Genomic DNA, 56,337 nt, shown 5'->3' on the forward strand with positions numbered 1-56,337 from the left:
CCGTTCGCGACCCGCAGGCTCGGCGAGTGATCGGTGACCGCGAGGTACTCGAGGCCGAGCGCCTCGGCGGCGCGCGCCATCACCTCGAGGCTCGTCGTGCCGTCCGACCATTCGGTATGGCTGTGCAGGTCGCCGCGGAGCTCGGCCCGCAGCCCTTCCACCTCGCCCGTCGGTGAGAGCCCGGCGCTCGACCGCAGCGCCGCGAGCCGCTCGGGCACCCCGCCTGCGACCGCCTCCGCGATGACGGCGAGACTCGAGTCGCCGATGCCGGGCGTCCGCTTCAGCCGCCCGTCGGCGACACGATCTGCGACCTCCTCGGGCGAGAGCCCGCGGATCGCCTCGGCCGCCTTCCGGAACGCCTTCGACTTGAACGCCGACGCGCGATCGCGCTCGAGGAGGAAGGCGACCTCCTCGAGGGCTGCGACCGGATCCATGCCCCCATTGTGACGCGGCGCGCCCCGCGCCGCGAGGGGTCGCGCGCCGACCGGGGTTGACAGCGGCATCCGAACCTCGGTATATCTATACCCCCTAGGGGTATTCAGATCGAGAGAAGGAAGCAGACCAATGTCCAGCCCAACCACCCCGGCGCGACGCCGGTGGCTCGGCCTCGCACTCATCGCCGCGGCCCAGTTCGTCGTCATCATGGACACGTCGATCATCGGCGTCGCCCTGCCCGACATCCAGCGAGAACTCGGCTTCACGCCCGAATCGCTCTCGTGGGTGTTCAACGCCTACGTCGTCGCCTTCGGCGGACTGCTGCTGCTCGGCGGGCGCCTCTCCGACGTGTTCGGCGCACGCCGGGTGTTCATCGCCGGCTGGGTGACCCTGGCGCTCGGCTCCGTGCTCGCCGGCGCCGCGACGAACGTCGGCCTCGAGATCGCCGGACGCGCCGTGCAGGGCGCCGGCGCCGCGCTCATCGCCCCCGCCGCCCTGACCCTGCTCATGGTGCTCTTCGGCGGCACCCCCGAACTCCCACGCGCCTTCGCCGTGTACGGCGCCGCCGCACCGATCGGCGGCACGGCCGGCGTGTTCCTCGGCGGCGTGCTCACCGAGTACGCGAGCTGGCCGTGGGTGTTCTACGTGACCGTGCCGATCGCGGCCCTCGTGCTCGTGCTCACGCCGCTCGCGCTGCCCGCCGTGCGCGGCGGACGCGGCTCGGTCGACGTGGTCGGCGCGATCACCGCGACCGCGGGCCTCGCGGCCGTCGTCTACGGGGTCGTGCGCGCACCCGAGGTCGGCTGGGCCTCGCTCGAGACGATCACGGCACTCGTCGCCGGAGCCGCGCTGCTCATCGCCTTCTTCGTGATCCAGGCGCGCAGCCGGCAGCCGCTGCTGCGGCTCGGCATCCTCCGCGCCCCGCAGCTCGGTGCGGCGAACCTCGCGCAGCTCCTGCTCGGCGCGGCGTGGGTGCCGATGTGGTTCTTCCTGAACCTCTACCTGCAGCAGGTGCTCGGCGCGGGCGCGTTCGCCTCGGGTGCAGCGCTCCTGCCCATGACCGCACTCATCGTCGTCGGCATGGTCGCGCTCGCGCCGCGCCTGCAGGCCCGGTTCGGTGCCAAGCCGCTCATCGTGACGGGGTTCGCCCTGCTCGGCGTCGGCCTCGGATGGCTCGCCCTCGCTCGCCCCGACGGCAGCTACGCCGCCGACGTGCTGCCCGCATCACTCGTCGCCGCTCTGGGTATGGCACTCGCCTTCGTGCCCTCGCTCGGCACCGCGATCGGCGCGGCCCGGCCCGAGGAGACGGGCGTCGCCTCGGGGCTCGTGAACACGAGCTACCAGATCGGGTCGGCCGTCGGGCTCGCGGTGCTCACCGCGGTCGGCGCGGCCGTCACCGCCGGCGGTTCGGATGCCACGGCGCTGACGAGCGGGTTCTCGGCGGCGTTCCTCGGGGCAGGGGCGATCGCACTCGTCGGGCTCGTCGCCGCGGCGGCCCTGCTGCGCGGGGCGCGCCCGATGGCGACGCCGGGCGATGCTCCGACCGAGGCGGTCACGGAGCCGGTGGACGCCTGAGCTCGGCGCCCGTCGAGGCGAGACGACACGACACGACGCCCGCACCGGGTCACCCGGTCGCGGGCGTCGCGCGCCTGCCGATCAGGTCGAGCGGCCGCCGCCGCGGACCGAGTCGGCGACGTATGCTCCCGCGATCGCCTCGCTATGCGCCCGGTCGCCGTGGAACGAGGTGTGCGGGGCGGTCAGTACAGACTCCCCTGCTCGTAGGCGGTCTCGAACGCCATCATCATGAAGATCGCGAACCACGCGATGGCCCCGACCATGATCACGACCGTGACCGCGATCGCGACCCACATCGGCGCCATGCCCCGCCCTGACCGACGCTTCACGACGACGCTGCGGCCGATCACGTAGACGAGCGAGGTGAAGAGGGCGAAGAACGCCCACGCCCAGTGGAACGGACGCTCGAACCCGCGCTTGACCAGTTCGCGCCGATCGAAGTACGCGAACAGCACGATGAGGGCGGCGATCGCCCAGCCCGACAGCGAGCTCACGACGTACCAGGGGTCGGAGTACACGGCGAGCTGCGCCGCCGGAGACGACGAGTACGCCGCGTCCACGCTCAGTTCGAGGATCCGCCGCCAGTCAATGAGGAGGAACGGCACGAAGCCGAGCGCCGGCAGCGCGACGATGAGCCAGATCCAGACCGTCGAGGTCGGCGTCGCCGCGTCGACCGTCGACACCGTCGGCTGACCGTACGGCAGGGGCTGCTGCGGCGGCTGCGGCGCGTATTGGCCGTACGCCGGCTGCTGCTGCACGGGCTGGGGCGCGGGCGGCGGCGGCGCGAGCGGCGTCGAGTACTCCGTCCACTGCGTGCCGTCCCACCAGCGCTGGCCCTCGGCGCCGCTCGGTTCGGGATACCAGCCGGCGGGGGCCGTGCGGGGGTCGCTCATCGTTGCTCCTGTCGGGTCGAGACCTCATCGTATGGTGCAGGGACGATGGGCGGGAAGGGACCCATGCGGCGTGACGGCCGCTCGCCGCGCTACAGCTCGACGACCGTCATCCCGGAGCCCGACGCCCCGGCCGTGCCCATCGCGATGAGGGCGTCGGGCACCTCGTCGAGGGTGATGCGCCGGCCGACGAGCTCGATCGGGCGGAAGTCGCCGGAGGCGACGGCGCCGAGCATCGAGGGGTACTCGTGCGCGGCCATGCCGTGGCTGCCGAGGATCTCGAGCTCCCCCGCGATGACCGCGTCCATCGGCATCGCCGAGAGGGCGGAGTCGCCGACCATGAGTCCGATCTGCACGTGCCGGCCGCGCTTCTTCAGGCTCCTCACCGAGGCGAACGAGGTCTGGCTCGAGCCGAACGCGTCGACCGAGACATCCACCCCGCCGCCGGAGGCCTCGATGATGCGCTCGGCGGCACCCTCGCCGCCCTGCACCGGGATCGCGCCGAGCTTCGCCGCCGCGGCGAGCGCGGCCTCCGAGACGTCCACGCCGAAGACCTCGACGCCGGCGGCGACGGCGATCATGATCGCCGAGAGACCGACACCGCCGCAGCCGTGCACGGCGATGCGCTCACCGGGTGCGAGGCGGCTGCGCGAGACGATCGCACGGTAGGCGGTCGCGAAGCGGCACCCGAGGGAGGCGGCTTCGACGAAACCGAGGGAGTCGGGCAGGCGGATGAGGTTGAGTTCGGCCTCGTCGATGGCGACGAGCTCGGCGAAGGAGCCCCAGTGGGTGAAGCCCGGCTGCGACTGGTGGTCGCACACCTGCTCGTTGCCCGAGTGGCATTCGGCGCAGCGCCCGCAGGCGCAGATGAACGGGGCGGTGACGCGGTCGCCCACCTGCCAACCGCTCTCGGGCGACACCTCCGAGCCGAGCGCGGCGATCTCGCCGGCGAACTCGTGGCCGGGCACGTGCGGCAGGGCGACGCCCTCGTCGTGGCCCATCCAGGCGTGCCAGTCGCTGCGGCAGACCCCGGTGGCGCGCACGCGGACGACGGCGCCGCGCGGCGGGCAGGCGGGTTCGGGGACCTCGGCCAGTTCGGGCCTGGCGCCGAATTCGGTGAAGAGCACGGCGCGCACGGGGGTCCTCTCGGGTCAGGCGGGCCCGTCGGGTCGGGCCGGGATGCCGCGTGACCGGGCGGCCCCCTCACCGCACCGCGTTCGCGACATCCGTGAGCCTACCGGCACCGCGGCCGAACACGGCACGCGCGCAACCGTCGGCGCCGCCCCGCCTAGGGCCGTGGGCAGGTGAAGTAGGTGGGCGTCGAGGCGTCGCCGCGCTTGATGTCGTGGCCGGCCATCGGCGCCGAGCAGATGGGGCAGATCGGGTTCTCCGGCGGGACGTACGGCGCTTCGGTCACGCCGATGCCGATGCCCACCTCCGCCGGGCCCGTGATCGGGTAGATCGCAGCACTCAACCGATTCCAGAAACCGGGGCGGCCCTTGTAGGGGTTCATCGTGCTGCTCATGATCTACAGTGTACTGACAATTAGTGCACTAATCAATATTCGTCCCCTCGGCAGTCGTGGTCCCGGGCAGATTGTGTAACAATTCTCCATGCGCTTCGTGATCGCCGTTCTCCTCGCCTCGGTGTGCTTCGGCACCACCGGCACGGCGCAGGCGCTCGGCCCCGAGGCCGATCCCGCCTCGCTCGGCGCGGCTCGGCTCGTCATCGGCGGCGGAGTGCTCGGTGCGCTCGCACTCGCCCTTCGACTCGGTCGGCGACGCGACGCGGACGGGACACCCGTCGCGTCGCCGACCGGTACCACGGCGCATCCGCTCATCACCCTGCTGCTCGTCGCAGCCGGCGCCGCCGGCGTCCTCGCCTACCAACCCGCCTTCTTCGCCGGCACCGCGGCGAACGGCGTCGCCATCGGCACCGTCGTCGCCCTCGGCTCGGCGCCCGTGCTCACGGGCGCGCTCGACTGGGCCCTCCGACGCCGCTACCCAGGGCACCGCTGGGCGGTCGCCACCGCGATCGCGACCGCCGGCGTCGCGGTCATCGCCGCGGCGAGCGGCCCCGCCGGCGCGGGAGCCGCCCTCTCGGCCGAGCCGCTGGGCCTGCTCGCCTCGCTCGGCGCCGGCGCCTCGTATGCGGTCTACACCCTGGCCGCGAAGGGGCTCATCGACCGCGGTTGGAGCGCCACCGGCAGCATGGGCGCCCTCTTCGGCACCGGCGCGGTCTTCGCGCTCCCCCTGCTCATCGCGACGGATGCCTCGTGGCTCGCGCAGCCCGCGGGGCTCGCGATGGCGCTCTGGCTGGGACTCGTGACGGTGACCGTCGCCTACCTCCTCTTCGGGCACGGCCTCACCGGCCTCGCTCCCGCGACCGTCTCGACGCTGACGCTCGCCGAACCGCTGACGGCGGGCGTCCTCGGTGTCGCCGTGCTCGGCGAAGCGCTCACAGCGGGTGCGACGCTCGGGCTCGTCGTGCTGGCCGCCGGCATCGTCGTGCTCGCCACGGGTGGCGCACGGTCGCCCTCGACCTCGATGCCGCCGCCAGCGCCCGTCGCCACGCGGTGACGCGAGGAACGACGTCCGCCGGCGCGTGACCCTCCCCCTCGACGCTGATCGCACCGGCGACTCCGGACGCGCATGGCGAGACACGTACGACATCGCCCGGACTTCCTCGGAACGGCCCTCGCGCACCGCGGTCGGCAGCGGTGCTCCCCCTGACTGGGGGAAGCACCTCCGGTGCAACTGCAGGTAGCGTGAGCACGAGCACGGCGGCGGCGCCCTCCGCCGCACCCGCCAGGGCTCCTCGCCGGCCCCGATCCGCTCGGCCGGTGGTGAATCGGATCACCCGTCGTCGATGGGAGTGCGCTGAAATGACCGCCACCTCCCCACCACCGCATTCCGACGCCGACCCGCCCGTCACCGTCGCCGCGAGCGCGCAGATCGACCCGACGGCGAACATCGGCGACGGAACTCGGATCTGGCATCTGTCGCAGCTTCGGGAGCACACCGTCGTCGGCGCGGACTGCATCATCGGTCGCGCCGTGTACATCGGCCCAGGCGTCGTCATCGGCGACCGATGCAAGCTCCAGAACTTCGCGCTCGTCTACGAGCCGGCCGTCCTCGAGGACGGCGTTTTCGTCGGCCCGGCAGTCGTGTTCACGAATGACGAGTACCCGAGGGCCGTGAATCCCGACGGGAGCCTGAAGTCGTCCGACGACTGGCAGCCCGTGGGTGTCACCGTGCGCGAAGGAGCGTCGATCGGCGCTCGGGCGGTCTGCATCGCCCCGGTGACCATCGGCCGCTGGGCACTGGTCGCCGCGGGTTCTGTCGTCACGAAAGACGTCCCGGCGCACGCGCTCGTCGTCGGAGCGCCCGCTCGCCGGGTCGGATGGGTCGGCAAGGCGGGCGTTCCACTGGTCGAGGGGCCGAAGGGGCGCTGGACGTGCCCGCGAACCGGAGACGGGTACGTGGAGGTCGACGGCGTACTGAACGAGCAGCTCCACTGACGCGCTCGGGGTCGGGGACGCCCCATTCCGAGGGAACCCCGAACGGGGGCTTCTGCAAACATTCGGCCGCTCGTATCGTCGGCTACAGAGAACGAGTATTCCTCATTAATGCTGACGTCGAGAACGACTGCGAGGCGATGATGCGGGAGGCCCGTTCTCCTCGCCCCGGTCGAGAAGCCGCATTTCTGTGATGCGACGATTCGACGCTACCCGCACCCGACATCAGCTTCGCCTACCCGAAAAGCAGGTTGAGACCTGTGAGCAGCTCGCTTCGACGACGGATCATCCCGCCACTCCCCCCGGACTCCGCTCGCGCGCTCGTCCTGCCGCTGCCCCGGCTTCGCCGGGTCAGCACGGAACCGGCCGGGCAGGTCGTCTGGGACCACCGCATCCGCATCCGCCTCGCGATGACCGATGCAGCGGTGATCGTCGGAAGCGTCGGCGCCGCGATCCTCGCCGCCCGCCTCCTCGAACCGCGAGCCGCCGCATCCCTGCCGACGTCCGGCCTCATCGCGGCGTTCACCGTCGCCGTCTGGGCCGCGTTCATCACCGCCGCGCACACCCGAGACGATCGAGTGCTCGGGGTCGGGGCATCGGAGTACCGCCGGGTCGCGAACTCCACGGCTCTCGCCTTCGGGCTGCTCGCATTCGTCTTCGTCACCGTCCGGGTCGAGGTCGCACGTCCGTTCGTCCTCGTCGCGCTGCCGATCGGACTCTTCGGCCTCCTGCTCGACCGATGGCTCTGGCGCAAGTGGCTGCTCCGTCAGCGGAAGCACGGCGACTACCTCTCCCGTGCGATCGTCGTGGGGGCGCCCTGCGAGGTCGCCTACGTGGCACGACAGATCCTCGATCGTTCCGGCGCCGGCTATCAGGTCGTCGGCGCAGCCGTCGACGCTCCGGAGCTGGCGTTCATCGAAGCCGGGGACGAGCGCGTCCCGATCGTCGCAGGGCTCGGGGAGGTCGCGCAGAGCGTCCGGGACCTCGAGATCGACGCCGTCATCCTCGCCGGCCTCGAGCGCCACGAAGACGACTACGTCCGCCGGCTCAGCTGGCAGCTCGAGGGGACCAGTGCCCAGCTCGTGCTGTCGAGCAGGCTGACGGACGTCGCCGGCCCGCGCATCCACTTCCGCCCGATCGACGGCCTGCCCCTCATCCAGGTCGAGATCCCCCATTTCGACGGCGGCAAGCACGCACTCAAGCGCGGCTTCGACATCGTCGCGGCCTCCCTCGGGCTCATCGCCATCTCTCCACTGCTGATCGCGATCGCGATCGCGATCAAGCTCGACAGCCGGGGCCCGATCCTCTACGTGCAGGAGCGCATCGGCCGTGACGGCCAGGCGTTCCGACTGCTGAAGTTCCGCTCGATGATTCCCGACGCCGACCGCGTGCGGACCTCGCTCCTCGAGCAGAACGACGCCGCCGGCCTGCTGTTCAAGGTGAAGGACGACCCGAGGGTCACCAGGACCGGCCGGTTCCTACGCCGGCATTCGCTCGACGAGCTGCCGCAGCTCTGGAATGTGGTTCGGGGCGACATGAGCATGGTCGGGCCGAGGCCGCCGCTCGCCGCGGAGGTCCACGAGTACGCCGACCACGTGCGCCGCCGCCTGCTCATCAAACCCGGGCTCACCGGTCTCTGGCAGGTCAGCGGGCGGTCGGACCTCGATTGGGACGAGAGCGTTCGGCTCGACCTCTACTACGTCGAGAACTGGTCCCTCACCGGTGACCTCATGCTCATCTGGCGGACGATCCGCGTCGTCGTCCGGCCCGTCGGCGCGTACTGAGCGTCAGCCCGTCGACGCCGCGAACCGTTCGGCGATCATGCGGCCGATCGGAATCGCGGAGGTCGCCGCAGGAGACGGCGCGTTGCAGACGTGCAGCTGCCTGGCCGAACGCTCGAAGAGGAAGTCCTCGACGAGCGTGCCGTCGCGTCGCACGGCCTGCGCCCGAACCCCGGCGAACCGCTCGCCGAGGTCGGCCGCGTCGAGTCCGGGTGCATAGCGACGGCACTCGTCGAGGTACCGGCGTCGGAACAGCGAGTTCCGCACCTCGACGGCAGCCGCGCGAGTGTGGTGGGCCGCCATGCGCCAGAATCCGGCATACCCGAGGTAGTCGAGCACGTCGGGGACCCTCACGGCCCCGCGGCCGTAGCGTTCGCGTGCGAGGCCGAGCACGGCATTCGGCCCGGCCGTGAGCCGGCCGTCGATCGTGGGGCTCAGGTGCACCCCGAGGAACGGCATCGACGGATCCGGAACGGGATAGATGAGGTGGCGCACGAGGCCGGGGCGGCCGACGATCTCGAAGTACTCACCGCGGAACGGGATGATCCGGAAGTCGGTCGGCATCCCTCCGAGCCGAGCGATGCGGTCGGCCTGGAGCCCCGCGCAAGCGACGAGGCGCGCCGCACGATGCACGTCGCCGTCGCCCGTCCGCACGCGGATCTCGCCGCCGTTCGCCGAGTCGTGCTCGCTGATCGCCACCGCCTCGACGCCGAACCTGATGTGCACGCCGGAGGCTTCGAGCGACGCGCGCATCGCCTCCGCGACGTGCGCGTAGTCGACGATCCCGGTCGACGGCGAGAGCACCGCGCCGGCTCCCCGGATCTCGGGCTCGAGCTCGTGGATCGCGTCGGCACCGACCCGTTCGATCTCGATGCCGTTGGCGGTGGCGCATTCCGCGAGCTTCTCGAGCCGGCCGAGCTCCCGGTCATCGGACGCCACGATCAGTTTGCCGATGCGCCGGGCCGGGATCCCGTGCTCCTCGCAGAACTCGAACGTCGCGGTGCGGCCGGCCCGGCAGAGCGCCGCCTTGAGCGACCCCGGTGCGTAGTAGATTCCCGCATGGATCACCCCCGAGTTGTGGCCGGTCTGCCCGGTGGCGACCGTCTGCGCTTTCTCGAGGATCGTGATGCGGGCCCCGGGCTCTCGCTCGAGCACGGCACGGGCCGTGGCGAGCCCGACGATGCCCGCCCCGATGACGATGAGATCGTCGATGCGAGTCACGGCGCCGGCCGCGCTGTCGGAGGCGGGTCGAGATCGTCCGCGGACGAAGGCCTCGCTCGGAAGGAGGTCCGCGTGAACGCGAGCGCGATCAGCCCACCGAGGGCCGCTCCGAACACGTTCGCGAGCACGTCGCGCGCACTGGCGACCCGCGCGGGCAGGACGAGCTGCACGAGTTCGGCCGACGCCGAGAGCACGAGCGCGAGCGTCAGGCCGAGCCAGTACCGCCGCATCCACAGGCACAGCAGGAATCCGAACGGGACGAAGAACAGGATGTTCGCGCCGAACTCGATCATGCCCGCGCGAACGAATCCCACGCCCAGTTCGCCGTTCAGCCAGTCGACGATCGCGGTGCTCACAGCCCCGAACCGGATCGGAGACAGCAGCACAGCCGCGGCGAACAGCAGGTACAGGCCGAGAGCCCACCCCACCCAACGGCGACGCCCACGTTCCACTCTCGCCTCGCTCTCGTCGCCTGGCCGCCGTCGCCTCGCCGAAGAACGCACAGGCGATCCCGGCGTGCGACTCGGCAGCAGACTATCCCTCGCCACCCGGCCGCGTACCGCCCTCCCCCTCTACTGGGGGCGCGCGCACCGCGATCGCACGGTCGGCCGCTGGGCGCCCTCTGGTAGCGTTCGACGTGCAGGCTGGGTTGTGGAGACCTGCCCGGATCGCCGAGGGCTCGGCCCGCCTGCCGAACTCCCAGGGAAGCCGGGATGCGACGAGGATCGAGCACTGCACAGTACCGCGGGCCCCGCGCAATGGTGGCGGCGGCCCTGACCGTCGCCGCACTGGCAGTGCTCGCAGCGTGCGCGCCCGAACCCACGCCCGTGACGATCTGGGGCGACGCGAAACCCGCGGGTGCGACGCTCGGAGACGACCGGAACGCCGTCGAACTCGGCACCCGGTTCACGCCGTCCGTCCCCGGTCAGGTGACCGGGATCCGGTACTACAAGCTCCCGGGGGTGACGGGAGAGCACGTCGGCACGTTGTGGACCGGTGCCGGCGAACGGCTGGCGACAGCGACGTTCTCGGACGAGTCCCGGTCGGGGTGGCAGCGCGCATCGCTCGAACGGCCGGTCCGGCTCGAACCCGGGCGGACGTACGTCGTGTCGTACGGCGTGCCCGAGGGCGGTCGCTACGCCTCGGCCGCCGACCCCGCCGCCGTCTCCACGACCGACGCGCTCACCGTCGACCCGCGCGACTCCGGCGTGTACAGCTACGACGGAGGCGGATCGTTCCCGGACGACTCCTGGCGAGGCACCCGGTACTGGGTCGACGTCGACTACCTCGTCGACGCCGGCGCATCGCCGCCGCGTCCGACGGCGTCGACACCACCTCCGGCGCCGCCGCCCGACGGCTTCCCGACGCGCGACTCGGTCGGGCTCCCCGAGGGCTGGGAGCCGGAGCGCGAGGTCGCCGGCGACCTGTGGATCCGCGAGGCCGGGACCGTCGTCGAGGACCTGCGGATCACCGACGGCATCCTCCATGTCGACGCACCGGACGTGACGCTGCGACGGATCGATGCGATCGACTCCAGGGTCGTCGTCGACGACGGCGACGTCTGCAAGGACGGCCTCGTGATCGAGGACTCGAGGTTCACCTCCAGCGGGAGCGAAGCCTTCGCCGTCGTCGGCCCTGGCGGGTACACGATCCGCGACTCGCTCGTCGATGGCGTTCCCGAGGGTCTGCGCGCCGGCGGCCTGAGCGTGGGCTGCGGTCCGGTCACCGTCGAGCACAGCTTCATCCACATCACCCCGCCGAAGGTGTGCGGCGACTGGCACGGCGACGGCATCCAGGGCTACGACGGTCCACCGCTCGTCGTGAAGAAGACGACGATCGTCATGGAGGAGACCGGTGGATGCTCCGGCACGGCGCCGTTCTTCTACCCGAGCGGCCAGGGCAACACCTCGGTCGAGATCGACGGACTCGTCGTGAGCGGGGGCGGCTACTCGTTCCGCAACGGCACGCCGGGCTCGGTGCGCGGGCTGTTCGTGCTCGACGACTGGTCGTTCGCCCCCGTCGACGTGGACTGCTCGGTGCTCTCCGCGTGGCAGGCGTACGCCGCGGAGCTCGACGCAGCCGGTCAGCCGGTTCGCGGGGCGGCTATCCGATGCGAGGGATCGGGGAACTGAGCTCGTCGTAGAGCCCCGTCATCCGCTCGACGCGGCGGCTCCACAGATGCTCGCGCGCGGCGCGCTCGCGCGCCGCGGCGCCCATGCGCAGGCGCAGGGCGCGATCTTCGACGAGCGTGCGCACCGCGGTCGCGCAGTCCGCCGCGAGCTGCTCCGGCGAGCGCGCGGGCAGCATCAGCGCGCAGTCGCCGTCGGCGCTGCTCGCCGGTCCGCCGCGGTCGCAGACGATGAGCGGCAGGCCCCACGACATCGCCTCGAGCACGACACTGCCACCCGGCTCGCGATAGCTCGGGAACACGAACACATCGGCGCGCGCGTAGAACTCGTCGACCGCGTTCCGCGACACACGCCCGTGCATGACGACGCGATCGGTCAGACCGTACTCGCCGATGAGCGCCTCGCACGCCGCGCGATCACCGCCCTCGCCGAGGACGTCGAGCACGATGTCGAGATCGTCGAGCGCGTGCATGGCGCGGATGACGTCTCGGAGGCCCTTCGTGCGCACGATCCGCCCGACGTGCAGGAGTCGCACGGGCCCGGTGCGTCCGGCGCGGTCGACGGGCGGCGGCACCGCGTGGAGCGCCACGTCGCCCATGCACTCGAACCGACGCACCGAGACCCCTTCGAGCAGCTCCTCGACGTAGGGGGCGATCCCGACGACGCAGTCGGCGGACTCGAACGTCCTGCGCAGGAGAGGGTCGTGGCGCAGACGGACGGCGTCGAGCCTCCGCAGCCGCTGGTACCACGGAGCGGCGCCCTCCTCCACGACGAACCCGGGTGGCGACGCGAGGCTGCCGCCGATCGGCCCGACCACGAGCGGGATGCCGAGCGCCGCGGCCGGAGAGGGGTACCGCATGGCCGCCGGAATCACCTGATGCGCGACGTCCCACCGCTCGCCCTCGGCGAGTCGGGACCGGATCCACCGTCGTGCGTGGGTGTAGAAGCGCGCGTAGCCGGGCTGGAGGAGGCTGTTGAAGCGTTCGAACCGGCCGACGACCGGCGGTTCCGGCCACTCGACGACGCGCACCCCGTCGAGCTGCTGCGACGCGGGACGGTGGTCGCGCTTGTGGCTGGTCACGAGCGTGAGCTCCGACTGCTCCGACAGCAGCGACGCCCACTGATGCGCGAGCCAGGCCTCGCCGACGTCGTCGCCGTCGCACGTCGGTGCGATCATCAGCAGCCTCCGGCGAGCCCCGCCCCTGTCGTCGTTCATCGCGGCAGCAGCGTGTCGCTCGCTCCGAGCGCGGCCGGCCGTTCCGCCGGCCGCAGCAGGGCACGCACGGTCGGCCACGAGGCGCCATGCCAGCGGATGGCCCGCCGCACCTCGATCGCGATGGTCATGCCGAAATACAGCCACGCCCGGGCCGGCCCGGCGTGCCGCCCGTAGACGCGCACACGGTTCACGGCCTTCATCGTGTGCGTCGCGACGCTCTCGCCCGAACCGCCGCCGATGTGCACGGCGCCGGCGTCGGGTGTGTAGACCGTCGACCAGCCCTTCGCCCGCGCACGCAGGCAGAAGTCGGTCTCCTCGGAGTAGAGGAAGTACGTCTCGTCGAGTCCGCCGAGCGCGTCGTAGCACGACCGGTCGACGAGCAGGATCGCCCCGACCGCCCAATCGACGACGTGCTCGTCGTCGTACTCCTGGGCGTCCTCGACCCGCTCGGCGAAAGAGGGGAGGCCGGTGAAGCTCAACCCGCCGACACGGCCGAGCGTCGGCGCCCGGCGGATCGTCCGGGAGAGGCTGCCGTCGGACTCCCGGACTCGCGGTGCGACGATGCCGACGCCGGGCTTGCGCAGCACCGAGAGCATTCGAGGCGCCGACTCGGGGTCGAGGGTCGCATCGGGGTTGAGGATGAGGATCGCCCCCTCGTCGGGAGCGGCTCGGACGGCCCGGTTGATGCCCGCCGCGTAGCCGTCGTTCGTCGACCGCACGACCGTGCAGTCGGACCGCTGCTCGAGGAGCCCGACCGTGCCGTCGGTCGAGCCGTTGTCGACGACCACGACCGCATGGGGCGTCGAGCCGAACGCCGCAGGGAGGCTGTCGAGCAACTCGGAGACGTGCTGCTCGCTGTTGTACGTCACGACGACGGCGACGATGTCGGTCGACACGAGGCCCATCCTACCGACGCCTCCGGGGGCCGGTCCGCCCCAGAATGCGGGGCATCGGAGGCCGCCCCGCCGCATCGACGGTGCTCTAGCGTGGGGGTGTGGAACCGACACGAGCGACCTCGTCGACGAGTGGTTCCGCGCGGCCGCCGGTGGTCGTCCTCTACGATGACCGCCCCGACGGCCTGACCGGCCTCAAGCTGGCCGCGCTCAGCCTCCGATCGACGAGCCCGGGACTCGACGTCCGCGCGATCGTGCCCGGTGCCGGCGAGACCTTTCGTGCGTGGGCGTCCGCGAACGGCGTGACGCTCGTCGAACCGCCGCGAACCCTGCACGCGACCGGCTGGGACGTGAAGCCGACGGTGCTGCTGCACCTGCTCGACACGGGCGCCGATCCGGTGCTCTGGTTCGACACCGACATCGTCGCGACGCGCGACATCCGCGCCCTGCTCGCCCCTCACGCACCCGAGGTGCTCATCGCCGCCGAGGAGTACTTCTGGGGGTACCACCAGGGCTCGCCCGCCAGGACCACGACGCTCGGCCTCGACGTCGGCCGCGTACTGCCGCGCTCGCTCAACTCGGGCGTGCTGCGGGTGTCGTCGGTGCACCGCCCCCTCCTCGAGGCATGGGCCCGGGTGCTCGCGAGCCCCGCCTACACGGCGGCGCAGGACGCCCCGATCCCGCGTCGCCCGATCGCCTACCTCGGTGATCAGGAGGTGCTCGGCGGACTGCTCGGCTCGCGCACCCACGCCGACGTTCCGCTCGTGCAGCTCCGCCGCGGCGTCGACATCGCGCAGTGCTTCGGCCCGTCGGGGTTCACCGTCGCAGAGCGCTGGGCCGCGCGAGACCGGCTCCCCGCACTCGTGCACGCGATGGGTCGCAAGCCGTGGAACCGCCCCGAGGCGGGACGGGGCGGTCCCGGCCGACGGCTCGCCACGTGGTGGGAGCAGGTGCATCTCGACCTCACCCCGTACGTCGAGGCCGCGAGGCCGCACCTCGACGGACTCGACGAGCCCATCGACTGGGTCGGACCGCTGACCCGGTCGGGACGGCTCCTCGCCCGCATCGGGTCGCCGGCGCTGCGCGAACTGCCGCTCGTGCTGGTCGACACGAGCCAGCGTGGGATGCGGCGCGCGCTCGGGATCCGCCAGGTCCCGGCCGAGGCGGCACCCTCGGCTGCTCGGGGTCAGCCGAGATAGCGGAACCGGCGCCAGCGGTGCCATCGGACGAGCTCGGCGAGCCCGCGGCCGGTGGAGCGTCCGAGTGCCGCGACGCCGCGCGGCCGGCCGCCCGTGCGCCGCGCCTGCACGTCGGCCCACCGGCCGCGCCGATCCACGTCGGGGTCGATGCGGCGCGCGAGCTCGAGTATCGAATCGACCCGCTCGGCCGGGACCCCGGAGCGGTCCAGATCCCGCAGGAGGTCCTGGAGCGCCTCGTCGGCGAGCCGCCGACGCGCGACCGGGCGCAGTCGCGCCGCGTCATCCGCCCTCGACCACTGCGAAAGGAAGCCGTCGTAGGTGCGCCAACGCTCCTCGATGTCCTGGTAGCCCGCGAAGCGATTCGAGAGGTTCTCGGCGTGGCGCCGGTAGTAGGCCTGATCGATGCCGTTGATGTGGCCGACGTCCGCGATCGCCGCGATGCGCAGCCACATCTCGACGTCGCCCGTGTGCGGCAGCTCGGGGGTGTAGTACCCGACCTCGTGCTGCACGCTCGTGCGGACGACCGCCTCGGGTGAGGAGATGTTGTTCCAGCCGCGGGACAGCTGGAGGCGGATCCACTCGTCGCCCCGCCATGTCGTCCAGGTGACGGCGGGCATCGCCGTACGATCGACCGGTTCGGTGGCGAACTTCTGCGCATGGCCGAACACGAGGCCGACGGAGGGCCGCGTCTCCATGAGGGCTGTGGCGCGTGCGAGCGCACCGGGCGCGAGCAGGTCATCGGCCGACAGCAGCACGACGTAGTCGGAGTCGGCTCGCCGAAGGCCCACGTTGTACGTCCGGATGTGGCCGAGGTTCCTCTCGTTCCGGATCAGACGCACCTCGGCGTGCTCCTCGGCGATCCGCTCGGCGATGTCCGCCGAGTCGTCGGTCGAGGCGTCGTCGACGATGGTCACCGTCGTACGGACCCCCGGCTGGGCCAGGACGCTCCCGACGCACTCGCGGAGGTACCGGCCGTAGTTGTAGCAGGGCACGACCACCTCGACATGCGGTTCCGCGCCGACCGCCCGCGCGGGCCTGCTCACCCTCACCACGACCCCCGATCCGCGCGCCGTGCGCGTACCGCAGCAGCGCCTCGGGGGCGCTGGATCGAGGCTAGCCGAGCCGGCCGCGGCGGCGCGACACCCGTCCGGGGGATCATCCACCGACTCCAAGAGGACCGGCGCGCGCGCCCTCGATCCGGCCCAGCGCCCCGCCCACGCCGAGCAGCAGGAACAGGGCGCCCATCGTCATCGGGAATGCGAACGCGTCGAAGAACGAGAGGCTGATGAACCCCACGCCGATCGACGCGATGAGCGAGACGGCGAGGTCGCTCGTCCGTTCGTCGGCCGCCGCCCGCCGGACGCGGAGCAGCACGGCGACGGCCGCGACGCCGATCGCGAGGAAGGCCAGCAGCCCGACGATGCCGATCGTGACGAGCAGTCCGAGGTACTGGTTGTCGAAGATCCGGTACTTCGGCAGGAACGTCCCAAGTCCGCGGCCGAAGAACGGCTGCTTGGAGATGAACTGGAGCGCGATGTCGAAGCTCCCTGTCCGCGAACTGATGCTCGGATCCTCCGCTGCCCCCGTGAACAGGTTGACGATCGAATCGAGCAGGTTCGGCGTGACGACCGACATCGCGGCGAGCCCGACGAGCGCGAGCGCCCCCACCTGCAACCGCCGTCGTCGCGGCCAGGCGAACATGCAGATCGCGACCCCGACGATCGCCCCCACGTACGCGGATCGCGACGAGGTGAGCGGCACGACCGCGGCCAGCGCCAGAGCCGGAAGCCACCGGACACGGCCGCGCTCCACGTGCCGGAACGCGACATGCAGCGCGAGCGGCAGCAGCATCGACACGAGCACTCCGTACTCGATCGGATGGGTCGCCGTGCCCGACGGCCGAGGGAAGGCCCCGCGATGGAAGAGGCCCGGCTGCTCGGTCACCGTCAGCCCCGGGATCGCGATGCGATCCACCCAGGCCTGACCGGTGAGGACCTGCACGATCCCGAGGGCGGCGAGCAGTCCGCCGCAGACCGCCAGGACCCAGACGAGCCGATCGAGGTGGGCGCGGTCGCTGATGCCGTCGTGGGCGAGCAGCAGCGTCCCCGACCACGACGCGACCGCCAGCAACGCGACATCGGCGGGGCTGATCTCGTCCGCCGAGATCGGGCTCGCCATGGCGATCACGTACGTGACCCCGACGCTGAAGATGAAGGCGCACAGGGCGATCCGCACCGGCCGCGGCTCGGCGGGGGCGCCGCGGGTCAGCATGGAGCGCGTGAGGAACCACACCAGGAGACTCGCGAGGCCGAACAGCATGGACGGCGCACCTGCGCTGCCGAGCGGGCCGACGACGAGCTTGGAGGGGATGAAGAACAGCAGCAGCACGTAGACGCTGAGCCACGCGACGGCATCGGGCCTCGCCGGTGAACGGCGTTCGATGCCGGCGAGGGAGTTCACCGACCGTGTTCCTCGTCGGCTGCGACGAACAAGGGGACGTCCGTCGTCTCGTCGGGGTCGGGGTCGGGATCGGGATCGGGATCGGGATCGGGATCGGGATCGCCCGGATCGTCGTCGGTCCCCCGGTCGGCGTCGGTCTTCCGGTCGGCGCCGGCGTCCCTGCCGTCCGCCTCCGCGTCGTCCGATGCCGCCTCGTCGACGGATCCCCCGTCAGGATCGTCCTCGGCGGGTGCGGCCTCGTCCGCGGCATCCTCGTCGCCGCTCGCATGCGCATCTTGCGCGGCCTTCTCGGCCTTGCGCGTTCGCCGCCGGAGCATGAGTCGATCGACGCCGTAGGTCAGGAAGACGGTGCCGAGCAGTCCAGCGCCCACCGCGAGGAACATCAACCGGTAGCCGGCCGTCGTGTCCTCCTCGGCCTCGGTGTCGATCGTCAGCGGCATGGACGTCACGAGCGACTTCTCCGGAGCGGCGACCTCGACCTGCAGGCGCTTGAGATTCTCGGGAATCTGATCGGCGAGGAAGTTGAGCGTGTCGAGCGTGCCCTCCGGCGTCGTGTCGGTGACCTCGATCGCGAGCAGCGGGCCGCGCGTCGACTCCTCGATGAGCACCTCGAACTCGGCGTCGGGCGAGATCTCCTCCACCTGTTGCTGCACGACCTCGCTCTGGAAGTACGCCACGAGGATCGATGCCGGGAGCCCGAGCCCGCTGAGCTCGAGGAACGGGTTGCCGCCGGGCCCCACGACCTCCGCAGGAGGAAGCAGCAGGACGAGGCCCCGGGCCGAGTACTCGGGCGGGCTCACGACCGTTGCCGCGACCCCGAGACCGGCGGTCACGAGGAGCCCCGCGAGCAGGACGTACCAGCGGCGCCCCATCGCGCGGAGGATGTCCGACAGCAACATGGCCTGATTCTAGTGCCGGCACCGCGTGCGGGACCGGAGTCTAGACTGTGTCTGGGCCCGCTCACGACGAGCGAGCCGTCGCCGGAAGCGTCGAGGCGGCTCCGCCTCCCGCATGAGGAGATGCGCCGGGTACGACCAGTGACGTTGTGGGATCTCATCCGCGCCACGCTGCGCCGGTGGCCGATCGCGCTCGCCGGCGTGATCGCGGTCGTCGCGCTCGGATACCTGGCGACCACCGACGACGGCGTCTACCACACGCGCACCGAGGTGGTCTTCCTCGCCCCGTCGAGCGAACTCAACCCGAACTCGCTGCGCACGACCTCGGCCGATCTCATCGTCACTGCGGGCGTCGTCTCGAAGGCGATCACCGGCCCCGGCCGCGTGACGAAGTTCGCCGGACCCGACTCGATGCTCATCGGCACCGGCGTCCGCGACGGCTGGTCGATCCGCCTGCCCGACACCGGCGGACAATGGGCGTCGAACTTCTCGAGCCAGGTGCTCGTCGTCGAGGTCGTCGGCCCCGACGCCGAGAGCGTGCGCGCGAAGCAGGAGGAGCTCGTCGGGCGTATCGCCGACGAGCTCGAGGAGCTCCAGCGGGCGCAGGGGGTCGACCCGATCAACGACATCACCTCGACCGTCCTGCCGGACTCCGCCGTGATCGAGCACGTCGGCGGCAGCCGGATCCGCGCCGTGGCGGGAGCGGCGGCCCTGGGCGCCGGGGCGACCTTCGCCCTCGTCGTCCTGCTCGAGCATCGCCGGCGCAGGAGGGCGTCGACCGACGCGCCGCTCGACGACACCGGGGCCACCGCTCCCGACGAGCTCAGCGCAGTGGGCGAACGGGCGGGCTGACCACCGGAGCGCACTCATCGGAGCCGCTTCGCGACGCTCGCGAGCCGGTTACGCGCCTGCTGCACGCGGTCTGGCCGGGCGAGGATCGATCGGACCGACGTCGGCGTGTCGTCCGCGGTGACGCTGTAGCGCGCCTGCAGCCAGGCCGAGGGGCGCGCGGGGAACCGGTCGCTCGTGTACACGGTCCGGTAGCCGGCGCGCCGCAGCTCCCCGAGGAGCCGGCGATCGTAGCGGCCGAGCGGGAGCGCGACCTCGTCGATCGCACCGCCGCCGGCATCGCCGAGCACCGCACGGGCGTCGACGAGCTCGCGATGCGTCGTGGCCGTGTCGAGGCCGCGCCACGGGATGTGCGCCCACCCGTGGCTGCCGAGTCCCATGCCGGCGTCGTGCAGCTCGCGGAGGTCCGCTGCGCCGAGGCTCGCCGGATCGTCGAGCCGCCCGGCGAGCGCGAAGAACGTCGCGCGGAGCCCTCGCTCCTGCAGCGCCGGGAGCGCGACCGCGACGTCGGAGCGGTTGCCGTCGTCGAAGCTCAGCCGTACCTGCGGATGCGCACCGACGGCGTCGAGGATGCGGAGGAACGCGTCCTCCGTCACCCAGTACCGCGACTCGCCGGGCTCGCGCTCGGCGACCGGGATCCCGATGCCGTGGAAGCAGAGGTGGATCATCGCATCGCACCCCTATCGGTCTCGTACGCCGCGTGGGTGCGGGTGCTCTCATCACGTCCCCATTCGGCCGCGCCCGCCGGGCGCCGTGCGAGGAGCGCCGCCGTCACCGTGAGGACCACGTAGGCGACCGCCGCGGGGGCGAGGCGCGGCTCAGGCACGACGACGTCGCGGAGCCACGCCCAACGGTCGGCCCTGCGCACCGCGGCGGGGCCGGCGGCCGACGCCGCCGTCGAGCGCATGGCCGCGTTCCCCCGGCGTACGCGCACCAACCGACGCACGAGATCGCCCGTCGTATAGGGTGCCTCGACGCTCACGACCACGTCGCCCGACACGGCCCGCTCCGCGTCCGAGAAGAGCGAATCGAGGAACAGGTCGTCGGCCGTCTGGTCGGGGAAGTCGTCGAACCTGGCCCGGCCCTCCTCCGACAACGCGATCATGCCGCGGCCGAACAGCCCCGTCCGGAACGCCGGGAGCCGCTCGTTGATCGACGCGTACGCCCGGACCGGCCACGGGCGCCCCGCCACCGCGAGGCGCCGCGCAGGGACGACCGCCAGGGGGTGGGACGCGTCCCCGAAGCGGTCCATGATCGCGGTCAGCCCGCCGGGCGGCATCACGATGTCGGCATCGAGGTAGATCCTGGGGTACCCGATCGCGACCCGGTCGCCGGCGTTGAGCGCCCCCGCCTTGCCCGGTTCCTGGCGATCGATCACCGTGACGCCCGGGCGGGCCGCGGCGACCGCGGTCCGGTCCGTGCACCCGTTCGCGCTCACCACGATCGAGACGGGCTCGGCCAGGGTCTGACCCTGCAGCGCCTCGAGGCACCGGCCGATCACGCGCTCCTCGTTGTGCGCGGCGATCACGACGCTCGGCATGCCCGGCTCCGATCCTGAAATATGCTGGCCCCATGGCAGGCCCGGCCGTCACCGTGCGCCCGATCCTCGCCGCCGACGTGACGGCGGTGAGTCGGTTCCTGCACCATCACCTCAATCGGCGGGTCTCCGCCGCCGCGTGGGCCGGCGTCGTCGCCCCGCCGTGGAGCAATCGAGGCCCGAACCACGGGTTCCTGCTCCTCGACGGCGAGGAGATCGTCGGCGTGTACGCGGCCGTGTACTCCGAACGCGAGTTCGGCGGCGAGCGGATCCCGGTCTGCAACCTCGCGGCGTTCTGCGTGCTCGAGGGGTACCGCGCGCACGGGCTCCGCCTCGTGCGCTCCCTTCTCGCGCAGCGGGGCTTCGAGTTCACCGACCTCTCGCCGAGCGGTGCCGTCATTGCGTTGAACGAACGCCTCGGGTTCCGGCACCTCGACACCGCCACGCGACTGGTCGCCAACCTGCCGCGGGTCCCGCGCCGCGGCATCCGCGTCACCGAATCGCCGGATGCGCTCGCCGCGACCCTCGACGGCCGCGACGCCGAGGTCTATCGCGACCACCGGCGGGCGGCCGCCGCCCAGCACCTCCTCGTCGAGCACGATGGCGGCCACGGCTACCTCATGTTCCGTCGGGACCGCCGCAAGCGCCTGCCGCTGTTCGCGTCGCCGCTGTACGTCGGCGGCGACGCGGGATGCCTCGAGGCCGCCTGGCCCCAGCTCGGCTCGCATCTGCTCACCCGCCATGGACTGGCGGCCACCCTGGCCGAGCGACGCGTGCTGCGGTTCACGCCCCGCGGACCGGGCGTCGATCTCGCCCGCCCGCGACCGAAGATGTACCGCGGCGACCGGCTCGACGCGGACACGGTCGACTACCTGTACAGCGAGCTGACCCTCGTCCGGTGGTAGCACGATCGCGCCTGCTCGAGAATCAGGCCGACGCGAGCTTCGAATCGACGAAGTCGGCGAGCGAACCGACCGTCTCGAAGATGTCGGCCCCGAACTCGTCGTCGTCGATGGTGATGTCGAAACGTCCCTCGATGGAGGCGACGAGCGCGACCACGCCGAAGGAATCGAGCTCGGGCAGCGATCCGAACAGCGCGGTGTCCACGGCGAGGTCTTCGGGCCGCCTCGGCAGCTCGAGTGCCTCGACCAGCACCTCGCGGACGGCGTTCACGGTCTCGGTCATGGTGGCTCCTTGTCAGACGAGGACTTCCGCCGGTGCGGGATGTCCGAGGAAGGCGGTGGGGCTGGCGGTCAACCCGTAGGCGCCCGCCTGGAAGATCACGATGAGGTCGCCGACGTCGGCCGGCGGCAACTCGACCTGGTCGCCGAGCAGGTCGAGCGGCGTGCAGAGGCATCCCACGACGGTGGAACGCTCGGCCGCGGGCAGGTCGGCGTGATTGCCGACCGCGAGGGGATGATTGCGGCGGATCGCCTGGCCGAAGTTGCCCGACGCGGCCAGCTGGTGGTGCATGCCGCCGTCGACGACGAGGTAGGTCGTGCCGCGCGAGACCTTGCGATCGAGCACCCTCGCGACGTAGACGCCGCACTCGCCCACGAGGTAGCGGCCGAGCTCGATCACGGGCACGGCCTCGGGCATGCGCGCCGCGATCGGCCCGGCGACCAGCTCGTGGAGTTCGGAGCCCACGGCCTCCAGGTCGAGCGGTTCATCGCGTTCGACGTACGGAATGCCGAATCCTCCGCCGAGGTTCAGGTAGCGCACGGGGGACGGCAGATGGTCGGCGAGTCCGCTCACGAGGTCGACCGTGCGGCGCTGGGCCTCCGCGATGATCGCGGCGTTGAGGTTCTGCGAGCCGGCGAACACGTGGAAGCCGAGCACGTCGACCCCCGCCCCCGCGAACTCGCGCAGCACACCGGGCACCTGTTCGGCGTCGATGCCGAACTGCTGCGGCCCACCGCCCATCCGCATGCCCGACCCTCGCACCGCGAAGTCCGGATTCACCCGGACCGCGGTGCTCGGGGTGAGCCCCAGCTCATCGCCGGCATCGACCACCCGCCGGAACTCGGTCGCCGACTCGACCTCCACGATCACGCCGGCTGCGACCGCCTGGCGGATCTCCGCAGGCGTCTTGCCGGGCCCCGCGAAGCTGACGCGATCGGCTCCGATCGCGGTGTCGAGCGCGGTCCGCAGCTCCAGCCCGGATGCCACGTCGATGCGGTCGATCCGGTTGGCGAGGTGCTGCACGACGGCGGGCATCGGGTTCGCCTTCATGGCGAAGCCGAGCTCGACACGATCGGGCAGCGCCGCCCGCAGCCGGTCGACGCGCGCATCGAGCAGGCCGCGGTCGTAGGCGAAGAACGGCGTCGAGCCCACGCGCGCGGCGATCCGCCCGAGCGGCATGCCGCCCACACGGAGTTCGCCGTCGACGGTGCCGAAGGCGGCGACGTGCTCCTGCGTCCTCATGTCGACACCTCCGACACCAGCACGCGACGGTCGTACTTGCCGTTGGGTGAGCGGGGCAACTCGTCGCGGACGTCGATCCGGCTCGGGACCATGTACATCGGCAGGACGAGACGGAGCGCGGCGGTGAGTGCGTCGACGTCGAGCTCCCGCTCGACGGGCGTGACGGAGAGCACGATCCGCTGTCCGAGCGCCGGGTCCTCGACGCCGGTCGCGACGGCGTCGCGCACCAGGCCCGTACCGTACGCGGCCTCCTCGATCTCGCTCGGGCTGACCCGGTACCCGGAGGTCTTGATCATCTCGTCCCGCCGCCCGACGAAGTACAGGAAGCCCGCCTCGTCGGCGACGACGGTGTCGCCCGACCAGACGGCTCGCTCCGGGGCACGCCACGGCTCGTCGGGATGCACGACCGGGCGGAAGCGCTCGGCCGTGCGGACGGGATCGTTCCAGTACCCGAGCGCCACGAGGGCGCCGCGGTGCACGAGCTCTCCCTCCTCGCCCGCGACGCACCGCGTGCCGTCTGGGCGCAGCACGAGCACCTCGGCGTTCGGCACGGCCTTGCCGATCGAGTCCGGCCGGCGGTCGACCTCCGACGGGTCGAGGTACGTCGACCGGAAGGCCTCGGTGAGCCCGTACATCAGGTACGGATCGGCCCCGGCGAAGATCGCCCGCAGCCGATCGAGCGTCGGACGCGGCATCCGCCCGCCGGTGTTGGCCCAGTACCGCACTCGCGCCGCCGCCGCGGCCGGCCACGGGACATCAGCCAACTGCAGCCACAGCGGCGGCACGCAGGTGAGACCCGTCACGCCGTACCGCTCGCAGAGCTTCGGGACCTCCCGCGGCAGCAGGTAGTTGACGAGCACGCAGTGGGCTCCGACCGCGAACGCCGTCGTCACCTGGCTGAGCCCCGCGTCGAAGCTGAGCGGCAGCACGCTGAGGATGACGTCGTCGCCGGTGTTGCCCAGGTAGGTGCTCACGCTCTCGGCGCCAGCGATGAGGTTGCGGTGGCTCAGCACGACGCCCTTGGGCCGGCCGGTGCTGCCGGAGGTGTAGAGGATCGCCGCCGGGTCGAGGTCGATCGCGGCCGGCGCGGGGTCGATCACGGCTTGGTCGAGGCCGTCGCCGTCGCCGGGCCAGCGGTGGACCGACCACGCCGTGCCGACCGCGGCCGGGGGTGCTCCGCCGACGACGATCACGTGTTCGACACGCGTGCCCGGCAGCACCTCCGAGAGCTGCCCGAGCCGGTCGACCGACGTGACGAGCACGCGCGCCCCGCTGTCGATGAGGATGTGCCCCACCTGGGCCGCCTTCAGCACGTGGTTGACGGGCACGAACACGCCACCCGCAGCGGATGCCGCGAAGAAGGCGACGACCGTCTCGATGCGCTTCTCGAGGTACACGGCCACCCGATCGCCGGGCTCGAGGCCGATCCCGCGCAGCTGTGACGCCGCGGCCAGCGTCCGACGCCAGGCCTCCGCGTAGCCGACCGTCACCTCGCGGTACGTGAGCGCCGGGGACCCGGGCGTCGCCGCGGCCGCCTGGCTCAGCAGATGATGGAAGTTCGTCCGGGCGGGGTTCATCGCCGGCTCCGTTCCACTCGCGCACCGCGCTCGATGAGGAAGCGGTCGAACTCCGCGGCGTCGTCGAGGTCGACGTAGCGGCGACCCTCGGGGTCGCGCTCGGCGTGCGCCGTGTCCGGCGGGACCGCCGGCCCGGGACGCGAGAACCCGGAGAGCCCGTCGTACACGGACACGTACGCCTCGGCCTGCGGGCGCCAGTCCAGCACGGTCGCGACGCGGGACCTGGCCCTCCGGCCGAGTTCGGCGCGGAGCCCGGGGTCGTCGATCAGGCGCTCGACGGCGTCGGCGAACGCCGTGATGCTGCCGGAGGGGACGTACAGCACCGCGTCGCCGCCGGAGACGCGCGTCTCCGTGAGGTCGAAGGCGACCGAGGGCAGCGCGTACGCCATGTATTCCATCGTCTTGTTCATCGTGGACAGGTTGTTCAGCGGGGTCCGGAGGTCGGGGCAGAGGCCGATGTCAGCCGCGCTCAGCCGATCGGCGATCTCCGCCCGGTCCACGCGTCCCGTGAACGTGACGTGGTCGCCGAGCCCGAGCGCGGCCGCCTGCGCCTGCAGGGATCGGAGGCAGTCGCCGAACCCCATGAGCGTCGCCGTCACGTTGCGGCGGCCACGGCGGTGCACGAGTTCGTCGACGACGAGCAGCACCTGGTCGACGCCGTCCTGCGGCCCCATGATCCCGAGATACACCAGGTCGATCTCGTCGACGGGGCGCGGGTGCTCGGGATACACCGGCCGCATCGCGCGGGTGTCGGGCCCGCTGCGCACCACCGTCACCTCGTCGGGCCGGCGCCCGCCGCGCCGCACCGCGATGGCCTTGTACGACTCGTTCGTCGAGATGACCCGATGCGCGGCCCGGAACGTGCGTCGCTCGAGCCAGAGCAGGCCCCTGAGCTCCAGGCGCTTCAGGATGCCGCGCGGAACGCCGAACCTCGAGACGAAGAGTTCGGGATTGAGGTCGTGGTGGTCGAAGACGAACTTGACCCCCCGGATCCGCCACAGTCGTGCGAGCAGCCAATAGGTGTCGGGCGGGTTGCACGCCTGGAGCAGGTCGAACGGGCGGTCGCGCCACACGCGGAGCGACAGCCAGGCGGTTCGCATCCAGCTGTACGCGAACTCCCACGCGAACCCGAGCAGGCCCTCGGCCTCGGGCGCGGGCGCGTACTTGTAGATCCGGACCCCGTCGATCAGCTGGCGGGCCGGATCGCCCGGCCCCTTCGGGCAGATCACGCTCACGCGATAGCCGCGGGCGATGAGCGCCCGGCATTCGGACCAGACGCGCCGATCGAGCGGCACCGGCAGATTCTCGACGATGATGAGCACGTGCGGACCCGTCCCTTGGGCTCTGGTCATGATCGCTCCTTCCGAAGGACGAGGGTGCGGAAGCGGTCGGTCCACGCGAACCGGCCGAGGTAACCGGTCATCTCATCGATGACCTGACGGGCGAGCAACCGGATCACGACGAGGTACGCGGCGAGGACCGCCAGGCCCACGAGCACGATCCTGAGGATCGGCGCGAGGTCCGCCGTCACCGAGAGCACGAGCCATCCGGCGACCCCCGCCCCGACGACCGCGGCCGTGAGGAATCCGAGCGGACCCGCCAGGGAGCCCGCGTTCGTCCGGAGCAGCCTCGCGACGAGGAACAGCCGGCCGATCGTGGCGAGGGCGGCGACGACGAGGAATCCGTAGGCGACCGCCTGCAGCCCCCAGTGCGCGGTGACCGCCGTCGCCGCCACCGTGCACACGTCGACGACGAGCGCGTACGCGAACCAGCGGCCGGGCCGGCCGAGTCCGTAGAAGAGGCCGTTGTCGAGATTCGCGCCGACCACGAGGATGCTGGCGAGCGCGAGGATGCGGGTCAGCCCCCAGCTCTCCTCCCAGCCGTCGCCGAAGACGATCGGGATGATGAGGGGCGCGGCGACGGCGAGGAGGAGGAGCGGCGGCGACATCACCGCGTACGTGACGCGCAACGCGCGCACGTATGCGCTTCGGAGCCGTTCGGAATCGCCGCGCACCTTCGCGAACGTGACCGTCGACACGGGTACGAGCGCCGCACCCGTGAGGTCCTGGACGATCTGGACGAGTCGCTGGGCGATGCTGAGGTAGCCGAGCGCGGCCATGCCGAGGGCTGACGAGATGATCGCCGCCTCGGCCCACGCGCGGCCGAGGGCGACCGACTCGACCGCGAGCACGTTGCCGCCGAACCGCGCCATCGACGAGAAGTCGCGCCGCGAGAAGGCGAAGCTCGGGCGCCACCTCGCGGCGGCCCAGGCGAGCACGGCGGTGAGGAGCACCGAGGTCAGGGTCTGACCGACGAGCGCCCAGACGCCCGCACCGGCGATGCTCATGACGATGGCGACGACCTGCGCCGCGACGGCGGCGATGCCGCCCTGTGCGGCCAGCGCGCGGAAGCGCATGTCGCGCCGGAGGAGCGCCATCGGCACCGCCGCGACGGCGTTGAAGATCACCGACAGGGCGAGCACCTGGAGCACCGGCACGAACTCGGCCGACTGGAACACCAGGCCGAACAACGGCGCCGCCGCGATGACCACGACGGCGAGCCCCAGCCCCGCGATCAGCGAGAACCAGAAGCCCGTGCTCAGCAATCGCCGGTCGACGGTGTCGGCCTGCACGATGTACGCGGCGAACCCGAGGTCGGAGAGCAGGTAGAAGAACGGCAGCACCGTCGTCGCGGCGGCGACCGTGCCGAAGTCCTCCGGGCTGAGCAGACGGGTGAGCACCGCGATGCTGATGAAGCCCGAGATCCGGATCGCCCATTTCTGCACCGTGAGCCAGAGGACCCCGGACGCCGCCCGATGGCCGATCGAGCCCGTCTCGGGCTCCCGCGCGGGTGTCGCTCGTTCCGACATGGGATCACGCTCCGCCCGGAGCATCCGACGCCCCGAAGACCTCGTCCTCGATGAGGTCCACGACGTCGGCAGCGGTCCTCGTCCAGCCGAACGGCCTGACCGACGCGGAGGCCGCGGCTGCGAGGCCGGCACGGTCGGGACGCGACACGACGGCGCTCAAGGCGTCCGCGATCCCGCCGGGCGTCGGCGGCGCCCAGGCGACCTGCCCGTTCCGGAGGTCGGCCCTCGAGTGCACGGAGTCGTTCACGACGGGGACGACCCCCGCGGCCAGCATCTCCTCGGCCACGAGCGAGATGTTGGTGAAGGACATCGCGATCCCCGCGACGCAGGAGTTGTAGAGCTCGTTGAGCTGTTCGGGGGTGAGTCTGCCGTGCTGGGTCGCGGGGAAGGCCAGGCCGCCGACCTCCGCGCCGTAGAGGTGGATGTCGACGTCGGGATGACGTGCGTGGAACTGGTCGAGCGCGAGCCGGGCCAGCCAGAAGCCGCGCCGCGGGACTCCGGGGCGGGCGTAGAGGACCACGCCGGTGCGCTCGGCGCCGGGCAGCACGCGGTACACCGAGGTGTCGCATCCGAACTCGACCACATCGGGTTCCAGGCCCACCTCCGAGCGGAGCAGGTCTCCCACCATGTCGCCGAGGGCGATCGTGCGGAACCCGAACCGGTAGGTGTCCTCGGCCAACGCGTACATCGACCCGCGCGCGTAGAAGTACGGTTCGAAGTCCTGGATGAAGTAGAGCCGGCGCATCGGCTCGGTGCCCCGGCGCGCGAGCACGTGGGCGGTGTCCCACGAGGACGCGACCGCGGCATCCACGCCTGTAATGCCCTCACGCGCGTCGGCGACGCGCGCACGCATGCCCGGCCACCACTCGCGGATGACTCGCTCGTGCTCGCGCACCTGCCCGCCGTAGCGGTCGTACAGGAAGAGCACGCAGCGGTGCCCCGCCGACTCGACGGCCTCGACCATCCGGAAGAGGGTCGTGTGACCGCCCGAGCCCGCGCTCGGCGGGGTCAGCACCCAGCCGATCGTGAGCGGACCCGGTCTGCGCGGCCGCTGCGCCGGCACGCGAAGGTCGAGCCGCGTCGAGTCCGCGATGTCGTCGGCGAGGAGCGGTTCGGCGAGCATCCCCGCGTCCAGCCGGTGGTACGCCAGTCGCACCACACGCTGGGCGAGCGCACGCGTGCCGCCCTCGCGGACGATGCCGACGGCTTTGACCGCCCTCGACCCGATCCGGCGGGACGCGTCTCCGAGCGATTCCAAAGTGGACATGGCCGCCCCGTCACGTTCCGTACCGACGCCAGACGCGCCACTCGAGGTGACGCTCGACCCGGCGCGCGAACCCCGCGTGCGGGCTCTCCAACCATCGGTCGACCTGCCGCGACGTCCGCCCGGGCTCGGCCCGCGGGACTCCTTCGACCGTCGCGGCCGCGAACTCGAGGTAGGCCGAGGCTGCAGCGGGATCGGCCGTCTCCCTGAGCTCGGCGCGGGCCAGCCGCGTGGCCCGCCTGGCGAGGGCCCGGTAGCCGGAGACGAGCAGGTGTTCCGGCAGCCGGACGCCTCCGGGCGGCTCGTCGAAGACGATCCGGATCACCTCGCGCTGCTCGCGCATGTCGGTGAGCATGCCGGAGAACTGGGTGAGGTGCATGTTGGCGCCGTGTCGGCGGTACAGCGCCTGGGCGCGGTTGTTCACGCGCCCGATGTCCCACAGGGCGGCGGTCTGGTACCAGAGCAGCATGTCGGCGGCATGCGGGACGCGCGCGTCGTAGTGCCCGATCTCGTCCCAGGCCTGGCGCCGCATCACGACGCCCGGGGTGTACACCGGATTGACCGACCGGCGGCACATCGAAGCGAGCCACCGCCGCCCGCTCCAGGTGGTCCAGCTCCGGGCCCGGCCGTCGATCTGCGGCAGATCGTCGACGAACCACTCGGAATGCCCGTACACCATGCCGACCGTGGGGAAGCGCTGCATGAGGCCGACCGCACGCTCAAGCGAACCGTCGACGAGCGCGTCGTCGGCGGAGAGGAGCACCACGTAGTCGCCCGTGGCCTGCCGGAGGCCCTCGTTGTAGCTCGCGATGTGTCCGGCGTTCACGGTGTGCTCGATCACCCGCACGCGCTCGTCGCGCGCGGCGATCGCCCGCGCGACCTCCGCGCTGCCGTCGCCCGAGGCGTCGTCGATGATGATGACCTCGACCTCGACGCCCTCCTGCTGCAGCACCGAGTCGACGGCGGTCGGGAGGTAGTTCCCGTAGCGGTAGCACGGCACCACGACCGTGACGCGCTCCGTGCGCGTCGCGGGAACGGGCCGGTGGAACCTCATGTCCGCTCCTCGACCGTGATCCGGGCGCCGGCGGGCATCTCAGACGCTCCTGCGCAGCGACTCGACCACATGCAGCTGCTGATGCTCCGTCAGGTGCGGGAACATCGGCAGCGAGAGGATGCGACGCGCCGCCGACTCCGCGACCGGGAACTGCCCCGGCCGGTAGCCCAGGTCGGCGTAGGCGGGGCTCAGGTGGAGCGGCGTCGGGTAGTGGATGCCCGCGCCCACACCCCGCCGGCCGAGTTCCGCGAGCACCCGGTCGCGCTCGTCGACCCGGACGACGTACAGATGCCAGACGTCGTCGTTGCCCGCCCGCACGGACGGCGGGCGAACCGCCGGCAGGTCGAGGAGGAGCTCGTCGTACCGGGTGGCGATCGCGCGGCGCGCGGCGTTCCAGCCGTCGAGCCGGCGCAGCTTCGCGCGGAGCACGGTCGCCTGGACCGCGTCGAGCCGGGAGTTGATCCCCGCCCGTTCGTGCACGTACTTCACGGAGCTGCCGTGCGCGGCGGTGCTGCGCACCAGCTCGGCGAGCTCCGCGTCGTCGGTCAGCACGGCCCCCGCGTCGCCGGCGGCGCCGAGGTTCTTCCCCGGGTAGAAGCTCGTGGCGGCGATGCGTCCCATCGCACCCGCACGACCGGCCGTCGAGGATGCCCCCTGCGACTGCGCGGCATCCTCGACGAGGTGGAGCCCGTGCCGCTCGGCGATCGGCACGAGCCCCTCGACCGGGGCGGTCTGGCCGTAGAGGTGGACCGGGACGACGGCGCGCGTGCGGTCCGTCACCGCCGCGGCGACCGCCGCAGGGTCGATGAGCAGGTGGTCGTCGTCGACGTCGACGAACACGGGTACGGCGCCGATGCGGGTGACCGCCTCCGCCGTCGCGATGAACGTGTTGACGGGGAGGACCACCTCGTCGCCCGGGCGGACGCCGACCGCGCGCAGGGCGAGCTCGACGGCGTCGGTGCCGTTGCCCGCACCGACGCAGTGCCGCACCCCGATGTACGCGGCGAACTCCCGCTCGAATGCTGCGACCTCCGCACCGCCGATGAACTCGGCGCTCTCGAGCTGCGCGCGCCACACCGGCATCACCTCGTCGGCGATCTCGGCCTGCTGGGCGGCCAGGTCGAGGAAGGGCACCTGGACCGCGAGCTCGACGGTCATGTCCGCACCCCGAGTCGCCTCGCGGGCACCCCTGCCCAGGTCTCGCCCTCCGGGACGTCCTCGAGCACGACCGCCCCCATCCCGATCGTCGCGCCTGCGCCGACCAGGACACCCGGCCGGACGGAGGCGTTCATGCCCAGGTAGGCCGCTCGGCCGAGGCGCACGCCGCCACCGAGCGCGACGCCCGCGGCGAGCGTCGCGTAGTCATCGATGCGGCAGTCGTGCGTGATCGTGGCCCCGGGCATCGCGACGACGTGGGCACCGATGACGGCGTCGGCCGTGATCGTCACGCCGGCCAGCAGGATCGACCCCTCGCCGACGGGGCACGCCCCGGGGTTGCGGACCGTCGGGTCGAGCACCGAGGCGTAGCGCACGACGCCGCCGCGCGACATCCGCTCGACGATCGCCGCCCGGACCCGCCCCGCACCGATGCAGACGAGCACGTCGGCGTCGGGGTGGAGTGCGACCTCGTCGACGCCGCCGAGCACGGGCACCCCGTCGACCTCGCCCGGCAGCTCGCCGCGCCGGTCGTCGAGCAGGCCGAGCACCTCCCGGCCGGCTTCGCGCAGAAGCGGGAGAACCTCGCGCGCCAGCCCGCTCGCCCCGACGAGCAGCACGGACACGTCAGCCCGCCCCGGACTCGCGGATCACGCGTACGACGCGGTCGAGCTCATCGCCGGTCATCTGGTGGAAGAGCGGCAGGATGAGGGTTGCGTCGGTGAGCCGTTCGGTGACCGGCAGCGGGACTGTGCCGCTGTCGCGACCCGAGTAGGCGGGCTGGCGATGCGCGGCCATGATCCCGCGGCGCGCCGAGATGCCGTCCTCGGCGAGCGCGAGCAGCAGCTGCTCGCGGTCGAGCGGGTACTCCGCTCCGACTTCGAGCCAGAGCGACTGGAAGTTGCCGGTGCCCCACTCCGGGTCGGCGACGAGACGGATCCCGGGCACGCCGGCGAGGCCCGCCCGGTATCGCTCCGCGTTCGCGCGACGGACGTCGACGACTTCGGCGAGCCGGCCCAGCTGCACGAGCCCCACGGCCGCCTGGAGGTCGGTCATCCGGTAGTTGAACCCGACCTCGCCGTACTCCTCGGGGGGCGAGACGAGGCTCGCGTGCCGCTCGACGGCCGAGAGGCTCATCGCATGCTCGCGCAGGCGTCGGGCGCGCGCCGCCCAGTCGGCGTCGTCGGTGGTCAGCATGCCGCCCTCGCCGGTGGTGAGGATCTTGCGGGGGTGGAACGACCAGGTCGCGACGGCGGCGCCCGCCCCGACGGGACGGCCGCGATACGTGGAACCGGCCCCGCACGCGGCATCCTCGATGACGACGATTCCCCGCGGGTCGCACAGCGCCCGGATCGGGTCGAGGTCGACCGGCACGCCGCCCTGGTCGACGACGATGACGGCACGGGTCGCCGGGGTGAGCGCCGCCGCGATCGTGTCGGCGGTCACGTTGCCGTCGACGGCGTCGACATCGGCGAAGACCGGACGCGCGCCCACGTAGCTCGGGGCATTCGCGGTGGCGATGAACGAGAAGCTCGGCACGACGACGTCGTCGCCCGCATCGATGCCCGCGACGACGAGCGCGAGGTGCAGCGCCGTGGTGCAGCTCGAGACGGCGACGGCCTCGGCGGCCTGCATCGCCTCGGCGAAGGCCCGTTCGAACTCGCCGACCTTCGGGCCCTGCGCGACCCACCCCGACTCGATGACCTCGGTGACCGCGGCCACCTCCTCGGCGCCGAGCCACGGCTGCATCACGTTGATCCGGGTGAGGCCCGCGGCGCCGGCCGCGTTCATGACACGCCCACCGTGCGTTCGGCGGCGATCTCGTCCCGCAGCGGCGTCCACCAGTCGACGAGGGCCCGAAGCCCCTCGTCGAGCCCGATCGTCGCCTCGAACCCGAGGTCGCGCTTCGCCGCGCCGGTGTCGGCGAGCCGGCGTACGACGCCGTTCACGGCGCGCTCGGGGCCGTGCTCGACACCCAGGTCGCTGCCCATCACGTCGATGAGCGCCTCCGCGAGCTCGAGCAGGCTCGTCTCGGTCCCGCTCGCGATGTTGTAGACGCCCTCGACGACCCCGCTCCGCGCAGCGAGCACGTTCGCACGCGCGATGTCGGGTACGCAGACGAAGTCCATCGTCTGGCGGCCGTCGCCGAAGACGAGCGGCGGCCTGCCGTCGGCGATGCGCTCCATCCACCGCACGAGCACCTCGGTGTATGCGCCGTGGACGTCCATGCGCGGCCCGTACACGTTGAAGTAGCGCAGCAGCACGTAGTCGAGGCCGCGCATGGCACGGAAGCTGCGGATCAGACCCTCGTTGAACGACTTCGCGGCGCCGTAGAGCGTGTCGTTGTTGTGGTGGTGGTGGCGTTCACCGGTCGGGAACTCCTCGGCCATCCCGTACACCGAGGCGCTCGATGCGGCGACGAGCTTGTCGACCCCCCGGTCGGCGGCCGCCTCGACGACGTTGAAGGTCCCGTCCACGAGCACCTCGAGCGCCAATCGCGGCTCTTCGGCGCACTGCGTGATCCGGATCGCCGCCTGGTGGAACACGAGGTGCTTGCCGACGGTGAGGTCGTGCACGAGGTCGCGATCGCGGATGTCGCCGTCGACGAAGTCCACCCGTCCGGACGCGAGCGCGCTCTCGAGGTTGCCCATCCGGCCGCGCACGAGGTTGTCGAGCACGTCGACGTGCGCGACACCGGCGTCGAGCAGCTGGTCGACGAGCGTGGATCCGATCGTGCCGGCGCCGCCGGTCACCAGGACGTCCGCGCCCGTGAGCTCGCTCATCGCGCACCGCCTGCGAGCTCGGGCTCGGCGGTCTCGAGAACGCTCAGGTCGCCACCTCGCGCGAGACTCCGGCTCGCGGCCTCCAGCACCGCGAGGACCCGCAGTCCGGCATCGCCGTCGGTGTGCGCCTCGCGGCCTTCGAGGATCGCCGCTGCGAACTCCGACACCATGGCGTCGAGTGCCTCGCGCTCGGAGAGGGCGGGCGCCCACGTGTCGCCGAGCCGGTACGAGACCGTGGCGACTCGTCGCTCGAGGCTGTCGAGGGCCTGGGTCTGCAGGTCCACCCCTCGGTCGTACACGCTGATGCGCTGCTGCGGGTTGAGGTCGTCCCAGACGAGGGTGCGGCGAGAGCCGCCGATGATCATCTGCCGGACCTTCGTCGGGCTCAGCCAGTTGACGTGCGCGTGGGCGATCGCACCGCTCGGCAGCGGGAGGGTGAGGTAGCCGATGCACGCCTTGCCGGCGCCGAGCGGGTCGGCGCCGAGCGCGCCCACGCCGATCGGGCGGAGGCCGCCGGGGAGCACGAAGTCGATGATCGAGAGGTCGTGCGGGGCGAGGTCCCAGAACACGTCGACGTCGGGTTGGATGAGTCCGAGGTTGATGCGCACCGAATCGACGAAGAGGATGTCGCCGAGCTCGCCTGCCGCGATCAGGTCGCGGATCTTCCGCACCGCGGGCGTGTAGCAGTAGGTGTGGTCGGTCATCAGCACGACGCCGGCCGCATGCGCGGCATCGACCATCTCGTGCGCTCGTTCGCTCGAGTCCGCGATCGGCTTCTCGACGACGACGTGCTTGCCTGCGGCGATCGCCTGGAGCGCGACGGCGTGGTGGGTTCGCGCGGGGGTGGCAATCGCGACGGCGTCGATCGTCGGGTCGGCGAGCACGTCCGCGAGGTCCGTCGCCACGCGCACTCCGCCGAAGCGGGCGGAGAGCGCCTCGGCCCGATCGAGATCGAGGTCGCAGATCGCCGCGAGGTTCCACTCGGAACTGCCGGCGAAGTTCCTCGCGAGGTTCGGCCCCCAGTACCCCGCACCGATGACAGCGACGGAAACAGTCATGGCAACTCCTCGTTCGGGTGGGCCCTGCGGCGAGGATGGCGCGGGTCCGGGTAGTGGCCCATGCCGGCGACGGTCGGGAAAGACGTCGCCGGCGAGCATCAGAATCGCAGAGCATTCCTCAGGTTTGCAGCCCCAGTTCAGGGGATGCTCCCCCATCGACCCCCGCCGGCCCGCCGCGAGCACCCCTCGAGTGCCATCCGAACTGGGGGCAGAGGATATCGCCGCCGAGGAGTAGTACAGAGGCGAATGGGATGTGCGTGACACCGTCCGCCAACCCGCATCGCTCGCAACCGGATTACAGGAGGCGCGAGCCGTGATCACGAGAACCCCCGCCCCGCCTGCACCCCGACCGAACCCGCATCCGCGCCGCCGCCTCGTCAGCATGGCGATCCTGCCGGTCCTTCTGGCCTCGCTCGGGGTCACCGTCGCGACACAGGCCGTCGCGGCCGAGTGCGCCAATCCCATCGTGTGCGAGAACGCGCTGCCGGGCACCGACCCGTCGGTCTGGGACATCGACGGAGCGGGCGACTCGTCGATCCAGGGGTTCGCGACCGACATCAGCGTGACGGTCGGCAACCGGATCGACTTCAAGATCGACACGACCGCGCGCAACTACACGATCGACATCTACCGCACCGGCTGGTACCAGGGACTCGGCGCCCGGAAGATCACGAGCGTCACGCCGAGCGCGACCCTTCCGCAGCGTCAGCCCCAGTGCATCACGGACGTCAAGACCGAACTCGTCGACTGCGGCAACTGGGGCGTCTCAGCCTCGTGGAACGTGCCGGCGACCGCCGTCTCCGGGGTCTACCTCGCCCACCTCACGCGAACCGACACCGGCGGACAGAGCCACATCATGTTCGTCGTGCGCAACCCGGCCTCGACGGCGAAGATCCTGTTCCAGACGTCCGACACCACCTGGCAGGCGTACAACTCGTACGGCGGGTCCGACTTCTACACGGGCGGGGCGAACGGCCGCGCCTACAAGATCAGCTACAACCGCCCGATCGTGACCCGCGACGGCATCACGAGGCGCGACTTCTACTTCTCGTCCGAGTTCGCCATGGTGAGGTTCCTCGAACGCAACGGGTACGACACCACCTATGCGAGCGGGGTCGACACCGACCGGTACGGGGCCGAGCTGCTGGACCACAAGATCTTCCTCTCGGTCGGGCACGACGAGTACTGGTCGGGTGCGCAGCGCGCCAACGTCCAGAAGGCCCGCGATGCGGGCGTCAACATCCAGTTCCTCGGCGGCAACGACATCTACTGGCGTACGCGGTACGAGAAGTCGGCCGACCCGTCGGCGACGCCGTACCGCACCCTCGTCAGCTACAAGGAGACCTGGTCGTACCAGAAGATCGACCCGTCCCCCGAGTGGACCGGCACCTGGCGCGACCCGGAGTACGCGCCCGCGTCGGCAGGCGGGAACTCGCCCGAGAACTCGCTCATCGGCACGATGTACATGGTCAACCACGACGATCTCGCGGTCACCGTCTCCGCCGCGGAGGGAAAGAACCGGCTGTGGCGGAACACCTCGCTCGCCTCGCTGCCGGCGAACGGTTCGGCCGCGCTCGCGCCGCACACGGTCGGGTACGAATCGAACGAGGACGTCGACAACGGGCGCAGGCCGCCGGGTCTCATCCGGCTCTCGACGACGGTGGGCGATGTGCCCGAGTATCTGGAGGACTTCGGCAACACCGTTTCGCCGGGCCGTACCGAGCATCACCTCACGCTCTACCGCGCCGCGAGCGGCGCCCTGGTCTTCTCCGCCGGGACCGTCCAGTGGGCATGGGGTCTCGACGCTACGCACGACGGCAACGGCGCGCCCGCCGACTCCCGCATGCAACAGGCCCAGGTCAACCTGCTCGCAGACATGGGGGCGCTGCCCGCCACCCTCCAGCCGGGATTGGCGGCGACCACGCCGAGCACGGATGCCACGCCGCCGACGCTCGCGATCACCTCGCCCTCCTCCGGCACGCCGGTCGTGAACGGGCAGACCGTCACCCTCACCGGCACGGCCGCCGACGTGGGCGGCGTCGTCGCCGGCGTCGAGGTCTCGACCGACGGCGGCACCACCTGGCGACCCGCCACGGGTCGCGCGTCGTGGAGCTACACCTTCACGGCGCACGGCATGGGTGCGGTGCCCGTTCTCGCACGTGCCATCGACGACAGCGCCAACTTCCCGGCGCAGGCCACGCAGATAACGCTGCAGACATCCGGACCGTACTCGGCATTCGGCGCCGAGAAGCCGAAGCTCGCAGACTCGGGCGGAACCGACGCCACGGAGCTCGGCATGCGGTTCTCGCCGACGGTCGCCGGCGCAGTGTCTGGCGTGCGCTTCTACAAGAGCGCCGGCAACACGGGCACCCACACCGGATCGCTCTGGGGGCCCGGCGGAACGCTCCTGGCCACCGGGACCTTCACGGGCGAGACGGCGAGCGGCTGGCAGGAGCTGCGGTTCGAGAACCCCGTCCCCGTGGACGTCGACACCACGTACACGGTGTCGTACTGGGCGCCGAGGGGGCACTATGCCGCCGACGCCTACGCGTTCGCCGCCGGCGGGATGACCCGCGACCCGATCTCCCTTCCCGGCGGCTTCGGCGTCACGCCCGCAGGGGTCTACGGCGGGGCGGGCCAGATGCCGGTGAGCTCGTGGAAGTACAGCAACTACTTCGTCGACGTCATCTTCGAGACGGGCGACGTCTCCCCGTTGAGCGCGACTTCCCGCTGGCCCGCGCCAGGGGCGACCGACGTGCCGACGACGACCGTCGTCTCGGCGACCTTCACGAAACCGGTCACGACGTACTCGGCCGCGGTCACCGACCAGCTGGGCGCCACGGTCGCCGGCGCGACGGCGTACGACGCGGCGACCCGCACGCTGACCTTCACCCCTTCGGCTCCGCTGCAGAACTTCGTCGAATACACGGTGCGTCTCACCGCGAGCACGTCAACGGGCACGCCGCTCTCCTCGGGGGCCACGTGGACGTTCCGGACCGTGCGTCCGGATCCGGCCGATGCGGTGTGCCCGTGCCGTCTGTTCTCCGACTCGACGACACCGGGCATCCTGCAGGATCCCGACAACTCGAACCTGGTGCTGGGCACGGCGTTCAAGCCCGTGATCGACGGCACCGTCTCGGGCATGGCGTTCTACAAGGCCGCCGGCAACACCGGCACGCACACTGGCTCGTTGTGGACCTCGACCGGCACGCTGCTGACGAGCGGCACGTTCACGAACGAATCGGCGAGCGGCTGGCAGAAGCTCACCTTCGCCAATCCCGTCGCCGTGAAGGCGGGCACGGAGTACGTCATCTCGTACCGGGCACCGAACGGGCGCTACTCGGCGACGGTCGGCGCCTTCGCCCAGCCGATCGACGCGGGTCCGCTGACGATTCCGGCGAGCGCGGGCGCCTTCGCGTACAGCGGTGACTTCCCGGCCTCGCGCACCACGACGAGCTACCTCGTCGATGTCGTCTTCGACCGCGGCAGCCCGCGTCTGGCGGTCACCGCGACCTCGCCGCCCGAGAACGCGACCAACGTCGCGCCGGACTCGAACATCTCCGTGACCTTCAACGGCGAGATCGCCGCCGGGGCGACGCTGAGCGCCACCGCGGGCGGCACGGCGGTGGCCGGATCGCTCTCCCTCTCCGCCGACCGCAGGGTGCTGACGTTCGACCCCACGGGCATGCTCCCGGCCGGCGCCACGGTGACGGTGAGCTCCAAGAACGTCGCGTCGCAGGGGTCGATGGGGACCCTCGCCGACCGGCAGTGGAGCTTCACCGTCGCCGCGGCCGCGCCGACCGGCGAGTTCTCCCTCTTCACCGGGCAGACCCCGGCGGTCGCGGCCGCGAGCGACTCCGCCTCGATCGAGCTCGGAATGGCATTCACGGCCTCGACGAACGGCAAGGCCCGGGGTGTCCGGTTCTACAAGGGAACCGGCAACACCGGGACGCACGTTGGTTCCCTCTGGGATGCGACGACCGGCCAGAAGCTCGCGTCGGCGACCTTCCAGAACGAGACGACGACGGGCTGGCAGCAGACGTTGTTCGCCACACCGGTCGATCTCGTCGCGGGCCGCCTCTACGTGGTCTCGTACCTCGCGCCGAAGGGGCGCTACTCGTACACGCAGGGGGTGTTCACGAGCGCCGTGACGAACGGTCCCCTCACCGCGATCGCCGATACGAACGGCCGCTATCGCTACGGAACCGGCGGGCAGATCCCCTCGTTCGGCTGGAACCAGACGAACTACTTCGTGGACGTCGTCTTCCGCAACTCGGTCGACCAGCCGATTCCCGCAACGGTCACCTCGACGACGCCCGCAGGGAACGCGACGGGCGTGGACCCGCGGACGACGGTCACGGCGGTGCTCTCCGGCCAGATCGCCGCGACACCGCAGCTCGCCCTGAAGGGTCCCGCGGGGGCGGTGGTGCAGGGCACGTCCTCGTGGAACGCCCAGTCCTCGACGCTCACGTTCACGCCGGCGAGCGCGCTGGCGGCGGCGACGAGCTATCAGGCCACTGTGACGATCAGCGGCGCGGCCGTCGACAACGGCACCTGGTCGTTCGTCACGGCCGCGGCCGCCCAGGCCGGTCCGGTGTTCTTCGGCAGCGCGACGCCGACGAACACCTCGTGGGACGACGCGGGGACGGTGCAGCTCGGACTCCGCTTCCGCTCATCCGCGGCCGTCACGGTGAGCGGGATCCGCTTCTACAAGGTCTCCGGCGATGCCGCAACGCATCAGGTCTTCCTCTGGGGAGCCGACACCTCGGCGCCGGTCGCGACGGCGACGTCGTCAGGGGAGTCGGCCTCCGGATGGCAGACCGTCCTGTTCGCCAGCCCGGTGCAGCTGGTCCCCGGCACCGAGTACCGCGCCTCGTTCCTGACGACGCGAGGCCGCTACGCGGCCGACGTCGGAACCCTCGACGATCCGATCCAGGTCGGCCCCCTCTCGACCATCGCGGACGGCGGGACGTACACGTACGGCGGTGCGATCTATCCCGCCGCGGTCGCACCGCACAACTTCTGGGTCGACATCGTGCTCACCGGCTGAACGACCGGGGCGCGGGCGATGCGTGGCCGCCTCCGCATCCCGTGCCCCGGATCGGGGTCAGCGAACGACCGACGGCGACCAGGCGTGCTCGATGACGAGTTCGGGCTCGCCTGCCCCGTCGGCTGCGACCGACCAGACGTCGCTGTCGCCCTCGGCGCCCTCCCGCGGGAGCCCGTAGACGATGCGCTCGTCGTCGAGCCATTCGACCTGGTCGTCGACGTTCCGCTTCTCCGACAGCACCACTTCCTCTCCGGACGCGAGATCGAGCACGGCGATCGCCCACCGGCCCTCCGAAGTGTCGGCAACCGTCTTCTTGTAGGCGATCCGCGTGCCGTCGGGCGACAGCGACGGGCACTCGACATCGTCCCGGATCGCCTCCAGCGTGCGGTCGCCGAGGTCACCGCGAACGAGCCAGATCCGGCCGCCCGAGGCCGCGGTGGCGTAGAACCCGTCGGTGTCGGGGATGAACGTCACGCCCCAGAAGTTCCGGTCCGCCGCCGTCACCGGTTCGCCGTTGACGGTGAAGTCGAAGTCCTCGAGGTTGCCGTGGTCGGTGTCGTCGGCGCCACGGATCACGGTGGCGGTCGAGAAGCCGGCCACGGCGTACGAATGCCCGGCGACGAAGGTCGTCGATGCGACCAGGCCCGTGCCGTCCGACACGCGGGTCCGGCTCGGCAGGCCCGGAAGCGGGGTTCCCCATACCTCCCCGAACGTCGCGTCGTACAGCCGCCACTCGAACCCGGTGACGACGCCGGGGCGTGTGTGCAGGCAGGAGAGCAGCTCGGCCGTGGCGTCGACCCGGTCGCAGGCGAGGTCGGCGAGCGCCCGCGGTCCGCCCGGGTCGTCGACCGGCACCGCGCCGACCAGACCGTACCCGTCGCCCGCCGCGGTGGAGCGGAAGACGATCCGGCCCGGTTCGAGACCCTCGAGCGGACTCGGCTCGACGGCCACTTGCGCGGGCCCGCCTTCCTGGAGGCGGAGGAACGCCGAGACGCCGTACGCCGCCGAACCGCCGAGCAGTACGACGGCAGCGACGACGACGAGCGCCCACTTCAGACGCAGGCTCACGCCCCGCGCTCCACGGAAGCAGGCTCAGAGTCCGCCGTCGAGCCCCGGCGGCCGAGCAGCATCCAGGCTGCGACGGGGATCTCGATCGCCAGCAGCACGGCGACGACCGTGAGCGCCTCGACGCGACCGATCGCGAACCAGAGCAGGCCGAATCCCGTCGATGCGATGAGCCGGGTGACCGCGACCACCGTCTGCGCCGACGCGATCCCGCTGGCGCGCGCCTCGAGGGGCGTCGCGCGCGCCGCGAGCGCCGCGAGGATGCCGTCGGTGGCCGCGTAGAACAGGCCGAGGAGCACGAGGCACCCGATCGTCGCCGCCGCCCCCGTATCGGGGATCGCGGCCAGGACGTACGTCGCGAGCAGCGCGAGGTGGCCGAGGACGAACACCCGCGCGCTGCCGACGCGATCGCTGAGACGCCCGAGCGGGACGGCGAACGCGATGAAGGCGATGTTCGTGCCGACGTAGAGCAGCGGGAACCACTCCGCGGCGAACTGGCTGCGGCTCTGCAGCACGAGGAAGATGAAGCCGTCGCCCACGGTGATCAGGCCGAACAGGCCGGCCACGATGAGCACGCGACGCAGTCGCGGGCCGGCGAGGTGCCGCCACCGGAACGGCGAGGGCCTCGCGGAGTCGTCCACGGCGGCCGCCCGCTCCCTCCGGGGCCGCTTGTCGGGAACGAGGATGCCGAGCACGATCACGCCGAGGACGGCGAACGCGAGCGAGATGATGAAGATCGTCGAGTACCCGTTCGGGATGATCCAGAGCACGGTCGCGGCGAGCAGCGGGCCGATCGCCGCACCGATCGTGTCGAGCATCCGATGCACGCCGAACGAGCGACCGAGGTTCGACGGCTCGGCGGACGCGGTGATGAGCGCGTCGCGCGGTGCGGTCCGCACGCCCTTGCCGAGCCGGTCGACGACGATGACCGCGGTCAGCGACGCGAATCCGTTCGCGAAGAGCAGCCCCACCCGTGCGATCGCAGCGATGCCGTATCCGAAGAACGCGACCCATTTCGGCCGATCGCCGCGGTCTGCCGCGTAGCCGGCGGCGACGCGTACGACGGCGCTCACCCCCTGGTAGAGGCCGTCGATGAAGCCGTAGGCCACGGTCGAGAGACCGAGCACGCCCGTGATGTAGAGCGGCAGGATCGCCGCGGTCATCTCGGATGAGATGTCGGTGAGCATGCTCACGACGCCGAGCGCGATGACGACCGACGACACGCGCGCAGAGGTCGCCCGCACCGCGGGCAGCAGCGAATCGGCGGCCCCCTTCGCCTTCGCCGCGTCGGAACCCGGCTCGGCCGCCTCGGCGCCGGGCTTCGAACGTGATCGCAGGCCGGCGAACGACAGGTACACCTGACTACCCCTCGGCTGCGGTCAGCGTGCTGGAGAGCGTGTAGCGCGTGCCTCCCGGCACCGGGGTCACGGTCACGACGATCGAGTCGCCCCCGTTCGCGAAGGCCAGCGCTCGCGATCCGCCGACCGCCGGGGCAGTCGTCGAACCGAGTCCGAGCTTGCCGAACTCGCTCGTGTAGTAGTCCAGGACCGGCTGCGGGGCGGCGTCGGTCGTCGCCTCGAACGCGGCCTGCAGTCGCCCGTCGTGCGGCGAGACCGCACTCGAGACGATCTCGGAACCGGCGAAGACGGGGACGGCCTCCGGGAAGCCCTCGACGAGGGCGCCGTCGGCGGAGGCCTGCACGGGCAGCGGATCGCTCACGAGCGGCACATGGACGATCGGGCTGGGCAGGCCCGTCTGCGTGGGCAGCGGCGCCAGCACTTCCTTGCCCGGTCCGTCGTCGCCCGACGAGCCGGGTGGATCGGTGGCCCCGGCGTCGGGCTCCGGCGCAGCCGATGCTTCGCCGTCGGAGCCCTCGCCCGACGAGTCCGACGCGCTCGCCGGCGATGACGCGCCGGCAGTTCGCGCCGTCCAGTCGACCGAGCGATCGATGACCAGGCCGACCACCAGTATCAGCAGCGCTGTCGCGACGACGGCGATCAGCACGCGCCGCATCTTCGTCGTCATCGTAGCCTCCTCGCGATGGGCGGCGTCGGGGCTACTCTAACTCCGTCCCATCGCGGCCTCCTCCCCCAGTGCTGGGGCCAGTTCGAGGCGCCTCGGTTCAGCCGACGTGCGGCCCGTCGCCGCCGCCCGCGCCGACGGCAGCGCCGGCCGCCGAGTCATCGGCGGCCGGGTCATCGGCAGCCGGAACGTCGGTGCCGGCGCCCCGTCCCCCGCCCTGGTGCGGTTCGGCGTACCAGTGATCCTGCGCGCGGGGGCAGGTGCACGCGAGCGCGATCGTCTCCTCGACACCGCCGCCTCCGCGGAAGAACTCCCGGTGCGGTACCGGTATGACACGTCGTCGTCCCATGGTCGAAACTCCCGTCGGAGCGCACTCCGTGGCGCCCCTCGACGAAGAGACGCGAGGATGCCCCGATCATGACGCAGATCCTCGGCGCGTGCTCGAGCGAGCACTCATCGCGCGTCGGCGCTCAGAGTTGCGCGGCGCTCAGAGTTGCGCGGCGCTCAGAGTTGCGCGGCGCTCACCTGGAAGGTGTTGCACGCGCCGGCGCCCTGCTCGAAGCCGGTCTCGAACCAGCGCATGCGCTGCTCGCTCGTGCCGTGGGTGAAGGTGTGCGGAGTCACCTGCCCCTGGGTCGACTGCTGGATCCGGTCGTCACCGACGGCCGAGGCGGCGCTCAACGCGTCGCGGTACTCGGACTGCGTGATCGGCTGGAGGAACGGCACCCCGCTGTCGTCGGGCACCTCCGACGCATCCGCCGCCCACGCGCCCGCGAAGCAGTCGGCCTGCAGTTCGACGCGCACCGCGTTCGAGGCGGGGCCCGTCTGACCGTCCTGCGCCTGCTCGAGGATGCCGAGCACGTTCTGCACGTGGTGGCCCCACTCGTGCGCGATGACGTACATCTCGGCGAGCGGGCCGCCGCTCGAGCCGAAGCGCTGGCGCAGCTCGTCGTAGAAGGTGACGTCGATGTAGACGGTCTGGTCGGGCGGGCAGTAGAACGGCCCCGTCGCCGAGGAGGCGTTGCCGCAGCCGGTGGTCGTGGCCTGATCGAAGAGGATGAAGTCCTGCGGGCCGACGTAGTCGAAGCCGAGCTCGGCCGACTCCTGCTCCCAGTACGCCTCGAGCGAGGCCGAGGCGCCCTGCATGCGGCACTCGACGTACTCGTTCGCGTCGGCGCCGGTCTGGCAGTGCTCGAGCGACGAGTCGCTCGCAGCGGGCGCTCCGCCGGTACCCGTTCCGCCGCCGAGCAGCCCGGTGAGGTCGACCCCGAGGAACTGCGAGAGCAGGACGAGCGCGATCACCCCGAGTCCGCCGCCGACGGCGATGCCGGTGTTGCGGCCGCGCTTCGAAGCCTTGCCGCCACGGATGTCGGCATTCGGGTTGAACGTCATGAACCGACGCTACTCCGACTCGGCGTCGGACGAGGCATCCGCGTCGCCGTCATCGATCGTGCTCGTCGCCGAGTCGGCCGCCGCCGCCCGGGCGGCGAGCACCTCCTCCTCGGCGAAGCGATCCGTCGCGGTGATGAGCGCGTCGAGGATGCCGGGCTCGTCGAACGCGTGCCCTGCGTCGTCCACGAGGGTGAACTCGGCCTCGGGCCACGCCTTGTGGAGGTCCCACGCGGTCATCACCGGGGTGCACATGTCGTAGCGGCCCTGCACGATCACCGCGGGGATGTCGCGGAGGCGCGAGGCATCCCTGATGAGCTGCCCCTCCTCCCACCAGCCGCCGTGCCGGAAGTAGTGGTTCTCGATGCGCGCGAACGCCGCCGCGTACTCGGGCGCGGTGAACCGGGCGATCGTCTCGGCCTGCGGCAGCAGCGTGATCGTCGACGACTCCCAGCGCGACCATGCGATGGCCGCCGGCTCGTAGACGAGCGGGTCGGGGTCGGAGAGCAGGCGTCCGTACGCCTCGATGAGGTGGGCGCGGTCGGCGAGCGGCACCGGCGCGAGGAACTCCTCCCACAGGTCGGGGAAGATCGCCGAGGCGCCGCCCTCGTAGAACCAGTCGAGCTCCTGCCTGCGCAGCGTGAAGATGCCGCGCAGCACCATCTCGGTCACCCGCTCGGGGTGCGTCTGCGCGTAGGCGAGCGCGAGCGCGCTTCCCCACGAGCCGCCGAACACCTGCCAGCGGTCGATGCCGAGGTGTCCGCGCAGCCGCTCCATGTCGGCGACGAGGTGCCAGGTGGTGTTGGCCGAGAGATCGGCCTCGGGCTCGGAGGCGTGCGGGATCGAGAGGCCGCAACCGCGCTGGTCGAACAGCACGATGCGGTAGCGCTCGGGGTCGAACAGGCGACGGTGCGACGGGCTGGTGCCTCCCCCGGGGCCCCCGTGCAGGAACACGACGGGCTTGCCCTCGCGGTTGCCCGACACCTCCCAGTAGATGTGCTGGCCGTCCCCCACGTCGAGCATGCCGGTCTCCAGCGGCTCGATCTCCGGATACATCTCTCGCATCTGCTCACGGTAAGCGACGAAGGGATGCCGCGACCGGTCGCCGCGCCGCAGCGACATCGTGCTCGCATGGCTAGGCTCGAACCATGGTCGCGACGAAGCCGGTCACCGTCACCCTCACGGGGGCTGGCGGCCAGATCGGGTATGCCCTCCTGTTCCGCATCGCCTCCGGGGCGATGCTCGGCACCGACGCGCCCGTGCGTCTGCGGCTGCTCGAGATCCCGCAGGGGGTGCGCGCCGCCGAGGGCGCCGCGCTCGAACTGCAGGACTCGGCGTTCCCGCTGCTCGCGGGCGTCGAGGTCTTCGACGATGCGAGGGCCGCGTTCGACGGCGCGAACGTCGCGCTGCTCGTCGGCGCCCGCCCCCGCGGCCCCGGCATGGAGCGCGGCGACCTGCTCGCCGCGAACGGCGGCATCTTCGCCCCGCAGGGAGCCGCGATCAACGCCGGCGCCGCCGACGACATCAGGGTCGTCGTCGTCGGCAATCCGGCGAACACGAACGCGCTCATCGCCGCGTCGCACGCCCCGGATGTCCCGGCCGAGCGCTTCACCGCGCTGACCCGTCTCGACCACAACCGAGCCCTCGGGCAGTTGGCGGCGACCGCCGACTCGCCCGTCGCCGCGATTCGCGGTGTGACGATCTGGGGCAACCACTCGGCGACCCAGTTCCCCGACCTCGCGCACGCGACCGCCTCCGGCGACTCGGTGCCTGCGCTGCTCACCGCACGCCTCGGCGCCGAGGGGTACCGGGCGTGGCTCGTCGAGGAGTTCATCCCCCGGGTCGCGAAGCGCGGCGCGGAGATCATCGAGGTGCGGGGTTCCTCCTCGGTGGCGTCGGCCGCGTCGGCGACGATCGACCACATGCGCGACTGGGTGCTCGGCACCGCCGGCGGGTGGACGAGCGCGGCGGTCGTCTCCGACGGCTCCTACGGGGTGCCCGAGGGGCTCATCTCCTCGTTCCCGGTCGAGTCGGTCGACGGAGCCTGGCGGATCGTGCCCGATCTCCCGGTCGACGCCTTCGCGCGTGGGCGCATCGACGCGTCGGTCGCCGAGCTCGTGGAGGAGCGCGAGGCGGTGCGGTCGCTCGGGCTCATCTGACCCCGGGCTCCGAGACCTAGACTCGAGGCATGGCCGAAACCCCCTCCCCCGCCGCCCGCCGCAAGCAGCTCATCGTCGGGCTCATCGTGGGCCTGCTGGTGGGCGTCGGCGTGAGCCTCTGGACGGGGTTCTGGCTGTGGCTCGCCGCGGGCGCGGTCGTCGGCGCCGTCGCCGGCCTGCTCATGAAGCCGCCCGCCGAGTAACGAGCCACCACCCGCCGGCCTCCCCGCTGGTCGAGGAGCGCGCGACGAAGGAGCACGCGTCTCGAGACCGACTCACGAGGCCGCGAGACGCTCCTGCGCCGCTCCTCGACCACCGCTTGCACGCGCCACGTACGCCTCGATCCCGTCGATGAGCCGTGCGAGCGCGAACTCGAACGCGTCGTTCGGCGCGTGCTCCACGGCCCCTGCGGCCTGCCCGACCCGGCCCGAGACCGGGTAGCGCTCGGGGTCCATGATCCGGTCGAGCAGCGGCGCGTTGCGCTCCCACCAGTCGTCGTCGCTCTCGGCGGTGCTGCGTTGCAGGCGCTCGGCGTCGAGGTGGGCGCGAGCGGGGCCTGCGACGAAGCCGAGCAGCATCGTGAGCACCCGGTCGAGGTCGACGTCGTCGAGGCCGAAGCCGTCGAGGGTGCGCAGGCACCACTCCCAGTGGTCGGAGATGTGCGGGCCGAGCGGCGGCCGGCTCGTGTCGATCGAGAGCAGCCACGGGTGGCGCAGGTACTCGTCCCACTGCAGGCGGGCGATGAGCGCGAGGCGCTCGCGGAGACCGCCGCGGGGGCGAGGCAGCGGCACCTCGCCCGCGACCTCGTCGACCATGAGGTCGATGAGCTCGGCGCGACCCGGCACGTAGGTGTAGACCGACATCGGCTTGAGCCCCAGCCGGTCGGCGACGCGGCGCATCGAGAGCGCCTCGATGCCCTCGTCGTCGGCGAGGCGGATCGCCGCATCGAGCACCTCGTCGACGCTCGAGCTCTGCTTCGGCCCGCGGGTGCCGACGGGTCGGCCGAGCCGTTCGCGCCAGAGCAGTCGCAGCGTCAGATCGGGCTCGTCGAGCCCCGGGGTGTCACCGGCCATGCGGGCCAGCCTACAATCCGCGTGAGGCGTACGGCGTTCAGGGTCGCGCAGCGCTCGCACCCGCGAGGAATTCGGCGACGAGCTCGGCGATCTCATCGCGAAGCTCGGCGTCGTCGCGCGTCGAGACCCCGTCGCCCGGCTGCACCCCGTAGTCGCCGAAATCGGCGTGGTTGGCGCCCTCGAGCTCGACGAACTCGGTGCGGTCGGGCAGCAGGCCCGCCGCCTCCGCGATCTTGTCGGGCGTCGAGAGACCGTCGTGCTCGCCCGAGAGGCTGAGCGCCGCGAGCCCCGACCCGGCGAGGTCGTTCGCGCAGTACGAGCCGAACAGCATGAGCCCGACCGGCTGCGGTTCGCTCGCGCCGGGCGCCGCGAGCTGGCACGCCCGCACCCCGCCGAGCGAGTGCCCGCCGACATACCACTCGTCGACGCCCGGCGCGAGCGCCGTGAAGGTCGAGAGCGGCCGCTGGTCGAAGAAGGCGAGGTTGAGCGTCGGCTTCGTGATGACGACGGTGAGACCGGATGCCTCGGCCATGCCCGAGAGCTTGTACAGGTAGGCGTACGGGTCGACCCTCGCACCTGGGATGAACACCAGCCCCTCGCCCGTGCCGCCCTCGACGGGCTCGATCACGATGCCGACCTCGTGCGAGGTGATCGCGACCGCCTCGTCGCGCCACGCCTCGAGCGCCGCCGGCCGTTCGCCCTGCATGACACTGTGCGCCCATGCGAGGAAGCCCACGACGAGGAGCGCGAGCACGGCGACGACGGCGAGGAGGACACGGAGGGCACGACGCATGCCTCAAGTCTGCCGTGTCACGTGGTGCTGCATACTTCGGCCGTCGACGAAGCACTTCCGTTCTACCCTCGGTGCATGACGACGCACCGGTACGAGGCATCCCTGAAATGGGCAGGGCGCACGAACGATTACCACGCCTACGGGCGCGATCACCACGTCGCTCTGGGAGCGCAGGAGTTCCCGGTGAGTGCTGATGCCGCGTTCCGAGGCGATCCCGCGCTTCCGAACCCCGAGCAGCTGATCGTCGCAGCTGCGAGTTCCTGTCAGCTGCTCTCGTTCCTCGCGGTGGCCGCACTCGGCGGCGTGGAAGTGCTCTCGTACGACGACCACGCGACCGGAGAGATGCCGTCCGATGTCCGCCCGATGCGGATGACCCGCATCGTGTTGCGTCCCCGCATCGTGGCGACGGGTGCGGCGGTCGATCGTGTCGAACGCCTCATCCGCAAGGCGCACGAGCAGTGCTACATCGCGAACAGCCTCTCGACCGAGGTGCTGATCCGCCCCGTCATCGAGGTGGTCTGAGTGTTCGACATCGAGATCCCCGCACCGCACGGTGCGAAGTCCCTCCTCGGCATCGGGCGAGCGCTCGGCGCCGCGGGCGTGAGCCTCGAGGGCGGGGGCATGTGGTCGGGCAGTGCGCACTACCTGATCGCAGATCCCGACACCGCCCTCCGCGCACTGGAGGAGGCAGGCCTCGGGCCGGCTCACGTGCGACCGGTGATCCTCGCCGATCTCGACGCGGACGTCCCCGGCGCATTGGGGCGGATGATGGCGGCACTCGTCGACGCGGGCATCACGCTGCACGTGCAGTACAGCGATCACGACAACCGCAAGGTGCTCGTCGTCGACGACGCCGAACACGCACGCGCCGCACTCGGGCAGCATTGACCCATGAACGGGGAACCGGACATCTCCGCACCTGCTCGGGCGCTGGGCGATCCCGCACGCGGACTCATGGCTTCGGCGCTCCTGGGCCGCCGACAGATCCCTGCGGGCGAGCTCGCTCGAATCGCCGGCGTCGCGGCCTCGACCGCGAGCGAACACCTGCGCGTCCTTCGCTCCGCCGGCATCGTCTCGGTCGAGCATCGTGGTCGCGCCCGGTTCTACCGGCTCGCGAACGATGACGTGGCCCGCGCCGTCGAAGCGCTCCAGGCCGTCTCCCCCCGACGCGAGATCCGTTCCCTGACCCAATCGACGGTGTCCGCCGAGCTCCGCGCCGGACGCACCTGCTACGACCACCTCGCCGGCGACCTCGGCCTGCGCATCACCGACCTGCTGGTCGACGCCGGACTCGCCCGCGGACTCGACGTCGGCACCGTTCTCGAGGCCCCTCGACCGTTCCCCGACGACGACCTCACTCGCGCCTTCGGTCTGCTCCCGCAGCTCGGCCGCCGCCCGTGGATCCGCGGTTGCCTCGACTGGAGCGGCCGCCGCGCGCATGTCGCAGGCCAGGTGGGCGCCCAGGTGCTCTCGGCGCTCGACGAGCACGGGTGGATCGAGCGGCGCGCGTCGTCGAGAGCGGTTCGCCTCACCCGCCGCGGCGCCGACGAGCTGCGATCGCTCACGGATAGGCCCGCATGAACGACGCGGGGCCGGGACATCCTCGAATCGGATGCCCCGGCCCCGCGATCAGGCGTCGCCGCCCGCGCTACTTCTTCTTCTTGGACTTCGCCTTCGACTTCTCGGGCACCGGCAGGGTGCCGGCGCGACGCTGCTCGGCGAAGTACGCGCGCGCCTCGTCCTGGCGCTCCTGCTCGATGCCGCTCGCGATCGTCGAGCGCAGGGTCGCGGGCGAGAAGCCGAACGCGTCGACCAGGTCCTGCGCGTGCGGGCGCAGACGCTCGATGAGCCGGTCGATGTAGGCGGTCACCGACTGCGCGCGCTGCGGCGAGAGGCGGCCGTGGATGAGGTACCAGGCGGCGTGCTTCTCGAGGAGGCCGAGGCCGAAGAGGTCGCGCACCCAGGTGAGCACCTGCTTCGTGCCCTCGTCCTCGACGCGGGCGAGGCCGCGCGTGAACGCCTCCCACTGCAGCAGCTCGCCGTGCGCGCGGGCCGCCTCGATGAGCTCGTTCTGGTTGCGGTTGAACGCGGCAGCGGCCTCGGCCTTCGGGAGCTTGCGGGCGTCGCGGAGGCGACCGGCGATCTCGGCGATCATCGTCTCGACCCGGTCGGTCAGGAGCTCGCGCTGCGCCTTCTCGTCGCGCAGCTCGCTCACCGAGCGCGCGGTCGAACCGAAGTCGGCGATCGTCTGCGCGAGACGGCGGAGGCCCGTGCCGTGGTAGGCGCGCTCGGCGGTCTGCGCGACGACGTAACGGGCCATCGCACCGGCGTCGGCGTCCTTGAACTGCTTCGAGAAGTCGGTCAGCAGGCGCTTCGCGACGAGCTGCAGCAGCACGTTGTTGTCGCCCTCGAAGGTGACGTAGATGTCGAGGTCCTGGCGGAGGCCGACGATGCGGTTCTCGGCGATGAAGCCTGCGCCGCCGCACGCCTCACGGGCCTCCTGCAGGGTGTCGAGCGCGTGCCAGGTCGACAGCGGCTTCAGCGCGGCCGCGATGGTCTCGAGGTCCTGGCGGTCGTCGTCGGTGTCGGCCTTGCCGCTGAACACCGCGTCGAACTTCACGAGGAACTCGTCGTGCGCGAAGTACTGCGCGTACGTCGTCGCGAGGCGCGGCAGCAGGCGGCGCTGGTGGCGCTGGTAGTCGAGCAGCACCTCTTCGTCGACCTCGCTCGAGGCGTTGAACTGCCGGCGCTGGTTGCCGTAGGTGATCGCGATCGCGAGGCCCATGGCGCTCGCGACGGTCGAGGCGCCGTCGAGCGAGACACGACCCTGCACGAGCGTGCCGAGCATCGTGAAGAAGCGGCGGCCGGGGCTCTCGATCGGGCTCGAGTACGTCCCGTCGGGGGCGACGTCGCCGTAGCGGTTCAGCAGGTTCTCGCGCGGGATGCGCACGTTCGTGAAGTGCAGGCGACCGTTGTCGATGCCGTTGAGGCCGCCCTTGAGGCCGTCGTCCTCGCCGCCGACGCCCGGCAGGAACTCGCCGGCGTCGTCGCGGATCGGCACGTAGAAGCAGTGCACGCCGTGGTTGACGCCCTTGGTGACGAGCTGCGCGAAGACCGTCGCGTGCTTGCCGTGCAGGCCCGCGTTGCCGAGGAACTCCTTCCACGCCGCACGGAACGGCGTGTGGATGACGAACTCCTCGGTGGCCTCGTCGTACGTCGCCGTCGTCGCGATCGCCGCCACGTCGGAGCCGTGCCCGATCTCGGTCATCGCGAACGCACCGGGCACCTCGAGCGACATGATCGCCGGCAGCCACTTCTCGTGGTGCGGCGCCGTGCCGAGGTGCAGCACCGCGGCGCCGAAGAGGCCCCACTGCACGCCCGACTTGATCTGCAGGCTCGGGTCGGCCATGACGAGCTCTTCGAACGCGGCGATGTTGCCGCCGTGGTCGTCCTGGCCGCCGAGCGACGTCGGGTACGCCCGGTGGATGGCGCCCTGCTCGACGAGGATCCTCAGCTGCCCGAGCACGCGCTCGCGGTGCTCGGCCATCGAGAGGCCGTCGATGCGCTGCAGCTCGGGCATCGCGGCGCGCTTGCGGGCCTCGAGGCGCACCTCGGGCCAGGTGCCGAGCAGCTGGTGGCCGAGGGCGGCCACATCGATGCGCGGCGCGGATGCCTCGGGGTCGGCCGGCTTCGCTGCGGCCGGGGTGCTCGGGGCGGCGGCGCGAGCCGGTGCGGGGCTCTTCGCGGTGCGGGGTGCAGTGTCAACCATCGTCGGTATCGTCCTTCGTCTGCGGTGCGCGCGGGTGCGGTGCGCGCCTCGTTCCACGGTAGGACGGGGGCCCGCGACCCCGAAACGGTGCGTTCGGTCTCGACAAACGCGGGCGGAGACGCCTCGCAGGAGGCTGTGCGGGGTCTACAAAGCGGGGCGGGTGGAGCGATGGGGCATCCACAATGCCGGATGCCGGGACCGCACGCCGTTCAGCTGCCGAAGAAGTCGCGCGCCTTGCCCGACCACAGCAGCGCGATCACGATGAGCGAGATCGCCGCGCTGAAGTACTCGCCGATCGCGTTCGGCGGGTACGTGATCGCGAGGTAGACGGACGCCCCGATCGACAGGATCTGGAAGACGGTGATCACGAGCCGCGCACCGCTGCTGCCGCGAAGCAGGCCCGTGCCGACGACCATGACGATCGCGCCGATCAGGATCGAGAGGATCGCCGAGGTGATGAGCTGACTCGCCCCGCCGAACATCTCGACGGTCGAGGCGACGCTCGTCTGGAAGAGCAGGAGAGTGCCGCCGATGATGTCGAAGAGCCCCGAGATCCAAGTGAGCACGGCGACGAGCGTCACACCCCCGGGTCGTTTCCCAGCCATGCCGCGATGCTATCGGAGGGCGCACCCGCGGTCGAGGATGCCTCGCCGGGCACGGCGCCCCCGCCGGTCGAGGAGCGCCCGACGCAGTCGGACGCGTCTCGAGACCACTTGACGGGTCTCGAGACGCGTGCTCCTTCGTCGCTCGCTCCTCGACCACCTGGAGTTCAGCCGCCGTAGCGCAGTCCGTGGCCGTGCGCGAAGAGCGGGTCGGCGGTGTCGAACGGCACGTCGGGGCGGCTCGCCTCGACCGCGGCCATGCTGCGCGGCAGATCGAACGGCAGGCGGCCCTGCGGCTCGGCCGCTCCCGTCAGCACGTCGAGCAGCGCCCGCGGGCTCGCACCCCAGTTCGCGGTCATCGCGGCGACCTCGTCGACGATCGGCGCGAGAATCGCCGGCCGGTCGAGGAACACGTCGACGACGGTCGGCACCGCCGCCGCGACCTCGCGGACGTGCGCGAGCGTGTCGTCGGCGAAGTCGAGCGAACCCGAGTGGAAGAAGTTCTCGAAGAACGTCGGGCGCTGCTCGAACGGCGCCGCCAGGCGCAGGATGGCGACGTCGGCGTCGGCCGGCCGCTCCACGATCTCGCCGTACTCGGCGGCGATCTCGGGCTCGATGCCCTCGACGTAGAGCTTCAGTCCGCGGGCGAGCGGCAGGGTGGGCGCGGCTGCGCCCGTGGCATCCGGCCGTTCGCGGTTGACCAGCAGGGTGATCGCGGCCCGCTGCGCCGCCTCGCCCGCGGCCATGAACTCGGCGGAACCGACGATGCGCTTCGCGCGCTCGACGTCGACGAAGCGGTGCTCGAACAGTCCGAGCACGAACTTCTCGCGCAGCAGGCGCCGGGCCGACTCGTCGATGCGCGCCTCGCCGAGCTCGCCGTCACGCACGAGCTCGATGACGAGCTCGGGGCACGACTCGCCGCCGAACTGGTCGCAACCGGCGTCGATGACCTTCTTGACCCGCTCACGGGGCGACAGGTCTTCCACGCCCCACGCGCGCGCCGGGAACGGCTCGCCCATGATCTCGTCGTCGGTGATGAGCCCCCAGTCGGTGCAGACGATGCCGTCGAAGCCGTAGCGACCGCGCAGCAGGCCCGTGATGACCGACTTGTTGAAGCCGAAGCCGACCTCCTCGAGCTCGGTGCCGACCGGCATGCCGTAGTACGGCATGATCTGGCTCGTGCCCGCCTCGAACGCGGCTTCGAAGGGCTTCAGGTGCAGCTCGAACTCGCCGCCCGGGTAGACCTGCTCGCGGCCGTGGCCGAAGTGCGGGTCCTCGCCGTCCAGCTGGGGGCCGCCGCCCGGGAAGTGCTTCGTCATCGTCGCGACCGAGTCGTGGCCGAGCGCCTCGCCCTGGAAACCGCGGATGTAGGCTGCGCCCAGTCGGCTCGCGAGCTCGACGTCCTCGCCGAAGGTCTGGAGCGCCCGCGACCAGCGCGGTTCGGTCGCGAGGTCGATCTGCGGGTGCAGGGCCACACGGATGCCGACGGCCGTGTACTCCTGCCGGGCGATGTCGGCGAAGCGCTCGACGGTCGCCTCGTCGCCGATCGCCGCGAGGCCCATCGGCTCGGGCCACACCGAGAAGGCGCCCGCGAACAGGGCGGCGAGCGGGTTGTCGCTGTACGAGTTGCGCGGGTCGCTGGAGATCGTCACCGGGATGCCGAGGCGGGTCTGCGCCGCGAGCTCCTGCAGCCGGTTGTGCCACTCGGCGAAGACGCCCGGGTCGTGTGGTGCACCGTGGATGTTGAAGTGGCTCATCTTCAGCCCGTTGACGAATCCGTCGGTCGAGCCGCCGCCCGCGACACCGCGCTCTTCGGCGAGGGTGCCGTCGGGGTTGATGCCGATGACCGTCTGGAAGAGGAGGCCGGCCTTCTCCTCCAGCGTCATCTGGGCGAGCAGGATCTCGACGCGCTCGTCGATCGGCAGCGACGCGTCGAGGTAGCGCTCGTCGATGGGGTGAGGGGCTTCGGCGGCTTCCTCGGCGGATGTCGCTGCGTCGCTGTTCTGCACATCGGTCATGTGTCTGCACTCCTTCATGCGTGTGGCTCTGGGCCGCGTCCTCGGCGGCGCACCTCGATCATAAACCGAGCGGCGTTCGGGATTGAACGCCGCTCGGTCGATTCGCGGGAATCCGCCTGCGCTGGACGACGGTCGGCTCAGTCGGAACCGGCCTCGACATAGCTCAGGTCATTGACCGTGCGCACCGTCCACTCGCCGTTGCGGTAGACGAGTTCGGACACGGCCCCGTTCTCGATGCCGGCGACGACCTCGCTGAGGTCGGCGCCGAGCGCGCCGAGCGCGGCCATGATCGTGATGCCGCTCGAGACCACGAGCACCTCGCCGCCCTTCTTGGACTGCTTCGCCGCGATGTCCTCGAGCGCCGCGAGCGCGCGCCCGGCGACCTCGGCTGACGTCTCGGCAGTGAGGCCGGAGCCCTCGTTGAGGCGCGCCATCGCATCGAGCGCGACACCCATGTCGAACTCGGGGTCGCCGAACAATTCACCGGCGTGGGCGTAGCCGAGCTCTACGGCGATGTCGTTCCACATCTCGAGGCCGTCGCCGCCCTCGTACTTGCCGAACGCGATCTCACGGAGGCGCCCGTCGCGCACCGCCTCGCCGTCGTAGCCGGCCTCGTCGAGCGCGAGCGAGACCGTCTCCCAGTGGCGCACCATGTCGGCCGAGTAGGCGGCCTCGAACTCGATGCCCGCCTCGGCGAGCCCTGCGCCGAGCTGCTCGGCGACCTCGCGCCCGTCTTCGGTGAGCGGCGAGTCCGACCAGCCCTGCACGCGCTCGAGCGCGTTCAGCATGGTCTCGCCGTGGCGAGTGAGGTAGATGGTGACGGGCTGCGTCTTGGGCTTCTTGGCGGACGGTTCGACCGCCTGGGCCGACACGGCGGCGAGTGAGCAGAGCGCGACGGCGACGGTGCCGGCCGCAGCGAGGCGGAGGAGACGACGAGACGACATTGTCTGGACCTTTCAGTTCGACGGGATGCGACGACAGGGGGTTCGACATCGGAGCCTAGTCAAAATTCGACCGCTTGGTAACATTTTGTTCCGCGCGCACGACGGTAGCCTTGAAACGATGAGGATGACCCGATGAGCACGGCAGGGTTCGGCGGCGCGGCCGCCCCCACCCGCCAGGCGCGATCGGCCGAGACCCGCGCGCGCATCGTCGCCGCCGCGACGACCGCGTTCGTCGACGACGGCATCGGCGCCGTCTCACTCCGCGACATCGCGATGCGGGCCGGCGTCACCCACCCGGGCGTGCTCCGCCATTTCTCCTCGAAGGACGCCCTCCTCGGCGCCGTCGTCGACCGCCTCGATCGCGCCAACGCCGACTGGCTCGAGCGCACCGAGCCCGCGCCCGGCACGCTCGGCCTGGCCGCACTCGCCGAACGCAACGCGCACACGCCCGGCTACCTCGCGCTCTACACCGCCCTCGCGGGCGAAGCGACCAGCGCCCGTCACGCCGCCCACGAGCACCTGCGCGAGCGCTATCAACGCGTGCGCGCCGCGGTGACCGTGCAACTCGCGGAGCCCCCGCTGCCGGCCGCGATCGACCCCGCGACCGAGGCGACGAACACCATCGCCGCATGGGACGGCCTGCAACTGCAGCAACGCTACGACCCCGGACT

The 56,337-nt window shown here is 71.6% G+C and carries 52 protein-coding genes (2 of these 52 running past the window's edge); 15 read left to right on the forward strand and 37 right to left on the reverse strand.

All coding sequences use genetic code 11. The features are described 5' to 3' along the window. Positions 1-434 carry the beginning of a PHP domain-containing protein gene (locus ACFVTX_RS05080; protein ID WP_386898467.1) on the reverse strand. It extends 580 nt beyond the left edge of the window, so the window shows 434 of its 1,014 coding nt (coding positions 1-434); the start codon lies at positions 432-434; its stop codon lies beyond the left edge, outside the window. A 130-nt stretch (positions 435-564) separates the two neighbouring features. Here ACFVTX_RS05080 and ACFVTX_RS05085 point away from each other — a divergent pair, with 130 nt between their 5' ends. Further along, complete coding sequence (locus tag ACFVTX_RS05085) at positions 565-2,010, forward strand: MFS transporter (protein WP_386898468.1); 1,446 nt, start codon at positions 565-567, stop codon at positions 2,008-2,010. 182 nt (positions 2,011-2,192) lie between these two features. On the opposite strand, the gene ACFVTX_RS05090 is transcribed toward ACFVTX_RS05085, so the two are convergent. The 3 genes from ACFVTX_RS05090 to ACFVTX_RS05100 form a co-directional block, all read right to left on the reverse strand. Next, positions 2,193-2,903 carry a DUF2510 domain-containing protein gene (locus tag ACFVTX_RS05090; RefSeq protein ID WP_386898469.1) on the reverse strand — a complete coding sequence of 237 codons (711 nt, stop codon included), beginning with the start codon at positions 2,901-2,903 and terminating at the stop codon, positions 2,193-2,195. Positions 2,904-2,992: 89 nt separating this feature from the next. After that, a complete protein-coding gene (locus ACFVTX_RS05095) occupies positions 2,993-4,036 on the reverse strand; it encodes a zinc-dependent alcohol dehydrogenase family protein (RefSeq protein ID WP_386898470.1) in 1,044 nt (347 codons plus the stop codon). Positions 4,037-4,188: 152 nt separating this feature from the next. Continuing rightward, the gene (locus ACFVTX_RS05100) at positions 4,189-4,425 is read right to left on the reverse strand and encodes a hypothetical protein (protein WP_386898471.1); all 237 of its coding nucleotides are present in this window, start codon (positions 4,423-4,425) and stop codon (positions 4,189-4,191) included. A gap of 88 nt (positions 4,426-4,513) precedes the next feature. Between ACFVTX_RS05100 and ACFVTX_RS05105 the strand changes: the two genes are divergently transcribed. The 3 genes from ACFVTX_RS05105 to ACFVTX_RS05115 all read left to right on the forward strand — a co-directional run bounded on the left by ACFVTX_RS05105 (position 4,514) and on the right by ACFVTX_RS05115 (position 8,201). Beyond that, positions 4,514-5,479, forward strand: a complete 966-nt coding sequence (locus ACFVTX_RS05105) for an EamA family transporter (protein ID WP_386898472.1) — start codon at positions 4,514-4,516, stop codon at positions 5,477-5,479. A gap of 305 nt (positions 5,480-5,784) precedes the next feature. After that, on the forward strand, positions 5,785-6,420 hold the full coding sequence (locus tag ACFVTX_RS05110) for an acyltransferase (RefSeq protein ID WP_386898473.1): 636 nt from the start codon (positions 5,785-5,787) through the stop codon (positions 6,418-6,420). A gap of 407 nt (positions 6,421-6,827) precedes the next feature. Beyond that, a complete protein-coding gene (locus tag ACFVTX_RS05115; RefSeq protein WP_386898474.1) occupies positions 6,828-8,201 on the forward strand; it encodes a sugar transferase in 1,374 nt (457 codons plus the stop codon). A 3-nt stretch (positions 8,202-8,204) separates the two neighbouring features. Here the strand turns inward: ACFVTX_RS05115 and lhgO are convergent, their stop codons facing one another. Together lhgO and ACFVTX_RS05125 are read right to left on the reverse strand one after the other, a co-directional pair. Continuing rightward, positions 8,205-9,419 carry an L-2-hydroxyglutarate oxidase gene (gene lhgO, locus ACFVTX_RS05120; protein WP_386898475.1) on the reverse strand — a complete coding sequence of 405 codons (1,215 nt, stop codon included), beginning with the start codon at positions 9,417-9,419 and terminating at the stop codon, positions 8,205-8,207. Continuing rightward, entirely contained in the window at positions 9,416-9,967 is a 552-nt protein-coding gene (locus ACFVTX_RS05125; protein ID WP_386898476.1) for a VanZ family protein, read from the reverse strand. Before ACFVTX_RS05125 ends, lhgO begins: the two co-directional genes overlap by 4 nt. A gap of 279 nt (positions 9,968-10,246) precedes the next feature. Here ACFVTX_RS05125 and ACFVTX_RS05130 point away from each other — a divergent pair, with 279 nt between their 5' ends. Then, positions 10,247-11,551 (forward strand): DUF4082 domain-containing protein, encoded by a 1,305-nt coding sequence (locus ACFVTX_RS05130; protein WP_386898477.1) that lies wholly within the window; start codon positions 10,247-10,249, stop codon positions 11,549-11,551. On the opposite strand, the gene ACFVTX_RS05135 is transcribed toward ACFVTX_RS05130, so the two are convergent. Together ACFVTX_RS05135 and ACFVTX_RS05140 are read right to left on the reverse strand one after the other, a co-directional pair. Beyond that, the gene (locus ACFVTX_RS05135; protein WP_386898478.1) at positions 11,523-12,725 is read right to left on the reverse strand and encodes a glycosyltransferase; all 1,203 of its coding nucleotides are present in this window, start codon (positions 12,723-12,725) and stop codon (positions 11,523-11,525) included. The two genes, ACFVTX_RS05130 and ACFVTX_RS05135, sit on opposite strands and share 29 nt — an antisense overlap. Before the next feature lie 35 nt (positions 12,726-12,760). Continuing rightward, positions 12,761-13,660 (reverse strand): glycosyltransferase family 2 protein, encoded by a 900-nt coding sequence (locus tag ACFVTX_RS05140; protein ID WP_386898479.1) that lies wholly within the window; start codon positions 13,658-13,660, stop codon positions 12,761-12,763. Between the two features lie 98 nt (positions 13,661-13,758). Here ACFVTX_RS05140 and ACFVTX_RS05145 point away from each other — a divergent pair, with 98 nt between their 5' ends. Next, positions 13,759-14,856 (forward strand): hypothetical protein, encoded by a 1,098-nt coding sequence (locus ACFVTX_RS05145; protein WP_386898480.1) that lies wholly within the window; start codon positions 13,759-13,761, stop codon positions 14,854-14,856. On the opposite strand, the gene ACFVTX_RS05150 is transcribed toward ACFVTX_RS05145, so the two are convergent. The 3 genes from ACFVTX_RS05150 to ACFVTX_RS05160 form a co-directional block, all read right to left on the reverse strand. Continuing rightward, positions 14,844-15,854 (reverse strand): glycosyltransferase family A protein, encoded by a 1,011-nt coding sequence (locus ACFVTX_RS05150; RefSeq protein WP_386898481.1) that lies wholly within the window; start codon positions 15,852-15,854, stop codon positions 14,844-14,846. The two genes, ACFVTX_RS05145 and ACFVTX_RS05150, sit on opposite strands and share 13 nt — an antisense overlap. Before the next feature lie 157 nt (positions 15,855-16,011). Continuing rightward, the gene (locus ACFVTX_RS05155) at positions 16,012-17,316 is read right to left on the reverse strand and encodes an O-antigen ligase family protein (RefSeq protein WP_386898482.1); all 1,305 of its coding nucleotides are present in this window, start codon (positions 17,314-17,316) and stop codon (positions 16,012-16,014) included. Beyond that, positions 17,313-18,215: a hypothetical protein gene (locus ACFVTX_RS05160; protein ID WP_386898483.1), complete on the reverse strand. Its 903-nt coding sequence runs from the start codon at positions 18,213-18,215 to the stop codon at positions 17,313-17,315. Before ACFVTX_RS05160 ends, ACFVTX_RS05155 begins: the two co-directional genes overlap by 4 nt. Positions 18,216-18,353: 138 nt before the next feature. Here ACFVTX_RS05160 and ACFVTX_RS05165 point away from each other — a divergent pair, with 138 nt between their 5' ends. Next, the gene (locus ACFVTX_RS05165) at positions 18,354-19,064 is read left to right on the forward strand and encodes a hypothetical protein (protein ID WP_386898484.1); all 711 of its coding nucleotides are present in this window, start codon (positions 18,354-18,356) and stop codon (positions 19,062-19,064) included. Between the two features lie 14 nt (positions 19,065-19,078). On the opposite strand, the gene ACFVTX_RS05170 is transcribed toward ACFVTX_RS05165, so the two are convergent. Next, a complete protein-coding gene (locus ACFVTX_RS05170) occupies positions 19,079-19,729 on the reverse strand; it encodes a polysaccharide deacetylase family protein (RefSeq protein ID WP_386898485.1) in 651 nt (216 codons plus the stop codon). Beyond that, complete coding sequence (locus tag ACFVTX_RS05175) at positions 19,726-20,601, reverse strand: glycosyltransferase (RefSeq protein WP_386898486.1); 876 nt, start codon at positions 20,599-20,601, stop codon at positions 19,726-19,728. Before ACFVTX_RS05175 ends, ACFVTX_RS05170 begins: the two co-directional genes overlap by 4 nt. Positions 20,602-20,633: 32 nt before the next feature. On the opposite strand from ACFVTX_RS05175, the gene ACFVTX_RS05180 reads away from it, so the two are divergent. Next, the gene (locus tag ACFVTX_RS05180) at positions 20,634-21,503 is read left to right on the forward strand and encodes a hypothetical protein (RefSeq protein WP_386898487.1); all 870 of its coding nucleotides are present in this window, start codon (positions 20,634-20,636) and stop codon (positions 21,501-21,503) included. A 22-nt stretch (positions 21,504-21,525) separates the two neighbouring features. On the opposite strand, the gene ACFVTX_RS05185 is transcribed toward ACFVTX_RS05180, so the two are convergent. The 12 genes from ACFVTX_RS05185 to ACFVTX_RS05240 are packed head-to-tail and all read right to left on the reverse strand — an operon-like array spanning position 21,526 to position 34,782. Further along, positions 21,526-21,783 carry an acyl carrier protein gene (locus ACFVTX_RS05185; protein ID WP_386898488.1) on the reverse strand — a complete coding sequence of 86 codons (258 nt, stop codon included), beginning with the start codon at positions 21,781-21,783 and terminating at the stop codon, positions 21,526-21,528. A 12-nt stretch (positions 21,784-21,795) separates the two neighbouring features. Continuing rightward, positions 21,796-23,022: a pyridoxal-dependent decarboxylase, exosortase A system-associated gene (locus ACFVTX_RS05190; protein WP_386898489.1), complete on the reverse strand. Its 1,227-nt coding sequence runs from the start codon at positions 23,020-23,022 to the stop codon at positions 21,796-21,798. Further along, positions 23,019-24,599 (reverse strand): acyl-CoA ligase (AMP-forming), exosortase A system-associated, encoded by a 1,581-nt coding sequence (locus tag ACFVTX_RS05195; RefSeq protein ID WP_386898490.1) that lies wholly within the window; start codon positions 24,597-24,599, stop codon positions 23,019-23,021. The genes ACFVTX_RS05190 and ACFVTX_RS05195 overlap by 4 nt, the downstream gene beginning before the upstream one ends. Next, positions 24,596-25,951 carry a glycosyltransferase family 4 protein gene (locus ACFVTX_RS05200; RefSeq protein WP_386898491.1) on the reverse strand — a complete coding sequence of 452 codons (1,356 nt, stop codon included), beginning with the start codon at positions 25,949-25,951 and terminating at the stop codon, positions 24,596-24,598. Before ACFVTX_RS05200 ends, ACFVTX_RS05195 begins: the two co-directional genes overlap by 4 nt. Beyond that, entirely contained in the window at positions 25,948-27,468 is a 1,521-nt protein-coding gene (locus ACFVTX_RS05205) for a lipopolysaccharide biosynthesis protein (protein WP_386898492.1), read from the reverse strand. Before ACFVTX_RS05205 ends, ACFVTX_RS05200 begins: the two co-directional genes overlap by 4 nt. A gap of 4 nt (positions 27,469-27,472) precedes the next feature. Beyond that, complete coding sequence (locus ACFVTX_RS05210) at positions 27,473-28,735, reverse strand: glycosyltransferase family 1 protein (RefSeq protein WP_386898493.1); 1,263 nt, start codon at positions 28,733-28,735, stop codon at positions 27,473-27,475. 10 nt (positions 28,736-28,745) lie between these two features. Beyond that, the gene (locus ACFVTX_RS05215) at positions 28,746-29,786 is read right to left on the reverse strand and encodes a glycosyltransferase family 2 protein (RefSeq protein WP_386898494.1); all 1,041 of its coding nucleotides are present in this window, start codon (positions 29,784-29,786) and stop codon (positions 28,746-28,748) included. A 39-nt stretch (positions 29,787-29,825) separates the two neighbouring features. Continuing rightward, a complete protein-coding gene (locus ACFVTX_RS05220; protein WP_386898495.1) occupies positions 29,826-30,944 on the reverse strand; it encodes a DegT/DnrJ/EryC1/StrS family aminotransferase in 1,119 nt (372 codons plus the stop codon). Beyond that, positions 30,941-31,567 carry an acetyltransferase gene (locus ACFVTX_RS05225; protein WP_386898496.1) on the reverse strand — a complete coding sequence of 209 codons (627 nt, stop codon included), beginning with the start codon at positions 31,565-31,567 and terminating at the stop codon, positions 30,941-30,943. Before ACFVTX_RS05225 ends, ACFVTX_RS05220 begins: the two co-directional genes overlap by 4 nt. A gap of 1 nt (position 31,568) precedes the next feature. Beyond that, complete coding sequence (locus ACFVTX_RS05230) at positions 31,569-32,732, reverse strand: DegT/DnrJ/EryC1/StrS family aminotransferase (protein WP_386898497.1); 1,164 nt, start codon at positions 32,730-32,732, stop codon at positions 31,569-31,571. Next, the gene (locus ACFVTX_RS05235; RefSeq protein ID WP_386898498.1) at positions 32,729-33,724 is read right to left on the reverse strand and encodes an NAD-dependent epimerase/dehydratase family protein; all 996 of its coding nucleotides are present in this window, start codon (positions 33,722-33,724) and stop codon (positions 32,729-32,731) included. Before ACFVTX_RS05235 ends, ACFVTX_RS05230 begins: the two co-directional genes overlap by 4 nt. Then, positions 33,721-34,782 (reverse strand): Gfo/Idh/MocA family protein, encoded by a 1,062-nt coding sequence (locus tag ACFVTX_RS05240; RefSeq protein ID WP_386898499.1) that lies wholly within the window; start codon positions 34,780-34,782, stop codon positions 33,721-33,723. The genes ACFVTX_RS05235 and ACFVTX_RS05240 overlap by 4 nt, the downstream gene beginning before the upstream one ends. A 313-nt stretch (positions 34,783-35,095) precedes the next feature. Here ACFVTX_RS05240 and ACFVTX_RS05245 point away from each other — a divergent pair, with 313 nt between their 5' ends. Next, positions 35,096-39,832: a DUF4082 domain-containing protein gene (locus tag ACFVTX_RS05245; RefSeq protein WP_386898500.1), complete on the forward strand. Its 4,737-nt coding sequence runs from the start codon at positions 35,096-35,098 to the stop codon at positions 39,830-39,832. A gap of 57 nt (positions 39,833-39,889) precedes the next feature. Here ACFVTX_RS05245 and ACFVTX_RS05250 read toward each other — a convergent pair whose 3' ends face one another. The 6 genes from ACFVTX_RS05250 to pip form a co-directional block, all read right to left on the reverse strand. Next, entirely contained in the window at positions 39,890-40,900 is a 1,011-nt protein-coding gene (locus ACFVTX_RS05250; protein ID WP_386898501.1) for a TolB family protein, read from the reverse strand. Next, positions 40,897-42,255, reverse strand: coding sequence for an MFS transporter (locus tag ACFVTX_RS05255; protein WP_386898502.1), 1,359 nt, complete (start codon positions 42,253-42,255; stop codon positions 40,897-40,899). The genes ACFVTX_RS05250 and ACFVTX_RS05255 overlap by 4 nt, the downstream gene beginning before the upstream one ends. A gap of 4 nt (positions 42,256-42,259) precedes the next feature. After that, positions 42,260-42,922 (reverse strand): hypothetical protein, encoded by a 663-nt coding sequence (locus ACFVTX_RS05260; RefSeq protein ID WP_386898503.1) that lies wholly within the window; start codon positions 42,920-42,922, stop codon positions 42,260-42,262. 97 nt (positions 42,923-43,019) lie between these two features. Continuing rightward, complete coding sequence (locus ACFVTX_RS05265) at positions 43,020-43,268, reverse strand: hypothetical protein (protein WP_386898504.1); 249 nt, start codon at positions 43,266-43,268, stop codon at positions 43,020-43,022. Positions 43,269-43,423: 155 nt separating this feature from the next. Beyond that, complete coding sequence (locus ACFVTX_RS05270) at positions 43,424-44,311, reverse strand: neutral zinc metallopeptidase (protein ID WP_386898505.1); 888 nt, start codon at positions 44,309-44,311, stop codon at positions 43,424-43,426. A gap of 9 nt (positions 44,312-44,320) precedes the next feature. Continuing rightward, positions 44,321-45,373, reverse strand: coding sequence for a prolyl aminopeptidase (gene pip / locus ACFVTX_RS05275; protein ID WP_386898506.1), 1,053 nt, complete (start codon positions 45,371-45,373; stop codon positions 44,321-44,323). Positions 45,374-45,456: 83 nt separating this feature from the next. Between pip and ACFVTX_RS05280 the strand changes: the two genes are divergently transcribed. Beyond that, the gene (locus ACFVTX_RS05280) at positions 45,457-46,467 is read left to right on the forward strand and encodes a malate dehydrogenase (protein ID WP_386898507.1); all 1,011 of its coding nucleotides are present in this window, start codon (positions 45,457-45,459) and stop codon (positions 46,465-46,467) included. 29 nt (positions 46,468-46,496) lie between these two features. Continuing rightward, positions 46,497-46,670 (forward strand): HPP family protein, encoded by a 174-nt coding sequence (locus ACFVTX_RS05285; protein WP_386898508.1) that lies wholly within the window; start codon positions 46,497-46,499, stop codon positions 46,668-46,670. A gap of 72 nt (positions 46,671-46,742) precedes the next feature. On the opposite strand, the gene ACFVTX_RS05290 is transcribed toward ACFVTX_RS05285, so the two are convergent. Next, positions 46,743-47,540 carry a TetR/AcrR family transcriptional regulator gene (locus ACFVTX_RS05290; protein ID WP_386898509.1) on the reverse strand — a complete coding sequence of 266 codons (798 nt, stop codon included), beginning with the start codon at positions 47,538-47,540 and terminating at the stop codon, positions 46,743-46,745. A 37-nt stretch (positions 47,541-47,577) separates the two neighbouring features. Beyond that, positions 47,578-48,333, reverse strand: a complete 756-nt coding sequence (locus tag ACFVTX_RS05295; protein WP_386898510.1) for an alpha/beta hydrolase — start codon at positions 48,331-48,333, stop codon at positions 47,578-47,580. Between the two features lie 75 nt (positions 48,334-48,408). Between ACFVTX_RS05295 and ACFVTX_RS05300 the strand changes: the two genes are divergently transcribed. The 3 genes from ACFVTX_RS05300 to ACFVTX_RS05310 are packed head-to-tail and all read left to right on the forward strand — an operon-like array spanning position 48,409 to position 49,914. Further along, positions 48,409-48,855, forward strand: a complete 447-nt coding sequence (locus tag ACFVTX_RS05300; protein WP_386898511.1) for an OsmC family protein — start codon at positions 48,409-48,411, stop codon at positions 48,853-48,855. Then, positions 48,856-49,221, forward strand: a complete 366-nt coding sequence (locus ACFVTX_RS05305) for a hypothetical protein (protein ID WP_386898512.1) — start codon at positions 48,856-48,858, stop codon at positions 49,219-49,221. It begins immediately after the preceding gene. Positions 49,222-49,224: 3 nt separating this feature from the next. Further along, the gene (locus ACFVTX_RS05310; RefSeq protein WP_386898513.1) at positions 49,225-49,914 is read left to right on the forward strand and encodes an ArsR/SmtB family transcription factor; all 690 of its coding nucleotides are present in this window, start codon (positions 49,225-49,227) and stop codon (positions 49,912-49,914) included. A 67-nt stretch (positions 49,915-49,981) separates the two neighbouring features. On the opposite strand, the gene ACFVTX_RS05315 is transcribed toward ACFVTX_RS05310, so the two are convergent. From ACFVTX_RS05315 to ACFVTX_RS05330, 4 genes are all read right to left on the reverse strand, one after another. Further along, complete coding sequence (locus ACFVTX_RS05315) at positions 49,982-52,102, reverse strand: acyl-CoA dehydrogenase (RefSeq protein WP_386898514.1); 2,121 nt, start codon at positions 52,100-52,102, stop codon at positions 49,982-49,984. 209 nt (positions 52,103-52,311) lie between these two features. Next, positions 52,312-52,707 carry a hypothetical protein gene (locus tag ACFVTX_RS05320; RefSeq protein ID WP_386898515.1) on the reverse strand — a complete coding sequence of 132 codons (396 nt, stop codon included), beginning with the start codon at positions 52,705-52,707 and terminating at the stop codon, positions 52,312-52,314. A 164-nt stretch (positions 52,708-52,871) separates the two neighbouring features. Next, positions 52,872-54,722 (reverse strand): glycoside hydrolase family 3 protein, encoded by a 1,851-nt coding sequence (locus ACFVTX_RS05325; RefSeq protein WP_386898516.1) that lies wholly within the window; start codon positions 54,720-54,722, stop codon positions 52,872-52,874. 137 nt (positions 54,723-54,859) lie between these two features. Next, positions 54,860-55,666, reverse strand: a complete 807-nt coding sequence (locus ACFVTX_RS05330) for a histidine phosphatase family protein (RefSeq protein WP_386898517.1) — start codon at positions 55,664-55,666, stop codon at positions 54,860-54,862. A 132-nt stretch (positions 55,667-55,798) separates the two neighbouring features. On the opposite strand from ACFVTX_RS05330, the gene ACFVTX_RS05335 reads away from it, so the two are divergent. Beyond that, on the forward strand, positions 55,799-56,337 hold the 5' end (the start) of the coding sequence (locus ACFVTX_RS05335; protein WP_386898518.1) for a TetR/AcrR family transcriptional regulator. It continues 799 nt past the right edge of the window; 539 of the gene's 1,338 nt are visible here — the first part of the coding sequence; its start codon is at positions 55,799-55,801; the stop codon falls past the right edge of the window.

Origin of the sequence: Agromyces sp. NPDC058136, assembly GCF_042884375.1 — a bacterium.
In the GTDB taxonomy this organism is placed as follows: domain Bacteria; phylum Actinomycetota; class Actinomycetes; order Actinomycetales; family Microbacteriaceae; genus Agromyces.

What these genes read in the sequence shown, in the direction of transcription:
- ACFVTX_RS05325 (WP_386898516.1), bottom strand. Translation starts at nt 54,722, where the DNA reads ATGACCGATGTGCAGAACAGCGACGCAGCGACATCCGCCGAGGAAGCC.
- ACFVTX_RS05135 (WP_386898478.1), bottom strand. Translation starts at nt 12,725, where the DNA reads ATGATCGCACCGACGTGCGACGGCGACGACGTCGGCGAGGCCTGGCTC.
- ACFVTX_RS05270 (WP_386898505.1), bottom strand. Translation starts at nt 44,311, where the DNA reads ATGACGTTCAACCCGAATGCCGACATCCGTGGCGGCAAGGCTTCGAAG.
- ACFVTX_RS05100 (WP_386898471.1), bottom strand. Translation starts at nt 4,425, where the DNA reads ATGAGCAGCACGATGAACCCCTACAAGGGCCGCCCCGGTTTCTGGAAT.
- ACFVTX_RS05110 (WP_386898473.1), top strand. Translation starts at nt 5,785, where the DNA reads ATGACCGCCACCTCCCCACCACCGCATTCCGACGCCGACCCGCCCGTC.
- ACFVTX_RS05175 (WP_386898486.1), bottom strand. Translation starts at nt 20,601, where the DNA reads ATGCCGAGCGTCGTGATCGCCGCGCACAACGAGGAGCGCGTGATCGGC.
- ACFVTX_RS05180 (WP_386898487.1), top strand. Translation starts at nt 20,634, where the DNA reads ATGGCAGGCCCGGCCGTCACCGTGCGCCCGATCCTCGCCGCCGACGTG.
- ACFVTX_RS05085 (WP_386898468.1), top strand. Translation starts at nt 565, where the DNA reads ATGTCCAGCCCAACCACCCCGGCGCGACGCCGGTGGCTCGGCCTCGCA.
- ACFVTX_RS05330 (WP_386898517.1), bottom strand. Translation starts at nt 55,666, where the DNA reads ATGTCGTCTCGTCGTCTCCTCCGCCTCGCTGCGGCCGGCACCGTCGCC.
- pip (WP_386898506.1), bottom strand. Translation starts at nt 45,373, where the DNA reads ATGCGAGAGATGTATCCGGAGATCGAGCCGCTGGAGACCGGCATGCTC.
- ACFVTX_RS05215 (WP_386898494.1), bottom strand. Translation starts at nt 29,786, where the DNA reads ATGAGGTTCCACCGGCCCGTTCCCGCGACGCGCACGGAGCGCGTCACG.
- ACFVTX_RS05315 (WP_386898514.1), bottom strand. Translation starts at nt 52,102, where the DNA reads ATGGTTGACACTGCACCCCGCACCGCGAAGAGCCCCGCACCGGCTCGC.
- ACFVTX_RS05200 (WP_386898491.1), bottom strand. Translation starts at nt 25,951, where the DNA reads ATGACCAGAGCCCAAGGGACGGGTCCGCACGTGCTCATCATCGTCGAG.
- ACFVTX_RS05170 (WP_386898485.1), bottom strand. Translation starts at nt 19,729, where the DNA reads ATGATCCACCTCTGCTTCCACGGCATCGGGATCCCGGTCGCCGAGCGC.
- ACFVTX_RS05205 (WP_386898492.1), bottom strand. Translation starts at nt 27,468, where the DNA reads ATGTCGGAACGAGCGACACCCGCGCGGGAGCCCGAGACGGGCTCGATC.
- ACFVTX_RS05280 (WP_386898507.1), top strand. Translation starts at nt 45,457, where the DNA reads ATGGTCGCGACGAAGCCGGTCACCGTCACCCTCACGGGGGCTGGCGGC.
- ACFVTX_RS05190 (WP_386898489.1), bottom strand. Translation starts at nt 23,022, where the DNA reads ATGAGGACGCAGGAGCACGTCGCCGCCTTCGGCACCGTCGACGGCGAA.
- ACFVTX_RS05105 (WP_386898472.1), top strand. Translation starts at nt 4,514, where the DNA reads ATGCGCTTCGTGATCGCCGTTCTCCTCGCCTCGGTGTGCTTCGGCACC.
- ACFVTX_RS05185 (WP_386898488.1), bottom strand. Translation starts at nt 21,783, where the DNA reads ATGACCGAGACCGTGAACGCCGTCCGCGAGGTGCTGGTCGAGGCACTC.
- ACFVTX_RS05260 (WP_386898503.1), bottom strand. Translation starts at nt 42,922, where the DNA reads ATGACGACGAAGATGCGGCGCGTGCTGATCGCCGTCGTCGCGACAGCG.
- ACFVTX_RS05285 (WP_386898508.1), top strand. Translation starts at nt 46,497, where the DNA reads ATGGCCGAAACCCCCTCCCCCGCCGCCCGCCGCAAGCAGCTCATCGTC.
- ACFVTX_RS05320 (WP_386898515.1), bottom strand. Translation starts at nt 52,707, where the DNA reads ATGGCTGGGAAACGACCCGGGGGTGTGACGCTCGTCGCCGTGCTCACT.
- ACFVTX_RS05310 (WP_386898513.1), top strand. Translation starts at nt 49,225, where the DNA reads ATGAACGGGGAACCGGACATCTCCGCACCTGCTCGGGCGCTGGGCGAT.
- ACFVTX_RS05090 (WP_386898469.1), bottom strand. Translation starts at nt 2,903, where the DNA reads ATGAGCGACCCCCGCACGGCCCCCGCCGGCTGGTATCCCGAACCGAGC.
- ACFVTX_RS05210 (WP_386898493.1), bottom strand. Translation starts at nt 28,735, where the DNA reads ATGTCCACTTTGGAATCGCTCGGAGACGCGTCCCGCCGGATCGGGTCG.
- ACFVTX_RS05300 (WP_386898511.1), top strand. Translation starts at nt 48,409, where the DNA reads ATGACGACGCACCGGTACGAGGCATCCCTGAAATGGGCAGGGCGCACG.
- ACFVTX_RS05290 (WP_386898509.1), bottom strand. Translation starts at nt 47,540, where the DNA reads ATGGCCGGTGACACCCCGGGGCTCGACGAGCCCGATCTGACGCTGCGA.
- ACFVTX_RS05240 (WP_386898499.1), bottom strand. Translation starts at nt 34,782, where the DNA reads ATGACTGTTTCCGTCGCTGTCATCGGTGCGGGGTACTGGGGGCCGAAC.
- ACFVTX_RS05195 (WP_386898490.1), bottom strand. Translation starts at nt 24,599, where the DNA reads ATGAACCCCGCCCGGACGAACTTCCATCATCTGCTGAGCCAGGCGGCC.
- ACFVTX_RS05115 (WP_386898474.1), top strand. Translation starts at nt 6,828, where the DNA reads ATGACCGATGCAGCGGTGATCGTCGGAAGCGTCGGCGCCGCGATCCTC.
- ACFVTX_RS05220 (WP_386898495.1), bottom strand. Translation starts at nt 30,944, where the DNA reads ATGACCGTCGAGCTCGCGGTCCAGGTGCCCTTCCTCGACCTGGCCGCC.
- ACFVTX_RS05160 (WP_386898483.1), bottom strand. Translation starts at nt 18,215, where the DNA reads ATGTTGCTGTCGGACATCCTCCGCGCGATGGGGCGCCGCTGGTACGTC.
- ACFVTX_RS05295 (WP_386898510.1), bottom strand. Translation starts at nt 48,333, where the DNA reads ATGCGTCGTGCCCTCCGTGTCCTCCTCGCCGTCGTCGCCGTGCTCGCG.
- ACFVTX_RS05265 (WP_386898504.1), bottom strand. Translation starts at nt 43,268, where the DNA reads ATGGGACGACGACGTGTCATACCGGTACCGCACCGGGAGTTCTTCCGC.
- ACFVTX_RS05235 (WP_386898498.1), bottom strand. Translation starts at nt 33,724, where the DNA reads ATGAGCGAGCTCACGGGCGCGGACGTCCTGGTGACCGGCGGCGCCGGC.
- ACFVTX_RS05230 (WP_386898497.1), bottom strand. Translation starts at nt 32,732, where the DNA reads ATGAACGCGGCCGGCGCCGCGGGCCTCACCCGGATCAACGTGATGCAG.